Annotated in this window: 45 protein-coding genes; 28 read left to right on the top strand and 17 right to left on the bottom strand. The window is 62.9% G+C overall.

Features of this window, described 5'->3' with window-relative positions; all coding sequences use genetic code 11:
- The first annotated feature begins 297 nt into the window (after positions 1–297).
- From BLX42_RS13960 to BLX42_RS13890, 15 genes are all read left to right on the top strand, one after another.
- Positions 298–984 (top strand): tellurite resistance TerB family protein, encoded by a 687-nt coding sequence (locus tag BLX42_RS13960; RefSeq protein ID WP_115274009.1) that lies wholly within the window; start codon positions 298–300, stop codon positions 982–984.
- Between the two features lie 189 nt (positions 985–1173).
- Complete coding sequence (locus BLX42_RS13955) at positions 1174–2736, top strand: methyl-accepting chemotaxis protein (RefSeq protein ID WP_371926674.1); 1563 nt, start codon at positions 1174–1176, stop codon at positions 2734–2736.
- A gap of 5 nt (positions 2737–2741) precedes the next feature.
- Positions 2742–3248, top strand: a complete 507-nt coding sequence (locus BLX42_RS13950; RefSeq protein ID WP_161872003.1) for a chemotaxis protein CheW — start codon at positions 2742–2744, stop codon at positions 3246–3248.
- On the top strand, positions 3245–4489 hold the full coding sequence (locus tag BLX42_RS13945) for a protein-glutamate O-methyltransferase CheR (protein ID WP_161872002.1): 1245 nt from the start codon (positions 3245–3247) through the stop codon (positions 4487–4489). The genes BLX42_RS13950 and BLX42_RS13945 overlap by 4 nt, the downstream gene beginning before the upstream one ends.
- Entirely contained in the window at positions 4486–5151 is a 666-nt protein-coding gene (locus BLX42_RS13940; RefSeq protein ID WP_115274012.1) for a chemotaxis protein CheW, read from the top strand. Before BLX42_RS13945 ends, BLX42_RS13940 begins: the two co-directional genes overlap by 4 nt.
- Positions 5148–7415 carry a hybrid sensor histidine kinase/response regulator gene (locus BLX42_RS13935; protein WP_119687684.1) on the top strand — a complete coding sequence of 756 codons (2268 nt, stop codon included), beginning with the start codon at positions 5148–5150 and terminating at the stop codon, positions 7413–7415. The genes BLX42_RS13940 and BLX42_RS13935 overlap by 4 nt, the downstream gene beginning before the upstream one ends.
- Positions 7412–8425, top strand: coding sequence for a chemotaxis response regulator protein-glutamate methylesterase (locus BLX42_RS13930; RefSeq protein ID WP_161872001.1), 1014 nt, complete (start codon positions 7412–7414; stop codon positions 8423–8425). Before BLX42_RS13935 ends, BLX42_RS13930 begins: the two co-directional genes overlap by 4 nt.
- A gap of 51 nt (positions 8426–8476) precedes the next feature.
- Positions 8477–9481: a Wsp signal transduction system regulator diguanylate cyclase WspR gene (gene wspR / locus BLX42_RS13925; protein ID WP_046784348.1), complete on the top strand. Its 1005-nt coding sequence runs from the start codon at positions 8477–8479 to the stop codon at positions 9479–9481.
- A gap of 91 nt (positions 9482–9572) precedes the next feature.
- Positions 9573–10668 (top strand): peptide chain release factor 2 gene (prfB, locus tag BLX42_RS13920; protein ID WP_115274014.1). Its coding sequence is split into 2 segments (ribosomal slippage): positions 9573–9644 and positions 9646–10668, totalling 1095 coding nucleotides; the frame shifts between segments, so codons are not numbered across the junction.
- Between the two features lie 89 nt (positions 10669–10757).
- Positions 10758–12260, top strand: a complete 1503-nt coding sequence (gene lysS / locus BLX42_RS13915; RefSeq protein WP_046784347.1) for a lysine--tRNA ligase — start codon at positions 10758–10760, stop codon at positions 12258–12260.
- Between the two features lie 143 nt (positions 12261–12403).
- Positions 12404–13108, top strand: a complete 705-nt coding sequence (locus BLX42_RS13910) for a TetR/AcrR family transcriptional regulator (protein WP_046784346.1) — start codon at positions 12404–12406, stop codon at positions 13106–13108.
- Positions 13109–13137: 29 nt separating this feature from the next.
- A complete protein-coding gene (locus BLX42_RS13905) occupies positions 13138–13686 on the top strand; it encodes a hypothetical protein (RefSeq protein ID WP_115274015.1) in 549 nt (182 codons plus the stop codon).
- Between the two features lie 72 nt (positions 13687–13758).
- Positions 13759–15036 carry a flavohemoglobin expression-modulating QEGLA motif protein gene (locus BLX42_RS13900; RefSeq protein ID WP_039602209.1) on the top strand — a complete coding sequence of 426 codons (1278 nt, stop codon included), beginning with the start codon at positions 13759–13761 and terminating at the stop codon, positions 15034–15036.
- A complete protein-coding gene (locus BLX42_RS13895; protein ID WP_161872000.1) occupies positions 15008–15931 on the top strand; it encodes an alpha/beta hydrolase in 924 nt (307 codons plus the stop codon). The genes BLX42_RS13900 and BLX42_RS13895 overlap by 29 nt, the downstream gene beginning before the upstream one ends.
- A complete protein-coding gene (locus BLX42_RS13890; RefSeq protein WP_012315932.1) occupies positions 15928–16254 on the top strand; it encodes a hypothetical protein in 327 nt (108 codons plus the stop codon). The genes BLX42_RS13895 and BLX42_RS13890 overlap by 4 nt, the downstream gene beginning before the upstream one ends.
- Before the next feature lie 71 nt (positions 16255–16325).
- On the opposite strand, the gene BLX42_RS13885 is transcribed toward BLX42_RS13890, so the two are convergent.
- The 3 genes from BLX42_RS13885 to BLX42_RS13875 form a co-directional block, all read right to left on the bottom strand.
- Positions 16326–17114, bottom strand: coding sequence for an OmpA family protein (locus tag BLX42_RS13885; protein WP_115274017.1), 789 nt, complete (start codon positions 17112–17114; stop codon positions 16326–16328).
- A gap of 50 nt (positions 17115–17164) precedes the next feature.
- On the bottom strand, positions 17165–17578 hold the full coding sequence (locus BLX42_RS13880) for a DUF4398 domain-containing protein (RefSeq protein ID WP_012315930.1): 414 nt from the start codon (positions 17576–17578) through the stop codon (positions 17165–17167).
- Positions 17579–17849: 271 nt separating this feature from the next.
- On the bottom strand, positions 17850–18194 hold the full coding sequence (locus tag BLX42_RS13875; protein ID WP_039603473.1) for a hypothetical protein: 345 nt from the start codon (positions 18192–18194) through the stop codon (positions 17850–17852).
- A 170-nt stretch (positions 18195–18364) separates the two neighbouring features.
- Here BLX42_RS13875 and ppc point away from each other — a divergent pair, with 170 nt between their 5' ends.
- From ppc to BLX42_RS13840, 7 genes are all read left to right on the top strand, one after another.
- Entirely contained in the window at positions 18365–20992 is a 2628-nt protein-coding gene (gene ppc, locus BLX42_RS13870) for a phosphoenolpyruvate carboxylase (RefSeq protein WP_161871999.1), read from the top strand.
- 257 nt (positions 20993–21249) lie between these two features.
- Entirely contained in the window at positions 21250–21900 is a 651-nt protein-coding gene (gene adk / locus BLX42_RS13865) for an adenylate kinase (RefSeq protein WP_012270800.1), read from the top strand.
- 87 nt (positions 21901–21987) lie between these two features.
- On the top strand, positions 21988–22662 hold the full coding sequence (gene tsaB, locus BLX42_RS13860) for a tRNA (adenosine(37)-N6)-threonylcarbamoyltransferase complex dimerization subunit type 1 TsaB (RefSeq protein ID WP_161871998.1): 675 nt from the start codon (positions 21988–21990) through the stop codon (positions 22660–22662).
- A 129-nt stretch (positions 22663–22791) separates the two neighbouring features.
- Positions 22792–23079, top strand: a complete 288-nt coding sequence (locus BLX42_RS13855; RefSeq protein ID WP_115274020.1) for a hypothetical protein — start codon at positions 22792–22794, stop codon at positions 23077–23079.
- A gap of 3 nt (positions 23080–23082) precedes the next feature.
- Complete coding sequence (locus BLX42_RS13850; RefSeq protein ID WP_161871997.1) at positions 23083–23952, top strand: DUF72 domain-containing protein; 870 nt, start codon at positions 23083–23085, stop codon at positions 23950–23952.
- 29 nt (positions 23953–23981) lie between these two features.
- Positions 23982–24812 carry an oxaloacetate decarboxylase gene (locus BLX42_RS13845; RefSeq protein WP_161871996.1) on the top strand — a complete coding sequence of 277 codons (831 nt, stop codon included), beginning with the start codon at positions 23982–23984 and terminating at the stop codon, positions 24810–24812.
- Positions 24813–24818: 6 nt separating this feature from the next.
- Positions 24819–25505 carry an extensin family protein gene (locus BLX42_RS13840; RefSeq protein WP_046784336.1) on the top strand — a complete coding sequence of 229 codons (687 nt, stop codon included), beginning with the start codon at positions 24819–24821 and terminating at the stop codon, positions 25503–25505.
- A gap of 2 nt (positions 25506–25507) precedes the next feature.
- Here the strand turns inward: BLX42_RS13840 and BLX42_RS13835 are convergent, their stop codons facing one another.
- A complete protein-coding gene (locus BLX42_RS13835) occupies positions 25508–26128 on the bottom strand; it encodes a hypothetical protein (RefSeq protein WP_046784335.1) in 621 nt (206 codons plus the stop codon).
- Positions 26129–26232: 104 nt separating this feature from the next.
- On the opposite strand from BLX42_RS13835, the gene BLX42_RS13830 reads away from it, so the two are divergent.
- Positions 26233–27009, top strand: a complete 777-nt coding sequence (locus BLX42_RS13830; RefSeq protein WP_161871995.1) for a class I SAM-dependent methyltransferase — start codon at positions 26233–26235, stop codon at positions 27007–27009.
- A 39-nt stretch (positions 27010–27048) separates the two neighbouring features.
- On the opposite strand, the gene BLX42_RS13825 is transcribed toward BLX42_RS13830, so the two are convergent.
- Positions 27049–28011: an RHS repeat-associated core domain-containing protein gene (locus tag BLX42_RS13825; protein ID WP_161871994.1), complete on the bottom strand. Its 963-nt coding sequence runs from the start codon at positions 28009–28011 to the stop codon at positions 27049–27051.
- A gap of 113 nt (positions 28012–28124) precedes the next feature.
- Complete coding sequence (locus tag BLX42_RS13820; protein WP_046784333.1) at positions 28125–28754, bottom strand: TetR/AcrR family transcriptional regulator; 630 nt, start codon at positions 28752–28754, stop codon at positions 28125–28127.
- A gap of 181 nt (positions 28755–28935) precedes the next feature.
- On the opposite strand from BLX42_RS13820, the gene BLX42_RS13815 reads away from it, so the two are divergent.
- Positions 28936–30036, top strand: coding sequence for an efflux RND transporter periplasmic adaptor subunit (locus BLX42_RS13815; RefSeq protein ID WP_046784332.1), 1101 nt, complete (start codon positions 28936–28938; stop codon positions 30034–30036).
- Positions 30037–30042: 6 nt separating this feature from the next.
- Positions 30043–33108, top strand: a complete 3066-nt coding sequence (locus BLX42_RS13810) for an efflux RND transporter permease subunit (RefSeq protein WP_115274027.1) — start codon at positions 30043–30045, stop codon at positions 33106–33108.
- Positions 33109–33144: 36 nt separating this feature from the next.
- Here BLX42_RS13810 and BLX42_RS13805 read toward each other — a convergent pair whose 3' ends face one another.
- The 3 genes from BLX42_RS13805 to plsB all read right to left on the bottom strand — a co-directional run bounded on the left by BLX42_RS13805 (position 33145) and on the right by plsB (position 36828).
- The gene (locus tag BLX42_RS13805; RefSeq protein WP_046784330.1) at positions 33145–33834 is read right to left on the bottom strand and encodes a DUF4197 domain-containing protein; all 690 of its coding nucleotides are present in this window, start codon (positions 33832–33834) and stop codon (positions 33145–33147) included.
- Between the two features lie 33 nt (positions 33835–33867).
- On the bottom strand, positions 33868–34266 hold the full coding sequence (locus tag BLX42_RS13800) for a YbaY family lipoprotein (RefSeq protein WP_046784329.1): 399 nt from the start codon (positions 34264–34266) through the stop codon (positions 33868–33870).
- A 75-nt stretch (positions 34267–34341) separates the two neighbouring features.
- Positions 34342–36828, bottom strand: a complete 2487-nt coding sequence (gene plsB, locus BLX42_RS13795; protein ID WP_161871993.1) for a glycerol-3-phosphate 1-O-acyltransferase PlsB — start codon at positions 36826–36828, stop codon at positions 34342–34344.
- Positions 36829–37059: 231 nt separating this feature from the next.
- Between plsB and BLX42_RS13790 the strand changes: the two genes are divergently transcribed.
- On the top strand, positions 37060–37269 hold the full coding sequence (locus tag BLX42_RS13790) for a cold-shock protein (RefSeq protein ID WP_012315914.1): 210 nt from the start codon (positions 37060–37062) through the stop codon (positions 37267–37269).
- Positions 37270–37368: 99 nt separating this feature from the next.
- Here BLX42_RS13790 and BLX42_RS13785 read toward each other — a convergent pair whose 3' ends face one another.
- The 4 genes from BLX42_RS13785 to BLX42_RS13770 all read right to left on the bottom strand — a co-directional run bounded on the left by BLX42_RS13785 (position 37369) and on the right by BLX42_RS13770 (position 42424).
- The gene (locus BLX42_RS13785) at positions 37369–37746 is read right to left on the bottom strand and encodes a hypothetical protein (protein WP_161871992.1); all 378 of its coding nucleotides are present in this window, start codon (positions 37744–37746) and stop codon (positions 37369–37371) included.
- Positions 37747–37763: 17 nt separating this feature from the next.
- Positions 37764–38576 carry a putative RNA methyltransferase gene (locus tag BLX42_RS13780; protein WP_161871991.1) on the bottom strand — a complete coding sequence of 271 codons (813 nt, stop codon included), beginning with the start codon at positions 38574–38576 and terminating at the stop codon, positions 37764–37766.
- A complete protein-coding gene (dapE, locus tag BLX42_RS13775) occupies positions 38576–39727 on the bottom strand; it encodes a succinyl-diaminopimelate desuccinylase (protein ID WP_119687674.1) in 1152 nt (383 codons plus the stop codon). The genes BLX42_RS13780 and dapE overlap by 1 nt, the downstream gene beginning before the upstream one ends.
- 105 nt (positions 39728–39832) lie before the next feature.
- On the bottom strand, positions 39833–42424 hold the full coding sequence (locus tag BLX42_RS13770; RefSeq protein ID WP_119687673.1) for a glycosyltransferase: 2592 nt from the start codon (positions 42422–42424) through the stop codon (positions 39833–39835).
- 132 nt (positions 42425–42556) lie between these two features.
- On the opposite strand from BLX42_RS13770, the gene tcdA reads away from it, so the two are divergent.
- Entirely contained in the window at positions 42557–43366 is an 810-nt protein-coding gene (gene tcdA / locus BLX42_RS13765) for a tRNA cyclic N6-threonylcarbamoyladenosine(37) synthase TcdA (RefSeq protein WP_039601802.1), read from the top strand.
- 21 nt (positions 43367–43387) lie between these two features.
- On the opposite strand, the gene BLX42_RS13760 is transcribed toward tcdA, so the two are convergent.
- The 4 genes from BLX42_RS13760 to BLX42_RS13745 all read right to left on the bottom strand — a co-directional run bounded on the left by BLX42_RS13760 (position 43388) and on the right by BLX42_RS13745 (position 46507).
- The gene (locus tag BLX42_RS13760; protein WP_119687672.1) at positions 43388–43798 is read right to left on the bottom strand and encodes a SufE family protein; all 411 of its coding nucleotides are present in this window, start codon (positions 43796–43798) and stop codon (positions 43388–43390) included.
- On the bottom strand, positions 43795–45000 hold the full coding sequence (locus tag BLX42_RS13755) for a cysteine desulfurase (RefSeq protein WP_161871990.1): 1206 nt from the start codon (positions 44998–45000) through the stop codon (positions 43795–43797). The genes BLX42_RS13760 and BLX42_RS13755 overlap by 4 nt, the downstream gene beginning before the upstream one ends.
- Positions 45001–45082: 82 nt before the next feature.
- Positions 45083–46117 (bottom strand): 2,3,4,5-tetrahydropyridine-2,6-dicarboxylate N-succinyltransferase, encoded by a 1035-nt coding sequence (gene dapD, locus BLX42_RS13750; RefSeq protein WP_161871989.1) that lies wholly within the window; start codon positions 46115–46117, stop codon positions 45083–45085.
- A 42-nt stretch (positions 46118–46159) separates the two neighbouring features.
- Positions 46160–46507, bottom strand: coding sequence for an ArsC family reductase (locus tag BLX42_RS13745; RefSeq protein WP_075043977.1), 348 nt, complete (start codon positions 46505–46507; stop codon positions 46160–46162).
- Positions 46508–46823: 316 nt separating this feature from the next.
- Between BLX42_RS13745 and BLX42_RS13740 the strand changes: the two genes are divergently transcribed.
- Positions 46824–47583 (top strand): cation:proton antiporter (locus BLX42_RS13740; RefSeq protein WP_178110738.1); only part of this gene is annotated, 760 nt, incomplete at its 3' end.

The raw sequence follows: 47583 nt of genomic DNA, 5'->3' as shown, positions 1-47583 counted from the left end.
CAGTCCAGGCCGGGCCATCGCCTGCGACCAGGCGACCGTTGATCAGCATGTTGGTTTGCATCGGGGGCTCCTGTTGTGTCTGCGGCCGGCGCCTGGGCGGCTGCGTTTGGGGGCGTGGTCGGGCAGTCATCCAGACCGCAGTGTTGCGATTGCTACCAGCATGGGGTGCTTGTGACGATCTCGAGTCTAGTTGGCTTTTTGCCTGCCAATGCAACATCCGGAAGCAAATCCACGGGTGGCCCTTGGCCTTGCAAGCCTTACTCTGGACGTTACTTTCCGCTGCGTGGAGACATGCGAATGAATACTCGGGGTCTGCTCGATCAACTGCTCAAATCCGGCCAGGAACTGTTGAACAAACAGTCCGGCGCAGGCAAGCCGGCCACAGGCTCAGGAGGCTTGGGCAGCCTGCTTTCCGGCGCCGGGGGCGGGGCGCTTGGGGCTGGCGCCCTGGGCTTGCTGTTGGGCAGCAAGAAGGCGCGCAAGTACGGGGGCAAAGTGATCACCTACGGCGGCCTCGCCGCGCTCGGCGTGCTGGCCTACAAGGCCTATGGCAACTGGCAGGCCCGCCAGGGCGCAGGGCAGGGGACCGAACCGCAAACCCTCGATCGCCTGCCGCCGGCCCAGGTCGAGCAGCATAGCCAGGCGGTATTGCGGGCGTTGGTGGCGGCGGCCAAATCCGATGGCCACATCGACGAGCGCGAGCGCGCGCTGATCGAAGGCGAATTCACCCGCCTGGACAGCGACCGCGAACTGCAGCACTGGTTGCACGCCGAGCTGAACAAGCCACTGGACCCGGCCGAAGTCGCGCGTGCTGCACAAACGCCGGAGATGGCCGCCGAGATGTACCTGGCCAGCCTGATGATGGTCGATCAGGAGAATTTCATGGAGCGTGCATACCTGGACGAACTGGCCCGCCAGCTTCGCCTGGACCCGGCGTTGCGCCAGGAACTGGAGAGCCAGGCCCGACTTGCCGCAGGTCAATGACGGGTAAATGGCCTGGCCATCAGGCAGGGATGCCTGGTTAACCCCGCATATTCAGCCGCATAAGCGTAGGAAGCCTGGGCTATACTTCGGCGATTTTTCCCGCTCGTTGTGAATTCCTGAGGGCTGAATGTGAAGAACTGGACCTTGCGCCAACGGATCCTGGCAAGTTTCGCCGTGATCATCGCCATCATGTTGCTGATGGTCGTAGCTGCTTACTCGCGGCTGGTGGCGATCGAAAGTGCCGAGGAGGCAGTAGGTACCGACAGCATTCCGGGGGTCTACTACAGTTCGATGATCCGCAGTGCCTGGGTCGACAGCTACGTCACCAGCCAGCAGCTGGTGGGGTTGTCCGACCACCGCGAGATCACGGCAGCCGACATGGAGCTGTTCAAAAGCTTCGACGAACGCCTCAATCAACACCTGGCCAGCTACCAAGGCACCATTCACGACAAGGACGACCAGGCCCATTTCGACACCTTTCTCCAGATGGAGGCAAACTACACCCATGTCATCGGCCAGGTGATGGAAGCCTATCGACGGCAGGATTATGCCGAGGCAGAGCGGTTGATCAAGGACGTTCTGACACCGGTCTGGTCGCAGGGGCGCAATCATCTCAACACGATGATCGAGTACAACCGCGAAGCCGCCGACGCCGCTAACCACGAGATCGTCGGTGCCGTGAGCACCGCCAAAGGCAGCATGATCGTTTCGCTGTTGTTGGCAATCGTCGCGGCGGGTATCTGCGGCCTGCTGCTGATGCGCGCCATCACCGCTCCCGTACAGCGTGTGGTGCATGCCCTCGACAAGCTGCGCTCGGGCGACTTGAGCATGCGCCTGAGCCTGGACCGCAAGGACGAGTTCGGCGCCATCGAAAGTGGCTTCAACGAGATGGCCGAGGCGCTGGCCAAGCTGGTGTCCCAGGCCCAGCGCTCTTCGGTACAGGTGACCACATCGGTCACTGAAATTGCGGCCACCTCCAAGCAACAGCAGGCCACCGCCACCGAAACCGCTGCGACCACCACCGAGATTGGTGCCACCTCGCGTGAGATTGCCGCGACCTCGCGCGACCTGGTGCGCACCATGACCGAAGTCACCAGTGCCGCCGATCAGGCCTCGAGCCTGGCAGGTTCCGGCCAGCAGGGCCTGGCGCGCATGGAGGACACCATGCACCAGGTCATGGGCGCAGCCGACCTGGTCAATGCCAAGCTGGCGATCCTCAACGAAAAGGCCAGCAACATCACGCAGATGGTGGTGACCATCGTCAAGGTCGCCGACCAGACCAACCTGCTGTCGCTCAATGCCGCCATCGAAGCGGAAAAGGCCGGTGAGTACGGGCGCGGCTTTGCCGTCGTGGCCACCGAGGTGCGGCGCCTGGCGGACCAGACGGCCGTGGCCACCTACGACATCGAGCAGATGGTTCGGGAAATCCAGTCGGCGGTATCGGCAGGGGTCATGGGCATGGACAAGTTTTCCGAAGAAGTGCGCCGTGGCATGTTCGAAGTGCAGCAGGTGGGCGAACAGCTGAGCCAGATCATCCATCAGGTACAGGCGCTGGCGCCGCGGGTGTTGATGGTCAACGAAGGCATGCAGGCCCAGGCTACCGGTGCCGAGCAGATCAACCAGGCACTGGCCCAGCTCAGCGATGCCAGCACGCAGACGGTGGAATCGCTGCGCCAGGCCAGCTTCGCCATCGACGAGTTGAGCCAGGTGGCCGCGGGCCTGCGCGGTGGTGTATCGCGCTTCAAAGTCTGACCGCCATGACTGACCTGCACACGCATGCGGCAGCAGCGGCCAGCGCCAAGGGCAAGCTGTACCTGCTATTTCGTCTCAAAGACCAACGTTTCGCCCTGGATGTGCGCCAGATGGTCGAAGTGCTGCCTCGCCTGCCACTCAAGCCGATCGCCCAGGCGCCGGCCTGGGTTGCCGGCATCGTTGCCCATCGTGGTGTGCTGGTGCCGGTGGTCGACCTGTCGGCCCTGAGCTTTGGCCAGCCTGCCACTGCGCGCACCAGCACACGGCTGGTGCTGGTGCGCTATCGCGGCGAGCATCAGTTGGGGCTGATCCTCGAACAGGCTACCGAGACCTTGCGCTGCCTCGCTGAGGAGTTTCAGCCGTATGGGCTGGACAACCCCGAAGCGCGTTACCTGGGCCCGGTTCGCCAGGACGCCAACGGCCTGCTACAGCGTATCGAGGTCGATGACTTGCTGTCTGATACTGTGCGCGAACTGCTGTTCCCACAACAGTCGGGGCAGGTGTCGGCATGAGCGAGCAACGGTTTTTCCGCTTTCTGCAAGCGCGCATTGGCCTGGATGTCGAATCGGTCGGCGCGCCCATGGTCGAGCGTGCCTTGCAGCAGCGCCGTGTCGCGGTCAATGCCCAAGACCTTCACGACTATTGGCTGTGCTTGCAGCAATCGGCAGATGAGCAGCAGGCGCTTATCGAAGCGGTGATCGTCCCGGAAACCTGGTTCTTCCGCTACCCAGAGTCGTTTACTGCGCTGGTCGGGCTGGCCCACAAACGCCTGGCCGAACTCGCCGGCGAGCGGCCGCTACGCTTGCTGAGCCTGCCGTGCTCCACGGGTGAAGAACCTTATTCCCTGGCCATGGCACTGCTCGATTCGGGCATGAACCCGGCTGCGTTTCGCATCGACGGTATCGACATCAGCCCCAATTCGGTGGCCAAGGGCGTGCAGGCGGTCTACGGTCGCAACTCGTTCCGCGGCGTTGATCTGGCCTTTCGCGAGCGCCACTTCCACGCGCTCGCCGAAGGCCATGAGCTGAATGAGCGGGTGCGTGCACAGGTGAACCTGGCCGTGGGCAACGTGCTCGACCCGGCGCTGGGCAGCCGTGACGGTTATTACGACTTCGTGTTCTGCCGCAACTTGCTGATCTACTTCGACGTGGCGACCCAGCAGCGCGTGTTCGAGGTGCTCAAGCGCCTTACCCACGAGCACGGCGTACTGTTTATCGGGCCGGCCGAGGGCAGCCTTCTGGCAAGGCTGGGTATGCGGCCGCTGGGCATTGCCCAGTCGTTCGCCTACGTCCGCCAGCCGTTGGATGCGCCAGCACAGCCTCGGCTCATCCCGCCGGCGCCACTCGCACCGAGCCGCCCCGTGCCTGCCCCTGCGCCCATTTCGCGGCCCTTGCGCTCGGTTCCGGTTGCCCCACCCACAGTGGTGCAGCGCGAGAGCGAAAGTGAACTGCTGGCCCTCATCGCGAGGCAGGCCAACGCGGGTGAGGGCACGCAAGCGCGTGCCAATTGCCAGCGCTACCTGCAGCAGTTTGAGCCCAAGGCTCAGGTGTATTACTGGCTGGGACTGCTCAGCGATACCGAAGGCGATGCCCGGCAAGCCCAGACGCACTACCGCAAAGCCCTGTACCTGGAGCCGCAGCACCCTGAGGCGTTGCTGCACCTGGCCATGTTGCTGGCGGCCCAAGGCGACGAAGCCGGCGCTCGCCGCTTGCACGAACGCGCGGCACGCGCTGGCAGGGGGGCTGAACGATGAGCGTGGAACACGCAATTGCGCTGCTCGCCCAGGACGATGAGCGTATCGACGATTGCTGGAACCGGATCGGCGTGCACGGCGACAAGCAATGCCCGCTGCTGCAAAGGCATATCCATTGTCGCAACTGTGAAGTCTATGCTGCGGCCGCTACCCGTCTGCTGGACCGCTATGCACTGGCTCAGGACGATCAGTTGCACGAGGCGGCGCAGGTCGAGTCCAGCGTCGGGCGCTCGCTGCTGCTGTTTCGTCTGGGTGAGGAGTGGCTGGCCCTGGCGACCGCCTGCCTGGCCGAGATCGCCCCGGTGCAGCCGGTACATTCATTGCCGCATCAGCGTTCCAGGGTGCTGCAAGGGGTAGCCAATGTGCGTGGCGCACTGGTGCCGTGCCTGTCGCTGAGCGAAATGCTGGGGCTGGCGCGCTTGCCGGAGCCTGCGCGCAGCAGCCGGGCGATGCCGCGCATGTTGATTCTGGCGGCGGCAGGCGGGCCAGTGGTGCTGGCGGTGGACGAGATCGACGGTATTCATCGCCTGGAGTTCACACTACCGGGCGCCACTGAAGATACTGCACCGTTCACCGCCGCCGTACTGCAGTGGCGCGGGCGCAGCGTGCGTGTGCTGGACGAACAACAACTACTGTCTGCCGTGCAGCGGAGCCTGTCATGACCCCTGAGCAAATGCGCGACGCATCGTTGCTCGAGCTGTTCAGCCTGGAAGCCGAAGCTCAGACCCAGGTGCTCATCACAGGGCTGATGGCGCTGGAGCGCAACCCGACCCAGGCGGCTCAATTGGAAGCCTGCATGCGTGCTGCGCACTCTTTGAAGGGTGCTGCACGCATCGTGGGCATCGACGCCGGGGTCAGCGTGGCCCATGTGATGGAAGATTGCCTGGTAGCGGCCCAGGAAGGCCGGCTGCTGCTGCGCGCTGAACATATCGATGCCTTGCTGCGCGGTACAGACCTGCTGCTGCATGTCGCAACGCCCGGGGACCCTGCCGGTGAGGGGGCGGTACCCGGTTTTCTGGCCCAGATGGCTGGCTTGCTGGACCCTCCCGGTGCACCTGTGCCTTCCAGCGTGCCGGCCCAGACACCATTGCCCACGGTCGAGCTGGTTACCCCCGAGCTTGAGCCCGAAGCAGAGCCTCCCGTGCCGCGCAGGGCATCCAAGCGCGGCGCGCAAGGTGGCGAGCGGGTGTTGCGGGTAACTGCCGATCGGCTCAACAGCCTGCTCGACTTGTCGAGCAAGTCGCTGGTCGAGACCCAGCGCCTCAAACCCTATCTGGCCACCCTGCAGCGCCTCAAGCGCATGCACGGCCAAGGCATGCGCGCCCTCGATGGCCTGAAAGCCCAGTTGGAAGGCAGCGGCCAGAGCCTGCCGGTGTTGGAAGCACTGGCCCAGGCGCAACGGCTGCTGATGGAAACCCAGCACATCCTGCAACAGCAGACCGCCGACCTTGACGAATTCGGCTGGCAGGCCAGCCAGCGGGCGCAGTTGCTGTACGACACAGCCCTGGCCTGCCGCATGCGCCCGTTTGCCGATGTGCTTACCGGCCAAAGCCGTATGGTGCGAGACCTGGGCCGCTCGCTGGGCAAGCAGGTGCGTCTGCAGATAGACGGTGAAAAGACCCAGGTCGACCGCGATGTGCTGGAAAAGCTCGAAGCGCCGTTGACCCATCTGCTGCGCAATGCAGTCGACCATGGTATTGAATTGCCCGAGCAGCGACTGCTGGCGGGCAAACCGGAAGAAGGTGCAATACGCCTGCGAGCCTCCCATCAGGCCGGCCTGTTGATCCTTGAACTGAGCGATGACGGCGCCGGCATCGACCTGCAACGGCTGCAGCGCAGTATCGTTCAGCGCGGCTTGTCCCCGGCGGACACCGTGGCGCAGATGAGCGAGGCGGAGCTGCTGACCTTCCTGTTCCTGCCGGGCTTCAGCATGCGCGACAAAGTGACCGAAGTCTCCGGCCGCGGTGTTGGCCTGGACGCGGTGCAGCATCTGGTGCGGGACCTGCGCGGCTCGATCGAGCTGACCCAGCAGGCCGGCCAGGGCTGCCGCTTCCATCTGGAAGTGCCGTTGACCCTTTCGGTGGTACGCAGCCTCGTGGTGGAAGTCGGCGGGGAGGCTTATGCGTTCCCGCTGGCGCATATCGAGCGCACCTTGGAGGTGACGGCCGAGCAGATCGTGCAAATCGAGGGGCGTCAGCATTTTTGGCACGAGGGCCGGCATATCGGTCTGGTGGCGGCCAGCCAGTTGCTCAACCGGCCCGCCGCGCAAGGTGATGAAAGCGCTTTGCGGGTCGTGGTGATCCGCGAACGTGAACAGCTTTACGGTGTGGCCGTGGAGCGGCTGATCGGTGAGCGGGTGCTGGTCGTGATGCCGCTCGATGCACGGCTGGGCAAGGTCCAGGACATTTCCGCGGGGGCGCTGCTGGACGACGGTTCGGTGGTGTTGATCGTCGATGTCGAAGACTTGCTGCGCTCGGTCGAGAAACTGCTCAGCACCGGCCGCCTGGAGCGCATCGAGCGCGGCGTGCAGGCAGGCCGTGGCGCCAGCCGCAAGCGCATTCTGGTTGTCGACGACTCGCTCACCGTACGCGAGCTGCAACGCAAGCTGCTGAGCAACCGCGGTTTCGAGGTGGCTGTGGCAGTCGATGGCATGGACGGTTGGAATGCACTGCGTAGCGAGGATTTCGACCTGCTGATCACCGACATCGACATGCCGCGAATGGACGGTATCGAGCTGGTCACCTTGGTGCGCCGCGACCAGCGCCTGCAGTCTCTGCCTGTGATGGTGGTGTCGTACAAGGACCGCGAAGAAGATCGACGGCGAGGCCTGGACGCTGGCGCCGACTACTATTTGGCAAAAGCCAGCTTCCACGACGATGCGTTGCTCGACGCCGTGGTTGAACTGATCGGAGGTGCTCAAGGATGAAGATCGCCATCGTCAACGATATGCCCATGGCGGTAGAGGCGTTGCGCCGGGCCCTGGCCCTGGAGCCTGCGCATGAGGTGATCTGGGTGGCTAGCAATGGCGCCGAGGCCGTGCGCCAGTGTGCCCAGGCAACGCCCGACCTGATTCTCATGGACCTCATCATGCCGGTGATGGATGGTGTGGAGGCGACCCGGCGGATCATGGCCGAGACGCCGTGTGCCATCGTCATCGTCACCGTCGACCGCAAGCAGAACGTGCACCGCGTGTTCGAGGCCATGGGCCATGGGGCCCTTGATGTGGTCGACACCCCGGCGCTGGGCGCGGGTGATGCGCGGGAAGCGGCGGCGCCGTTGCTTCGCAAGATCCTCAACATCAGCTGGTTGATCGGCCAACAGCGGCCCAGCGCGACCAAACCGGTCGCCGCGCCGTTACGCGATGCCGCCCAGCGCCGCGGCCTGGTGGCGATCGGCTCATCGGCCGGCGGGCCTGCGGCCCTCGAGGTGCTGCTAAAGGGCCTGCCCAAAACGTTCCCGGCATCCATCGTGCTGGTTCAGCATGTTGACCAGGTGTTCGCTGCCGGCATGGCAGAATGGCTTGGCAGTGCCTGCGGCATGCCGGTGCGCCTGGCTCGTGAAGGGGAACCGCCGCAGCCTGGGCAGGTCCTGCTGGCGGGCACCAATCACCACATACGCCTGCTGCACAACGGCCAGTTGGCCTACACTGCCGAACCTGTCAACGAAATCTACCGGCCCTCGATCGATGTGTTCTTCGAAAGTGTGGCGCGCTATTGGCGCGGGCAGGCGGTGGGCGTGCTGCTCACCGGCATGGGCCGCGATGGTGCCCAAGGCCTGAAACTGATGCGCCAGCAAGGCTTCCTGACCATTGCTCAGGACCAGTCCAGCAGCGCAGTCTACGGTATGCCCAAAGCCGCCGCGGCAATCGATGCAGCGGTGGAAATCCGTCCGCTGGAGCGAATCGCCGGGCGCCTGATGGAAATCTTTGCACAATGACGATATGTATTGAATCACACCGCCCCTGCGGCCGTGATCAGGTGAATAGGGATGATTGATCTACCGATCGAAGGGTTTGCGACCGCCAATGAAAATTCGGCGATGGTCTTGCTGGTCGACGATCAGGCGATGATCGGCGAAGCGGTGCGTCGTGGCCTGGCCCATGAGGAAAACATCGATTTCCATTTCTGCGCCGACCCCCATCAGGCGGTGGCTCAGGCCATGCGCATCAAACCTACGGTGATCCTCCAGGACCTGATCATGCCGGGCCTCGACGGCCTGACCCTGGTGCGCGAATACCGTAACAATCCGGCTACCCGGGACATCCCGATCATCGTTCTGTCGACCAAGGAAGACCCTTTGGTCAAAAGTGCGGCCTTCGCTGCCGGGGCCAACGACTACCTGGTCAAGCTGCCGGATACCATCGAACTGGTGGCTCGCATCCGCTACCACTCCCGCTCGTACCTGACCCTGCTGCAGCGTGACGAGGCCTACCGGGCGCTGCGCGTGAGCCAGCAGCAACTGCTTGACACCAACCTGATGCTGCAGCGGCTGATGAACTCCGATGGCCTCACCGGTCTGTCCAACCGCCGCCATTTCGATGAGTACCTGGAACTGGAATGGCGCAGGGCCATGCGTGAGCAGCAGCAGTTGTCGCTGCTGATGATCGATGTCGACTACTTCAAGGTCTACAACGACAGCTTCGGCCACCTGGCAGGTGATGAAGCGCTGCGCCAGGTTGCAGAGGCCATCCGCGGCTCCTGCTCACGGCCTACCGACCTGCCGGCGCGCTACGGGGGCGAGGAGTTCGCGCTGGTATTGCCCAACACCTCCCCGGGCGGTGCGCGGCTGGTGGCGGAGAAGCTGCGCCAGACCGTACATGGCCTGAATATCCCGCATACGGCATCGCAAGACGATTCGCGCCTGACCGTGAGCATCGGCCTGGCGACCCAGACGCCGGCGATCGGCAGCCATTGTCGGCAATTGATCTCGGCAGCCGACAAGGGGTTGTACCAGGCCAAGAACAGCGGGCGTAACCAGGTCGGTATCGCCTGAGGTTCAAGCGGCTGCCCAACGGGCTGCCGCAGCTCCCTGGATCGGTTATACTCGCGGGCTTTTCACCGAATTCGTACGAGAGCCGCGCGCCATGGAAATCCAACCGATCCTGAACACCATCAAGGACCTCACCGAGCGTTCCCAGTCCATTCGGGGGTATCTTTGACTACGATCAAAAAGCTGACCGCCTGATCGAAGTCAACCGCGAGCTGGAAGACCCGGCCGTCTGGAACAAGCCCGAGTACGCCCAGGCCCTGGGCCGCGAGCGTGCCATGCTGGCGCAGGTCGTCGAGACCCTGGACAAGATGTCCGGCGGCCTGGCCGACTGCCAGGATCTGCTCGACATGGCCGTCGAGGAAAATGACGAAAGCGCCGTGAGCGACGTCGTGACCGAGCTGCAAGGCCTGGAAGAAAAACTGGCCCAGCTTGAGTTCCGTCGCATGTTCAGCGGCGAGATGGACATGAACAACGCCTACCTGGACATCCAGGCCGGCTCTGGCGGTACCGAAGCGCAGGACTGGGCCAACATCCTGCTGCGCATGTACCTGCGCTGGGCCGACAAGCGCGGTTTCGACGCCACCATCATCGAGCTTTCCGAGGGCGAAGTCGCCGGCATCAAGGGCGCCACCGTGCACATCAAGGGCGAGTACGCCTTCGGCTGGCTGCGCACCGAAATCGGCGTGCACCGCCTGGTACGCAAGAGCCCGTTCGACTCCGGTGCCCGTCGCCACACCTCGTTCTCGGCGGTGTTCGTGTCGCCCGAGATCGACGACAAGGTCGAGATCGACATCAACCCGTCCGACCTGCGCATCGACACTTACCGTTCCTCCGGTGCCGGTGGTCAGCACGTGAACACCACCGACTCGGCGGTACGTATCACCCACGTGCCGACCAACACCGTGGTGGCGTGCCAGAACGAACGCTCCCAGCATGCCAACAAGGACACCGCCATGAAAATGCTGCGGGCCAAGTTGTACGAGCTGGAAATGCAAAAGCGCAACGCCGCCTCCCAGGCGCTGGAAGACAGCAAGTCGGACATCGGCTGGGGCCACCAGATCCGCTCCTACGTGCTGGATGACTCGCGTATCAAGGACCTGCGTACCGGCGTCGAGCGCAGCGACTGCAACAAGGTGCTGGATGGCGACATCGACCAGTATCTGGAAGCGAGCCTCAAGCAGGGGCTGTAAGCCGCACACCACCGCCGCGATGCCCGCACGCCGGCATCGCGTGCCCTGCCCGAAAAGGGCAACGAATACCTGATGGAAAGAATGACGACATGAGCGACCTCAAGACCGAATCGCAAGACCTGCAACAGGAAGAAAACACCCTGATCGCCCTGCGCAAGGAAAAGCTTGCCGCCGAGCGCGAGAAGGGTCAGGCCTTCCCCAACGACTTCCGCCGCGACAGCTACTGCAACGACCTGCAGAAGCAATACGTCGACAAGACCAAGGAAGAGCTGGAAGCTGCAGCGATCCCGGTCAAGGTAGCCGGTCGCATCATGCTCAACCGTGGCTCGTTCATGGTGATCCAGGACATGACCGGGCGCATCCAGGTCTACGTCAATCGCAAGACCCTGCCGGAAGAAACCCTGGCCGCGGTCAAGACCTGGGACCTGGGCGACATCATCGCCGCCGAAGGCACCCTGGCCCGCTCCGGCAAGGGCGACCTGTACGTTGAAATGACCAACGTACGCCTGCTGACCAAGTCGCTGCGCCCGCTGCCGGACAAGCACCACGGCCTGACCGACACCGAGCAGCGCTACCGCCAGCGTTATGTCGACCTGATGGTCAACGAAGAAACCCGCCACACCTTCCGTGTGCGTTCGCAGGTGATCTCGCATATCCGCAAGTTCCTCATCGACCGCGACTTCCTGGAAGTCGAAACGCCGATGCTGCAGACCATTCCTGGCGGTGCCGCGGCCAAGCCGTTCGAAACCCACCACAACGCCCTGGACATGGCCATGTTCCTGCGTATCGCGCCGGAGCTGTACCTCAAGCGCCTGGTGGTCGGTGGTTTCGAGAAAGTGTTCGAGATCAACCGCAACTTCCGTAACGAAGGCGTTTCGACCCGGCACAACCCCGAGTTCACCATGCTCGAGTTCTACCAGGCCTACGCTGACTACCGTGACAACATGGACCTCACCGAGGAACTGTTCCGCGAGCTAGCCCAGCTGGTCCTGGGCAGCACCGATGTACCGTATGGCGACAAGGTGTTCCACTTTGGTGAGCCGTTCGTGCGCCTGTCGGTGTTCGACTCGATCCTCAAGTACAACCCTGAACTGACTGCGGCCGACCTGCAGGATGTCGAGCGTGCCCGTGACATCGCCAAGAAAGCCGGTGCCAAGGTGCTGGGCCACGAGGGCCTGGGCAAGCTGCAGGTGATGATTTTCGAAGAGCTGGTCGAGCACAAGCTGGAGCAGCCGCACTTCATTACCGAATACCCGTTCGAAGTTTCGCCGCTGGCCCGCCGCAACGACGACAACCCGGCCGTGACCGACCGCTTCGAGCTGTTCATCGGTGGCCGCGAGATCGCCAACGCCTACTCCGAGCTCAACGACGCCGAAGACCAGGCAGAGCGCTTCCTGGCCCAGGTGGCCGAGAAGGACGCCGGTGACGACGAAGCCATGCACTACGATGCCGACTTCGTTCGCGCCCTGGAGTACGGCATGCCACCGACTGCTGGTGAAGGCATCGGCATCGACCGCCTGGTGATGCTGCTGACCAACTCGCCGTCGATTCGCGACGTGATCCTGTTCCCGCACATGCGCCCACAGGCCTGAGTGAATTGAACAAGCCGCCTTTCGGGGCGGCTTTTTCTTGCCTGAAGCCTTATGTTGTTTGTCAGGGCCCTATCGCCGGCAAGCCGGCGATAGGGCCGGTGCAGTCACCCCAAGATCAATGAGGTACACCCGTGACACCCGCAATGGCCCAGCAAGGCGCCGCCGGCATTGCCACCGCCGTCGCCGAAAGCGTGCAATACCAGGGTCGCAAGACCGCCCGCCAAGGCAGCGAACAGCGCCGCCAGTTGATCCTCGACGCCGCCATGCGCATTGTCGTGCGTGATGGCGTGCGTGGCGTGCGCCACCGTGCGGTCGCCGCCGAGGCCGGTGTGCCGCTGTCGGCCACGACCTACTACTTCAAGGATATCGAGGACCTGCTCACCGATACCTTCGCCCAATACGTCGAACGCAGCGCCGCCTACATGGCCAAGCTGTGGGCCAATACCGAAGTGGTGCTGCGCCAGCTGCTTGCCCAGGGTGATGGCAGTGCGCAATCAAGGGCGCGTCTGGCTGACGAAGTGGCGCAGATGACTGCCGACTACGTTTCCCGGCAGTTGGTCAACCGCCGCGACTTCCTGATGGCCGAGCAAGCCTTCCGCCAGGAAGCGCTGCTGTGCCCGCGCCTGGCCGAGCTGGTGTGCGCCCACGAGCAGATTCTGCTGCATGGCACGCGCCAGCTGTTGCAGGTGGTCGGCTCGCAGCAACCGGAACAGGACGCCCAGATGTTGACGGCGATTATCGAGCAGATGGAATATCAGGGCCTGCTCAAGGATGCCGATGCGCAAGCCGATGGGCAGATGCTCGCTATGCTTACCCGTTACCTGCACCTGGTGTTGGCATCGGCCTGAGCCGAGAACGAACTTTCAAGGAGAACCTGATGAAAGCCTGGCGTGTGGTGTTGTTGACGTTGTCATTCCTCCTGCTGGGCGGTTGTCTGGTGACCTTCCATGAGCCGTTGCCGAGCAATCAGGCGGCGCCCAAGGCCCTGCTGGGCAAGTGGAGCAGCAAGGACGCCTGGGGCGAGCCACTGAAGCTGGCCATCAGCCGCAGCGGCGCCGATGCCTACAAGGCCGTGGCCACGGCCAAGGGCAAGAAACCCGAAGAGTACGTATTCACCGTGTCACGCCACGGCAACCGCTGGTACCTCTCTGCCGGTGTACCCAAGCGCCTGGGCGGCCATTTCCTGATTGGCGGTTTCGATATCGTCGATGGCAAGGAACTGGTGATCTACAACCTTGATGTGGAACAGGTGCAGCAGGCGGTCGAGAAAAAAGAGCTGACCGGGCGCAACACGGAGGTACCGGAGGACAACGGTGAGGGCGTGCTGATCGACAGCCCGTCGGAGCGGGTGCTGGCCTATCTGGATGACCCGGCCAACTCCGACCTGTTCGTCGAGGTGGCGCGCTTCCAGCGTAGCGGCAAATGACCGTACCGGCCCCTCGCCGGCTTGCCGGCGAGGGGCCTGTACAGGTGCCTTGTTCTAGAAAGGAGTTCCCCGGTGGACGAGTACCAGCAGACCATACGCGCACTGTCCGATCGCATCGTCACCGCGCAAACCCCTATACGTGTGCTCGATGCGGTCAAGTGGGATGACAACATCCGCCAGGGCTTTCTGAAGGCCAAGGGCAAAGAGCCGCCTGCAGTGGACCGCGCCTATTACCAGTCGCGGCCGCTGTCGTTCGACTCAAGTGCGGTCAAGGCCGAGTTCCAGAGCATCGAGCGCGACATCACCCGGCAATTGGGGCAGTTCAACCCGGTGGGGCAGATCATGCGGCGCATGTGCAAGGAGTACCGCATGGTGGTGCGCATGCTCGAAGCACGCGGCACCGAGGATTTCGGCCTGATCTCCCAGGAACTCTATGGCGCGGCGTCCGATGCCTTCCACGCTGGCGACCCGACGCTGGCCGACCTTGGCCTGATGCTTTCCGATTACCTGAACAACATCGACGGCCGTGGTGACCTCAAGGACGAGCCGAAAAACCTGACTGCCAAGGAGGCCGTGGACATCCTCCAGCGCCGCCTGAACAAGGTGTTCGGCGAGGCCGAGGAAACCATCCGGGTGTTCGAGTCCGATGGGATCGTCGCCGATGCGGCGGCAGGGGCCGACTACATCAAGGTGCGCGCTGACGCCATGTTCAACAGCCGTGATGTGCGCGCGCTGGAAGTGCACGAGGGGCTGGTGCATGTGGGCACCACGCTCAACGGCCTGAACCAGCCGATCTGCACCTTCCTGTCGAAGGGCCCGCCTTCGTCGACGGTGACTCAGGAGGGTTTGGCGATTCTCATGGAGGTGATCGCCTTCGCCTCTTACCCCAGCCGTCTGCGCAAGCTCACCAACCGCACGCGCGCCATCCATATGGTCGAGGAGGGCGCCGATTTCCTCCAGGTGTTCGAGTTTTTCCGCGCCCAGGGCTTTGAAATGGCGCAGAGCTACAGCAATGCAAGCCGGGTGTTCCGCGGCTCGGTGCCCAATGGTCTGCCATTTACCAAGGATTTGTCCTACCTCAAGGGTTTCATCATGGTTTACAACTACATTCAGTTGGCCGTGAGAAAGGGCAAACTCGAGCAGATTCCGCTGCTGTTCTGCGGCAAGACTACCCTCGAAGACATGCGTACCTTGCGTCAGCTGGTCGAAGAAGGCCTGGTGGAACCGCCCAAGTACCTGCCGGAGCAGTTTCGCGACCTCAATGCGCTGTCGGCCTGGATGTGCTTCTCCAACTTCCTCAACCACCTGAGCCTTGATCGCATTGAAGCCGACTACGCGAACATTCTTTGAGCGCTGCCGCTGCCTGGTCCTGGGTTTGGCGCTGTTGGGCCTGGGCGGGTGCAGCAGCCTGTTGTTCTACCCGGAACCGGGCCAGCCGTTCACGCCCGAGCGTGCCAAGCTGCAGTACCGCGATGTCACCCTGACCACCGCCGACGGCGTCCGCCTGCATGGCTGGTGGCTGCCGGCCAAGGCGGGTGTCGAGGTCAAGGGCACGGTGCTGCACTTGCACGGCAATGGCGGCAATCTGGCTGGGCACCTGGGCGGTAGCTACTGGCTGCCGGAGCAGGGCTATCAGGTGCTGATGATCGATTACCGGGGCTATGGCCTGTCCCAGGGCAAGCCCGGCTTGCCACAGGTCTACAATGACATCGCAGCGGCCATGGCATGGCTCGACCAGGCCCCCGAGGTCAAGGGCAAACCCTTGGTATTGCTGGGGCAGAGCCTGGGCGGGGCAATGGCCATCCACTACCTGGCAGCCCACCCCGAGCAATGCCTGCGCTTCAGCGCACTGGTGTTCGATGGCGTGCCGGCCAGTTACCGCGATGTCGGGCGCTTTGCGCTGAGCACATCGTGGTTGACCTGGCCCTTGCAGGTGCCGTTGTCCTGGCTGGTACCCGATGGTGACAGCGCGATCCGTTCGGTCGAGCGCCTGAGCGGCCCGCCCAAGCTGTTCTTCCATAGCATCGACGACAACCTGGTACCGATGAACAACGGCATTCGCCTGTACCAGCACGCACCGCCACCACGGGTGCTGCAACTGACCCGCGGCGGCCATGTACAGACCTTTGCCGACCCGGTCTGGCGCCAGGTGATGCTGCGTTTTCTTGATGACCCCCGCCATTTCAACGGCCTGCGGCGGCTGGCCGAAGTGCCCAACTACCCTGACGAGAAGAACAAGCAATGAGTGAAGAACGCAACGCCATCCCGCTGATCCTGACCGGTGTCGGCAGCATCATCGTGACGGTGGGGGCTCTGTGGTATTACGGCTACCTGCATTTCGCCAAGCCGGAGGATGCGTTGTTGCTGCAGGATTTCACCATGCTCAAGACCGTACCTGGTGAGGACTACAAGGTTTCCCTCGACCCAGCGCCGCAGGTGGCGCAGTGTGTGGACGGTGTGCTGGTGCTGTTCGACACAGCGCAAAAGGGCCTTACCGGGGTACTGGTCGACAACCGCAAGCGTGCGGTGCGTTGCATGGGTGAGCAGACCCCGCAACAAGTGCAATGACCCGCTCGAACCAACGATGAAAAAGAAGAACCCCGCCATGAAGGCGGGGTTCTTTTATCGACCTGTGAGCCTTACTGCACCTGGCTCACCGAACGCGGCGCTACCGGCTGGTTGTCGTTGGAGATGGTCACCTCCACCCGGCGGTTTTGCGCACGGCCCGAGTTGCTGCTGTTGTCAGCAACCGGGTATTCCTTGCCGTAGCCTTGAGCGACGATGCGCGCAGGGTCCACGCCTGCACGTACCAGCGCCATGCGCACGGCACCGGCGCGACGCTCGGACAGGGTCTGGTTGTAGTTGGCCGAACCGACGCTGTCGGTGTAACCCTCGACGATGACCTTGCGCTCAGGGTTTTCCTGGAGGAACTGGGCCAGCTTGGTCACGTTGGGCAAGGCGCTGCTTTTGAGTTCGGCCTTGTTGAAGTCGAACAGTACATCGCCGAAGGTCACCAGCGTACCGCGGTCGGTCTGCTTGGCGTTCAGGCTGTCCTGAAGCTTGGCGATCTGCGCGTCACGGGCATCGAGCTTGGCCTGGGCACGTTGGGCCGAGGCGTTTTTCAGCTCGTTTTCGGCCGAGCGCAGGGCAATGGTCTGCTTGGCCACTTCAACGCGCTGGTTGGTCAGGTAGGCCAACTGGTCGACTTTCTTGCTGTCCTCACGCTCCATGTAGGCCTTGTCGGCCTTGTTCAGCCAGTCTTGTGCGTCCTTGGTTTCAAGGGCTGCGATTTTGCTCGCCTGCGGGTCGCTCTGCAGCGACGAGAAGTTGGTGCGGGCCGACTCCAGGTTGGCGTTCGGGTCGTGCGAGCAGGCAGCGAGACCGACGCTCAGGGCCAGCAGGGCGGGAATCATGACGTGTTTGCGCATAGTGTTCATCCTTTGATCGAGTGCGAAGGCTAAGGCAGGCTGGGCGGCGCTCACTGAGCGCTACGCAGGCCTTCCTGACGTACGTCCTGAACGCCCTGGCGGGCGTCCTGCACGGCCTTCTGGGCCTTGGCCGCCTGGGCCTTGCGTTCGGCGAGGCGAGCGTCCCATTCGGCCTGCTCGGCCAGACGCTTGGCGTCCTCGTAGTTCTTGTCGTGCATGGCGATTTCGGCCTGCTTGAACTTGTCCTGCGCCGCTTTCATTTCAACGGCGGCGAACTCGGTACCGCCAGCGCTGACGGCGGAGTTCACGGCGGACTGGGTGACGGCATACTGCTCGGTGGGCGGGTTGCCCGCACAGCCGGCCAGGACCAGGCTACTGCCCAGGGCCAGCGCGGCCAGCTTGAACCCGCGCACATGAGTGGAGGAAAGTTTCGAAGTGCGGGTCTTCATGGTGGTCAGCTCCATTGGATCACTCCTGATAACGACGATGTCCGTAGCAGTCCATCCCATCGCTCAATCCCTGGCATCGCCGTGTGCTTCAGCTCAACGGTGCACGACGACAGTGTGCAGGGTTTTAGCGTGATGGCTATTGGCTGTGACTGGGTCGTTTTTTGAATAGTTCAGAAAAAAATGCCAACTATTTCTGACTGATCGGTCAGTGGTGTGTGAGCGGAACTTCCACTGTCAGAAGCGGTATTCCGGGCTGGAGGGCAGCCCGGAACGGGAGGCAGGCGCGTCAGTTTCCGCTGCCGTCGCCGGGGTTGCTGAGGGTGTGCAGATGGCGCCTTGAAAGCGCCAGAAAGCGCGGTGTAGAGCCTATGTCTTCGTACAGCGGATCGCCTTCTTCATCGGTGGAAATGACCTTGTGGCCCTGCACGTAGGGGAAGCTGGCTTCAAGCTCCTCGAGCGCGGCTGCGACCAGCTCACCGAGCAGTTCCTCGGCGGTGCGCTTGGGGTACATGTCGATGAGCGCCGCCAGGCGCGCCTCCGACTCCAGGTCCAGGTGCAAGGTATGGCCGGTCGGGCTCAGGGTGCCTGCGGCGTTCTGTTCCCAGTGCTGGGCGAGTTCGCGGATTTTCATGATGACCTCTGTAAACGCCTCGGAAAGGCTGCATTGCATCGGACTGCTGCACTTTTACTTTAGTTTGCTTTACCGGTCGTGGCTTGCCATGGCGGCCCCGCTGTGGGCACTCTTGGGCCAGTGCTGTTTCCTGAGCAGAGCGCGGGCGAGCCGCGCCGAAGAGAGGGCCAATGACTGATATCGATGTGCGCTTGCGTGAAGATGTCCATGTGTTGGGGGAGTTGCTTGGCGAAACCATTCGCCAGCAGCACGGTGACGCGTTCCTGCAGAAAATCGAGGACATTCGCCATAGCGCCAAGGCGGACCGGCGCAGCGCCGGCGAACAGCTGAGTTCCACCTTGGCGAACCTGGCTGAAGAAGACTTGTTGCCGGTGGCACGTGCCTTCAACCAGTTCCTCAACCTGGCCAACATGGCCGAGCAGTACCAGTTGATCCGGCGTCGCGATGCCGAGCAGCCAGAGCCTTTCGAGGCGCGGGTGCTGCCTGAGTTGCTGGCGCGTCTGAAGCAGGCCGGGCACAAGGACGATGCCTTGGCCAGGCAATTGGCCAAGCTCGATATCCAGCTGGTGCTCACCGCGCATCCCACCGAAGTGGCACGCCGCACATTGATCCAGAAGTACGATGCCATTGCCGGCCAGTTGGCCGTGCAAGACCATCGTGATTTGACCCCGGTCGAGCGCCAGCAAGTGCGCGAGCGCCTGCGCCGGTTGATCGCTGAGGCCTGGCACACAGAAGAAATCCGGCGCACCCGGCCAACGCCTGTAGACGAAGCCAAATGGGGCTTCGCGGTGATCGAGCACTCCCTGTGGCATGCCATCCCCAGCCACCTGCGCAAGGTGGACAAGGCGCTGTTCGACGCCACTGGCCTGCGCCTGCCGCTGGAAGCGGCGCCTGTGCGCTTTGCCTCGTGGATGGGCGGCGATCGTGATGGCAACCCCAACGTGACCGCCGCGGTGACCCGCGAAGTGTTGCTGCTGGCACGCTGGATGGCGGCCGACCTGTTTTTGCGCGATGTCGACGCGCTGGCGGCAGAGTTGTCCATGCAGCAGGCCAACAGCGCTGTGCGCGAGCGGGTGGGGGACACCCCAGAGCCCTACCGCGCCGTGCTCAAGCAATTGCGTGACCGCTTGCGGGCGACGCGCGCCTGGGCCCATGCGTCGCTCACCGCTACCCAGCCGACCAGTGCCGATGTGCTGGTGGACAACCGTGACCTGATCGCGCCGCTGGAGCTGTGCTACCAGTCCTTGCACGAATGTGGCATGGGCGTGATTGCCGATGGGCCATTGCTCGACAGTCTGCGCCGTGCGGTGACTTTTGGCCTGTTTCTGGGGCGCCTGGACGTGCGCCAGGATGCCGCCCGACACCGTGACGCGCTGTCGGAGATCACCGATTATCTGGGCATGGGCAGCTATGCGCACTGGGATGAAGACAAGCGTATCGCGTTCCTGCAGGCCGAATTGAAAAACCGCCGGCCATTGCTGCCGGCCCACTTCATGCCCCAGGCGGACACTGCCGAAGTGCTTGCCACCTGTCGCGAGATCGCTGCGGCGCCGGGCGCATCGCTCGGTTCGTATGTCATCTCCATGGCGGGCGCTGCATCGGATGTACTGGCTGTGCAGTTGCTGCTCAAGGAAGCCGGCCTGACCAGGCCGATGCGCGTGGTGCCGCTGTTCGAAACCCTGGCCGATCTGGACAACGCGGGCCCTGTGATGGAGCGGCTGCTCGGCCTGCCAGGCTATCGTGCGGGCTTGCGCGGGCCGCAGGAAGTGATGATCGGCTACTCCGATTCGGCCAAGGACGCCGGGACCACCGCCGCGGCCTGGGCCCAATATCGGGCGCAGGAAAATCTGGTACGCATCTGCCGTGAGCATCAGGTCGAACTGCTGCTGTTCCATGGCCGTGGCGGCACTGTCGGCCGCGGCGGTGGCCCGGCCCACGCGGCGATCCTCTCGCAACCACCGGGGTCAGTGGCAGGGCGGTTTCGCACCACCGAGCAAGGCGAGATGATCCGCTTCAAGTTTGGTTTGCCAGGTATCGCCGAGCAGAACCTCAACCTGTACCTGGCGGCGGTGCTGGAAGCCACCTTGCTGCCGCCGCCACCCCCTGAGCCGGCCTGGCGCGCCTTGATGGACCAACTGGCCGCCGATGGCGTCAAGGCTTACCGCAGCGTGGTGCGGGAGAACCCGGATTTCGTCGAGTATTTCCGCCAGTCCACACCCGAACAGGAGCTGGGGCGCCTGCCGCTGGGCAGCCGCCCGGCCAAGCGTCGTGCCGGTGGCATCGAAAGCCTGCGGGCCATTCCATGGATCTTCGGCTGGACCCAGACGCGCCTGATGCTGCCGGCCTGGTTGGGGTGGGAAACCGCGCTGAGCAATGCACTGGCACGGGGGCAGGGTGAGTTGCTGGCGCAGATGCGTGAGCAGTGGCCGTTCTTCCGTACCCGCATCGACATGCTGGAGATGGTCTTGGCCAAAGCTGATGCGCAGATTGCCGAGGCCTACGACGAACGTCTGGTGCAACCGCAGTTGCTTCCTTTAGGTGCACATCTGCGCGACCTATTGTCGCAGTCCTGTCAGGTGGTATTGGGCCTGACCGGGCAGCAGGTGCTACTGGCGCACAGCCCGGAAACGCTGGAATTCATCAGCCTGCGCAACACCTACCTGGACCCGCTGCATCAGCTTCAGGCCGAGCTGCTGGCGCGCTCACGCAGCCGTGAAGCCGCTCTGGACAGCCCGCTGGAGCAGGCCCTGCTGGTGACAGTGGCAGGGATTGCCGCAGGCCTGCGCAACACAGGCTGAGGCCACGGCTGGCTGCCCGCGCGCAAGGCCGCCCTGCGGGCCAAACCAGGGCAGGGAAGGTGGTTGCGCTGGGCGCAACCGCCTGCAGCCTTGGCTACAGATGGCCCATTCCTGCAACTTTGGGAAGCTTGTCTGGCTGACGGGCGCTGTGTATCTTGAGCAGCCTTCTGACCGATTTATGGTCATACCCGATTTTCCGGACTTGGCCCTGGTTGCCGAATCCATTGAATTTCATAAAAAAATTTGAGGAGCACGAGATGCGCGTAATTCTGCTGGGAGCTCCCGGGGCCGGTAAAGGTACTCAGGCAAAATTCATCACCGAGAAGTTCGGTATCCCACAGATCTCCACCGGTGACATGCTGCGTGCTGCCGTCAAGGCCGGTACCCCGCTGGGCCTGGAGCTCAAGAAAGTCATGGATGCCGGCCAGCTGGTCTCCGACGAGCTGATCATCAGCCTGGTCAAGGAGCGCATCGCCCAGCCAGACTGCGCCAACGGCTGCCTGTTCGACGGTTTCCCACGCACCATTCCACAGGCTGAAGCCATGGTCGCTGCCGGTGTCGACATCGATGCAGTGGTCGAGATCGCCGTCGACGACGAAGAGATCGTCGGCCGCATGGCGGGCCGCCGCGTGCACCTGGCCTCGGGCCGTACCTACCACATTCAGTACAACCCGCCGAAAGTGGAAGGCAAGGACGACGTTACCGGCGAAGACCTGATTCAGCGCGACGACGACAAGGAAGAAACCGTGCGCCATCGCCTTTCGGTCTACCACACCCAGACCAAGCCGCTGGTGGACTTCTACCAGAAGCTGTCGGCCGCCAACGCTGGCAAGCCGAAGTACAGCCACATCGAAGGCGTGGGGTCGGTAGATGCAATCACCGCCAAAGTGCTGGCAGCCCTGAGCTGATCCATCACCGTGCGTCACGACGGCCCGCTTGCGGGCCGTTGTCGTTTATACTGCCGCTCTTTTCACTTGTTCCTGGATACCCGTTCGATGACCACCCTGCTGGCCCTGGATACCGCCACCGAAGCCTGTTCCGTCGCGCTGCTGCATGATGGCAAGGTAACCAGCCATTACGAGGTGATCCCGCGCATGCATGCGCAGAAGCTGCTGCCGATGATCAAGCAGCTGCTGGGCGACTCCGGCGTGGCGCTCAATGCCCTCGATGCCATTGCCTTCGGCCGTGGCCCCGGCGCCTTCACCGGCGTGCGCATCGCCATCGGCGTGGTGCAAGGCCTGGCTTTCGCCCTGGAGCGCCCGGTACTGCCAGTGTCCAACCTGGCCGCGCTGGCCCAGGGTGCGTTGCGCGAGCATGGCGCGCAGCAGGTAGCGGCTGCCATCGATGCACGCATGGACGAGGTGTACTGGGGTTGCTACAAGGCGGAGGATGGCGAAATGCGCCTGCAAGGCCTGGAGGCGGTGCTGCCACCGGAGCGCGTGGCGTTGCCTGATGGCAGCAGCGGCGATTGGTACGGGGCCGGCACCGGCTGGGGCTATGCCGAGCGTCTGGCCGTGCAGGCCAGTGCCAGCAACCCTGCGGCGCTGCCCAATGCGCTGGACATCCTCAGCCTGGCCAGCTTCGCCTGGGCACGCGGCGAGGCAATCGTTGCCGATCAGGCGCAACCGGTTTACCTGCGCGATAACGTAGCTACGCCCAAAGCCCGCTGACGGCTGTTCGTCGGTTATCGCGGCTGTCGATAAAACCTTTGTCGCAAACTGTGGTCCAGTTATCACTAGAGCATTAGCGATGGAACCCTGATGCTGCTAAATTGCCATCATTGGTCCTGAGTGCTCATCATGCGTATCGACGGTTTCTCACCGCAGTCCTATCCGGTAAAGCGCGCGCCGCGCAAAGCGGCGGTGCGCGATGAGAGCATCGACGATGCCGAGCTCGTCGAAGAGGGCGAGGCTGCTCCGGAAGCGGCGCCGCGCCGCCGTCCCGGTGGCTTGCCGGCCCGCCAGCAGGACATGGTTTTCCCACGTGCCCGTGACCGCCGCACGGCCACTGCGCTGGCCAGCTACCTCAGTACTGCCGGTTTTACCGATTGGGACATGGAAGTGCTGGGGCTGGACCTGTACATTTGAGGGATGAGTTCATCCCACCTGCCTTATTTCCTGGGTTGCCCGTCATGGAGCGAAAGCGCCTGGCGAGACTACCTGTATCCCGCTGACGCCCGCACCGGCGAATTTCTTGGCCTTTACAGCCAGGTGCTGAATGCAGTCGAGGGCAACACCACCTTCTATGCCCGCCCGGCGCCGAGCACTGTCGAGCGGTGGGCGCAGGTCATGCCTGCGCACTTTCGTTTTACTGCCAAGTTCCCCCGTGATGTCAGCCATGAAGGCGACCTGCGCGAGCGGCTGGAAGCCGCGCTGGACTTCACCCGGCTGATGGCGCCCCTTGGCCAGCGGGTATCACCGTACTGGTTGCAATTGCCGGCTCAGTTCGGCCCTGCTCGCCTGGCTGAGCTGGGGCATTTTCTCGATGAAATCGGTGTGCCTGTGGCGGTTGAAGTGCGTAACCAGGCTTTTTTCACCAAGGGTGAGGAGGAGCGCCTGCTCAACCGTTTGCTGCACGAGCGCGGTGTTGAACGTATCTGCCTGGACTCGCGTGCATTGTTCAGCTGTACCTCGCGTGAGGCCGCCGTGCTCGACGCGCAAGCCAAGAAGCCCAGGGTTGCGCCGCGCCCCGCAGCTTTCAGCCAGCACCCCCAGGTCCGTTTTATCGGCCATCCCGAGCTCGACGCCAACGAAGCGTTCCTTTCGCCGTGGGTTGAAAAGGTCGCCAGCTGGATCGAGGAAGGCCGTAGCCCGTACATCTTCCTGCACACCTCGGACAACCGCCTGGCCGCCGCGTTGGCTCAGCGTTTTCATCAGCGGCTGATGGCGCGCCTGCCGGGGTTGGCAGCTTTGCCGGAATTGCCACGCGCCCCTGAGGTCGAACAACTGGGGCTACTTTGACCCTTACCGACCAGCCGGAGGTTGTGATCATGGATGTACAAACCCTGCGTGCCGAAGCCTTCAAAGCCCTGCACGAGCGCGATGGCGCGTTCGTCATCCCCAACCCGTGGGATGCCGGCTCCGCCAAGCTCCTGGCAAGCCTCGGCTTCGAGGCGCTGGCTACCACCAGTGCAGGCCTTGCCTTCAGCCTTGGGCGAGCGGATGCCGAAGCGGCGCTGAGCCTGGACGAGATACTCGACAACGCCGGGATGATCGTCGATGCCACTGCCTTGCCCGTTGCCGCCGACCTGGAAAATGGTTTTGGTGACCTGCCTGAAGACTGTGCCCACGCCATCCTGCGTGCCGCTGAAGCAGGGTTGGTCGGCGGCTCGATCGAAGATGCCAGTGGGCGCAGCGACGCGCCGATCTATGACCTGGGCCTGGCCGTAGAGCGGGTGAGGGCTGCAGTGCAGGCAGCGCGCAGCCTGCCATTTCCCTTCATGCTCTGCGCCCGCGCGGAAAACCTGCTGCACGGGCAAATGGACCTGGATGACACCATCCTGCGTCTGCAGGCTTATGCCGAAGCGGGCGCCGACGTGCTCTATGCGCCGGGTTTGCGCACTGTCGAAGAGATTCGCGCGGTGGTACAGGCGGTGGCGCCTAAACCTGTCAATGTGCTGATGGGGCTGGCGGGTGTGCCATTGAGCGTCAATCAGTTGCAGGACTTGGGCGTACGCCGCATCAGCGTGGGCTCTTCACTGGCCCGTGCGGCGCTAGGTGCGTTTCAGCGCGCGGCATTGGAAGTTCGTGACCAGGGTACGTTCAGCTATGGTGAGCAGGCGTTGCCGTTCGCCCAGCTCAACGACCTGTTCCGGCGCTGAAGCGCGGTGCGCGCATTGGTGCTGCTGTGCGGGCTGCTGCTGGTAGCAGGCCTTTTATGGCAGTGGGGTTGGCGCCTGCCGCAGGCCTGGGATCCGTGGGCAGCACTGGACGTTCGTCAGCCGCCGAACCTGCTGACGCCCTATAAGCTTTCGCGTCTGCGTGATGACCCGCAGTTGTGCCGCCAAGCGTTGGCGACCACCAGCCTGCGCTATCGGGCGCAGGCCGATAGCCCGGCATCGGCCAATTGCCCGTTGCAAAATGTCTGGCGTATAGAACAAGGCCAGGCGCGGTTGAGTAGCAGCTTCCTGGCCAGTTGCCCGTTGGCGGTGGCCTATGCGCTGTTCGAAAAGCATGGCTTGCAACCTGCAGCGCAGCAGGTGTTTGGCCAGCCGGTGGCGCAGGTCGATCATCTGGGCAGCTTCGCCTGCCGCAACGTCTATAACCGCAAGCAGGGCCGGCTCAGTCAGCATGCCACCGCCAATGCGCTGGATATCAGCGGCTTTCGCCTGCAGGACGGGCAGCGGATCGTGCTGGCGCGGGACTGGCAGGCAGGCGGGCAAAAGGCGGCATTCCTGCGGCAAGTGCAGCAAGCAGCCTGTAAGAGCTTCAGTACGGTGCTGGGGCCGGAATACAATGCCGCCCACCGCAATCACTTTCACCTGGACATGGGGCTGTGGCAGATCTGCCGTTAAGCTCAGGCGTGGATGCGAACGTTGTTCAGCACCACCGGGCGCGCCCAGTGGATGTCGAACTCCAGATCGTTCTGCTGCTTGGCCATGGTCGCTGCGTCGAATGGCTCCGGCGCGGGGTCGAGCAGGCCCGTCTCGAACTCGGCGATAGGCAGGTGCAACGGGCGCGGGGAGGGCGCAGGGCCTGGCTCGGCAAGCGGCTGACCCTGGCTCATGACCACTGGGCGCAGCCAACTGTTGCTGATGTCCAGTTGGCGCTGCTGCTGAATCATCTCGGCGGCGCTGAATGGCTCCGGCGCTGGCTCCAGCAGGTTGGCTTCCAGCTCAGCCTTGGGCAGGAACAGAGGCTCGGGTGGTGCAACGATGGTGTCGTGCACGGGGCAGGCGCGTTGGGCATCGATCAGGGCCAGGGCCCTGGCCCCGCCAATCGGCTCGCCGCTGATTTTGTCGTACTGCGCCAGCGCCTGATGGGTGCTGTCTGCCTCATCCCCTTGCTGCTCGGCCATGGCGCGGGCAAAGAAATCCTGCCACAGGTGGCTGACGCCTCCCAGTGCCTGGGTATTCTGCCGACCGTAGTTGCCGACGGGCGACAGGTAGGTCAAGCCGATGGGAAGAGTATCTGTCATGGCAGTCGTGCGCGTTGTGCTCTGGCAGAATAGCGGGATATTGCCTGTATCGGCCGATGGTGCCGATTCATTAAGGGCTTGGTTCGAATTTTCAGGTGTGGATGATGGAAGAGCAAGGCACGGGTATCAGAGTCGAAGCGATGTCGGCTGAATATGCGCAACAGGCTACGGCATGGGCCGAGCGCCTGGGCCTGCCGCTGCAGGACGATGCCGCCGGTTTCGCTGTGCAGGTGGGCGCCGATGGCTTGCAGATCCAGCAGTTGGGCCCGCAGGCACCCGGGCCAGTGCGGGTGGACTTCGTCGAAGGCCAGGCAGCGCATCGGCGCCAGTTTGGCGGTGGCAACGGGCAGATGATCGCCAAGGCCGTGGGCATCGCCCAAGGCGTGCGGCCACAAGTGCTAGATGCCACGGCGGGTTTGGGCAAGGACGCGTTCGTGCTGGCCAGCCTGGGTTGCCAGATGACCCTGATCGAGCGCCAGCCGCTGATAGCCGCCTTGCTGGAAGACGGCCTGACGCGAGCCCGGTCGGATGACGAGGTAGGGCCTATCGTCGGCCGCATGCGGCTGCTGACAGGCAACGCCATCGAGCGTATGCGCAGCTGGGAAGGGGAGGCGCCGCAGGTGATCTACCTTGACCCCATGTTCCCGCACCGGGACAAGAGCGCCCTGGTGAAAAAGGAAATGCGCGTATTCCGGCCATTGGTCGGCGATGACCTGGATGCCCCGGCTTTGCTCGAAGCCGCGCTGGCGCTGGCCAGCCACCGGGTAGTGGTGAAGCGGCCGCGCAAGGCGCCGATCATTGATGGACCAAAGCCGAGCCATAGCCTGGAAGGCAAGTCGAGCCGGTATGATATTTATCCGAAGAAGGCGTTAAAAGTTTGATCGCAACTGCGAAACCATTTTGTCAGTCTTGCCTCAAGGCTAACTCACGATATTGCGGAGTCTATCTACTTCCTTGTCGACGTAATTACCGGTGAAATCAAGGAAATTTTGCGATGCTGGCCTGATTTTCGGCCACGTATTCGACGGCTGACCTAGCATGCTGGAGAGAGTAGCTGAGGTAGGGGCAACTTCGCTCCTGCTTGCAGCTTTGATTTTTTCAAACCTGTTTTCTATATCTTCCCAGAATGTTGAGTTTATCGAGGCGATTGACTCCCTGTGGCTTGCCGGGCGGATGTATCGAGTTCTGCCCTTGATTGTTACAGGCGTAAGACTCATTAATATGGATTCTTGGAGGGTAGCGTTGAGAATTCTTTGTTCACCTTTTCCAAGTTCGCTCTGGTGGGCTTTTGTCTCCCTCATCCCCTTCACTTTTTGGCTCGTAATGCGTTTTTCAAGTATTTTGTATTCTCGGCGTGTGAGGTTGGGATTTTGCTGATTCAGGCGACGAGAGATTTTATTTGCGCTGTATCCTCCGGTCATGAATTTTACTATCGAAAACATGCCGCTAGGATCCGATCTGTTAATAGGATCATTCATGCAGTAAGCGTAAGCATTGATCCCCCCCCTTTCAAATGGCGACAAGCTATCTGCACTGTGAAAGCGCATCAGTCCTGGATTGAAAAGGCGGTGTCCATTACCCAGCATGTAGCCTATGGCAGAGGGCAACCAGCTCTGGCCTGTGAATCGAGATAACAATGGGCTGGCAGACGGGCGACTGTCATTACCGTAGGGAGCGTAGGCGATGGTCGTCTGGCTTTCTGAGAGAATGTTGACTGTTGACTCTTGTGCATCAGTGGCCAAGAGGCTTGTTTGCGAAGGCAGGCCTGTCGTTTCGCATAGGTTCTGGTCATTGGCGCTGAGCACTGTCTGGTGAACACTGCTTGTATATAACGTCGAAAGCTTATTGCCTTTGTAAAAAATCTTCAGTTTTGGCGCTGTCATGGGGTGAGCTCATATTCGCAGATTCAATACGAGCTTGCTGAAGAATTGCATGGTTGACTACTGACAAAAATGCCAGGTAGTCATGTTGGTTAAACAGGCTCTGGCGGATTTGTTTAGAGTTGGAACGCCCGCAAGAACACCCCCACCACCTCGCGCACATGCGCCTCGGCCTCATCTCCCTCCAATGGCCCTGCACACCCCAGCAGCAACCGGTAATCGGGCGCTCCTTTGACCAGGCAGAAGAAGTGCTCGGCCGCGTGCAACGGGTTGTCGATGCGCAACAGGCCGCGCTCGGCGACTCCGCGCAACAGCCCTTCCATGCCCGCCAGCACCCGTTTCGGCCCGGCTTCGTAAAAGAACTCGCCAAAGCTTGGGTCCTGACTGCCCTGGGCCATGATCAGGCGGCTCAACTTGACCGCCTCATCACTGCTGATCAACGCCTGGAAGCCCCGGGCAATGTTCAGCAACACCTGTTCGACGGCCGCGCCCTCGGGGTACTCGAACATCAGGTCGGGTAGCTGATTCTGGCAGGTAGCCATGACCGCAGAGCCAAACAGCGTCTGCTTGTCGTTGAAGTGGCTATAGACCGTCAGTTTTGAAACACCTGCCGCCGCAGCGACCGCATCCATGCTGGTGTTGGCATAGCCGAGGCTGAGGAACAGCGTCTTGGCCGCTTCGAGGATCGCCTCGCGCTTGGCCAGGTCCTTGGGGCGACCTGGGCCGATGGGTGCGTCGTTGGGCATTGGAATCCGTGTCTGGTTGAAGGGGCCCCCATCTTACCGGCTCGGTTGCCTTCCGGCTTCAGGGAATGGCCCATCGTTAACGTTGATTTTCTTTCCGACGCTGGCTTTCCGGCTTCGGTTCCCTGATTTAATATACTCGACAGTATAAATATTCGATGCGCTCGTCGCGAAAGGATTCATCATGTTGCGTCATGCCTTGTGCCTCGCTCTGCCTGCCGCTGCCGCCTTGCTGCTGGCGGCCTGCGGGCAGGAAGCCGCCCCGCCCACTGCTCCGCGCCCGGCGCTGGTGGTCCAGCCGCAACCGGCCCAAGCCTCAGCCGACAGCTACCCTGGCGAGGTGCGAGCGCGTTTCGAGCCGGAGCTGGCGTTCCGCATCGCTGGCAAGGTCAGCAAACGCCTGGTCGAGGAGGGGCAGCGGGTCCAGGCCGATCAGCCACTGGCAGAGCTCGACCCCCAGGACGTGCGCCTGCAACTCGAGGCCAACCGCGCCCAATTGGCGGCCGCCGAGGCCAACCTGGCGCTGGTGCGCGCCGAGCGTGACCGCTACCGCAAGCTGCTGGATCGGCAGATGGTCAGCCACTCTCTGTACGACAATGCCGAAAATCTCTACCGGGCCGGGCTCGCGCGCCTCAAGCAGGCCAAAGCCGAGTTCGACGTGGCTGGCAACCAGGCCGGATACGCCGTGTTGCGTGCGCCCCAGGCCGGCGTGATCGCCAAGCGTCAGGTCGAGGTCGGCCAGGTGGTGGCTGCCGGGCAGACGGTGTTCACGCTGGCGGCCGACGGTGAACGCGAAGTCGTCATCGGCCTGCCGGAGCAGCAGTTCGCCCGCTTCGCCGTTGGCCAGCAGGTCAGTGTCGAGCTGTGGTCGCGGCGCAATGAGCGCTTCCAGGGCCGTATCCGTGAGTTGTCGCCCGCAGCCGACCCCCGTTCCCGTACTTTCGCCGCACGCATCGCGTTCAACTCGGCCAAGGTGCCCGCCGATCTTGGGCAGAGCGCACGGGTATTCATCGCCCATGACGGGCTGATCCCGCTGGCTGTACCTCTCTCGGCGATTACCGCTGAAAACGGCCAGGCGTACGTCTGGCGAGTCAACCAGGACCGTCGACTGGAGCGTGCCGTCGTGCGTCTGGGGCCTTATGGCAGTGACACTGTCCCCGTACTTGAGGGCCTGAACCCTGGCGACTGGGTGGTTGCCGCCGGCGGCCACGTGCTGCGCGAAGGGCAGGAGGTGCGGCCGGTGGACCGTACCAACCGTGTGGTGAACCTGACGGCCAAGGAGTAAGTCCCGATGGGTTTCAACCTTTCCGCCTGGGCGCTGCGCAATCGCCAGATCGTACTGTTCCTGATGATCCTGCTGGCTGCCATTGGCGCCATGTCCTACACCAAGCTGGGGCAGAGCGAGGATCCACCCTTTACCTTCAAGGCCATGGTCATCCGTACCCTGTGGCCGGGGGCCACGGCCGAGGAAGTGTCGCGCCAGGTCACCGAGCGCATCGAGAAGAAGCTGATGGAAACCGGCGAGTACGAGAAAATCGTCTCGTTCTCGCGCCCCGGCGAATCGCAGGTGACCTTCATGGCCCGGGACTCGCTGCATTCCAAGGACATCCCCGAGCTGTGGTACCAGATCCGCAAGAAGGTCGCGGATATCCGCCACACCCTGCCCCCGGAAATCCAGGGGCCGTTCTTCAATGATGAGTTCGGCACCACCTTCGGCAACATTTATGCGCTCACCGGCACCGGCTTCGACTATGCGGTGCTGAAGGACTACGCCGACCGCATCCAGATCCAGCTGCAACGGGTCAAGGACGTGGGCAAGGTCGAACTGATCGGCCTGCAGGACGAAAAAATCTGGATCGAGCTGTCCAACCTCAAGCTGGCCACCCTGGGCGTGCCGCTGGAGGCCGTGCAGCAAGCGCTGCGGGAGCAGAACGCGGTGAGTACCGCCGGCTTTTTCGAAACCCCCAGCGAGCGCTTGCAACTGCGCGTCAGCGGGCAGTTCGACAGTGTCGAGCAGATTCGTCAGTTTCCCATTCGGGTAGGGGACCGTACCTTCCGTATCGGCGATGTCGCCGAGGTCTACCGTGGCTTCAATGACCCGCCTGCGCCGCGCATGCGCTTCATGGGCGAAGACGCGATCGGCCTGGCCGTGTCGATGAAAGATGGCGGCGACATCCTGGTGCTGGGCAAGGCACTGGAAGGTGAGTTCGAACGCTTGGCGCGCAACCTGCCGGCCGGCATGCAGCTGCGCAAGGTCTCCGACCAGCCGGCGGCGGTCAAGGCGGGCGTGGGTGAGTTCGTCCAGGTGCTGGTCGAGGCGCTGGTCATCGTGCTGTTGGTGAGCTTCTTCTCACTTGGCCTGCGTACCGGTTTGGTGGTGGCCCTGGCGATACCCCTGGTACTGGCGATGACCTTTGCCGCCATGCACTATTTCGGCATCGGCCTGCACAAGATCTCGCTGGGCGCGCTGGTATTAGCCTTGGGCCTGCTGGTGGACGACGCGATCATTGCCGTGGAAATGATGGCGATCAAGATGGAGCAGGGCTTCGATCGGTTCAAGGCTGCCAGTTACGCCTGGACCAGTACGGCCTTCCCGATGCTGACCGGTACGCTGATTACCGCTGCCGGCTTCCTGCCGATTGCCACGGCAGCGTCGAGTACGGGTGAGTACACCCGCTCGATCTTCCAGGTGGTGACCATCGCGCTGATCACCTCATGGGTGGTGGCCGTGGTGTTCGTACCTTACCTGGGTGAACGGTTGCTGCCGGACCTGGCCAAGCTGCATGCCGCCCGTCATGACGGTAGTGGGCATGCGCCAGACCCCTATGGCACACCGTTCTACCAGCGTGTGCGACGTGTGGTGGAGTGGTGCGTGCGGCGGCGCAAGACGGTCATCCTGCTGACCATCGCAGCTTTTGTCGGCAGCATTGCGTTGTTCCGCTTCGTGCCGCAGCAGTTCTTCCCGGCGTCTGGCCGCCCAGAGCTGATGGTCGACCTGAAACTGGCCGAGGGCGCGTCGCTGGGCAACACCACCGAACGGGTCAAGCAATTGGAGGCCCTGCTCAAGCAGCAGGATGGCATCGACAACTATGTGGCCTACGTGGGCACGGGGTCGCCGCGTTTCTATCTGCCATTGGACCAGCAACTGCCCGCCGCCAGTTTTGCCCAGTTCGTCGTGCTGGCCACGTCCATGGAGGAGCGCGAGCGCTTGCGCAGTTGGCTGATCAACACTGTGGACCAGCAATTTCCTGACCTGCGTGCCCGCGTCACCCGCCTGGAAAACGGCCCGCCCGTGGGCTACCCGGTGCAGTTCCGGGTCACGGGCGAGCATATCGAGAAGGTGCGCGCCCTGGCCCGCGAAGTCGCGGACAAGGTGCGCGAGAACCCGCATGTGGTGAACGTGCACCTTGACTGGGAAGAGCCGAGCAAGGCGGTGTTCCTGGCGATCGACCAGGACCGTGCGCGCGCACTTGGCGTAAGCACCGCGCACCTGTCGAGCTTCCTGCGAAGCTCGCTCACCGGCACCACGGTGAGCCAGTACCGGGAGGACAACGAGCTGATCGAGATTCTTTTGCGCGGCACGCAGAAAGAACGTGGCGAGCTGGGCAACCTTGGCAGCCTGGCGTTGCCCACCGACAACGGCCAGAGCGTTGCGCTATCGCAGGTAGCGACCCTGGACTATGGCTTCGAGGAAGGCATCATCTGGCACCGTAACCGCTTGCCGACGGTGACCGTACGCGCCGACATCTATGACAAGCAGCAGCCGGCGACCCTGGTCAGGCAGATTGCCCCGACCTTGCAGGAGGTCAAGGACAAGCTGCCTGATGGCTACCTGCTGGAAGTGGGCGGCACAGTCGAGGACTCCGAGCGTGGGCAGAAGTCGGTGAACGCCGGTATGCCGTTGTTCATCGTAGTGGTGCTCAGCTTGCTGATGATCCAGCTGCGCAGCTTCTCGCGCACGGTGATGGTGTTCCTCACGGCGCCACTGGGGCTGATCGGCGTGACCTTGTTCCTGTTGGTGTTCCGCCAGCCGTTCGGCTTCGTCGCCATGCTTGGCACCATTGCCCTGGCGGGGATGATCATGCGCAACTCGGTGATCCTGGTGGACCAGATCGAGCAGGATATCGCCTCGGGGCTGGACCGTTGGCAGGCGATCATCGAGGCTACCGTGCGACGCTTCAGGCCGATCGTGCTGACCGCACTGGCGGCGGTGCTGGCGATGATTCCGTTGTCCAGAAGCGTGTTCTATGGGCCGATGGCGGTGGCGATCATGGGCGGGTTGATCGTTGCCACGGCGCTGACCCTGTTGTTCCTGCCGGCATTGTATGCGGCGTGGTTCAGGGTGAAGAAGGGCTGAAGGCTGCGGGGGAGGGCGTCGCCCTCCCTTCGCGGATCACAGGGCGCCAAATACCTTCTTGGCCAGGCTGGTAGCCGCCTGTGCTGGGTTCTGACGAATGCTCTGTTCTTGTTTGGCGATCATTTCAAACAGGCCGTCGAGGGCTTTTTCGGTCACATAGCTCTCGACGTTGGCACTCTTGGCATCGCCCAGGCCCAGGGCTGACGCCTGGCCGGCAAAGCTGTTGTATTGTTGAACCACGCCAACCTTGTCGGTCGCCGCCTTGACGATGGGCAGGAACTTGGCGCGGATCTGCTCCCGGCTGCTCTTGTTCAGGTACTGGGTGGCCGAGTCGTCACCGCCGCTGAGAATGCCCTTGGCGTCGGTCACACTCATGTTCTTCACCGCGTCCACCAGGATCGCCTGGGCCTGCGGCACCGCCGCTTCAGCGGCCTTGTTCATGCTGTCTTCCAGGGCGGTAACCTCATCACCTTTGCCAAACATCTTCATGGCTTTGGCGGCTTTGCCGAGGTTGCCTGGCAACTCGATGCGTACGTCGGGGTTATTGCTGAACCCGCCTGGGGTGCTCAGTTGCTTGACGGCGAGCTGCGCCCCTTGGGTCAGGGCATCTTTCAGGCCGCCGGTGGCGTCTTTCTGGCTCAGGTCGCCAAGTGACAGGGCCAGCGCGCTGGCCGACAGCAGCAGGCCGGCGCACAGGGTGGTCAAGCGCAGGGAGGAGCGAATCATGAAGCTTTCCTTTTAAACAGAAGTAGGCGGGGATCAGCGCACCGGATCGACTTTGATCCGTACTGGCTGCTCATCGCTGCCGTCGAGTTTGACCCCATGATGCTCGGTGTTGATGAACAGCAGCTTGCCGTTCAGCTCGATGCGGGCGCTCACCGCGTAGCGGTGGCCAGGCTTGACCTGGGCTGGGTCATACGTGAGGTGGAACGGCAGCGGCACGTTGCCTTTGACCGGGCCGGCCTGGCGGGCCAGGGTCACCGCAGGGGCGTCCATCAGCGACACGTCTTGCAGTTCGACACTCAAGGTGGCGCTGGGCGGCAGGGCAATGCGCTGCAGGTAGAAGACTTCACCGTCCAGGCTGGCCTGTGGCGATGGGGTGTGGCTGGAACAGGCTGCGAGCAGGGATGCGCAACACAGCATAACGAGCTTTTTCATGGAATCTCCGTTGTCCTTGGGCTGGCTTGTGGCCAAGCCCAAGGACTTTAACGGATTTTTCCGGTTGATGATGCCTTAGAGGATCGATGCTTCCAGCGCATGTTCACGGTGCAGCGCCACCTGCCGGATCGAAAGGCGCAGCTCTGCCGACAACACACGCTTGGCCACTCCTTCGGCGAGTTCGCCAAGTTTGTCGTGGTAGCCCAGTTTGCCGTTGCCATCCGGGCGCAGCACACCTTGCTCGACCAAGGTCTGGATGAAGTGGCGGAACAGCGTCTTGTCAAAGAACTCGGGGGCGTTCAGGCCATGCAGTATCGACAGGCGCTGGGCCATCATCACGCAGAGGTCTTCCAGTGCTTCGGCGCTAAGGGTGTTCTGGCCGCTGTTGAGCAACAACGAGGTGGCCATGTAGAAGCGCTGCAGAGTCTGGGTGATGGTGCGGGCCAGCAGCGTCAGCAAAACGAACTGGCGCGAACTGGGGGCCGGGCGCACGTACACATCGTTTTCGCGGCGCAGCAGGCCCTGTTCGACCAGTGCCGCCAGCCACTGATCGATCACCTCGTCCAGTTGCTCGGGTGCCCAGCGCAGGAACAGTTCGGCCTGCAGGTACGGGTACAACGCGTGTACATACTGCCCGAGCAGTTCACGGCTCATCCGTGAGCTGCTGTGGAAGAAGCTCGCCAGTAACGCCGGCAAGGCAAAGATGTGCAGGACGTTGTTGCGGTAATAGGTCATCAGCACTGCATTGGCTTCATCCAGGTAGAGGATGCGGCCAAGGGCGTCTTTTTGTTCCGCCAGCAGGTTCATGCCCCTGACATGTTCGATCAGCGCCTGGCCGTCACCTTCGGGCAGGGTGGTGTGCTGCGAATAGGGGACCTTGCGCAAAAGGGCCAGGTACAGGTCCAGTACCCGGGTCAGGGCACTTTCGTCCAGGGCCAGGCGGCTGGTGGAGAGCAGTGCCAGGGCTACCAGGTTGACCGGGTTGACCGCTGCGGCTTCGTTGAGGTGACGGGCTACGGTCTCACCCAGACGGGTGGTGGTCTCGTTCAGCCAGGCCGGACGGAACTGCGGGCCAAGTGCCTGTTCGCGCCAGCCGGGTTGCTGTTGGTCGAGAAAGCCTGCCAGGCGGATCGGTTCGCCGAAGTTGACGTAGACCTGGCCGAAGCGTTGCTTCAGCGCGCCGATGACCTTGAATATGTCGAAGATCGACTCTTTCTTCTTGCTGGCGCCACGCAGTTCACCCAGGTAGGTGCGGCCTTCCAGTACCCGTTCGTAGCCGATGTACACCGGCACGAAGACGATCGGTGTGCGCGATGAGCGCAGGAAGCTGCGCAGGGTGATCGCCAGCATCCCCGTGCGCGGTTGCAGCATGCGCCCGGTGCGCGAGCGCCCGCCCTCGACGAAGTACTCGACCGGGAATCCCTTGGTGAACAGGGTATGCAGGTATTCGTTGAACACTGCGGTGTACAGCGGGTTGCCCTTGAACGTGCGGCGCATGAAGAAAGCGCCGCCGCGGCGCAGCAGGCCGCCGATCACTGGCATGTTGAGGTTGATGCCGGCAGCAATGTGCGGTGGCGTCAGGCCGTTGCGGAACAATAGGTACGACAGCAGCAGGTAGTCGATGTGGCTGCGATGGCACGGTACGTAGATAACTTCGTGGCCCGGCGCGATGCCTTGCACCTGCTCGATGTGGTTGACCTTGATACCGTCGTAGATCTTGTTCCAGAACCAGCTGAGTACCACTTCCAGGAAGCGGATCGCGGTGTAGGTGTAGTCCGAGGCGATCTCGTTGCCGTAGCGCAGGGCCTGTGCTTCAGCCTTGGCCACGGGAATGTTTTCCCGTTGGGCTTGTTCGCCGATGGCCTGGCGAACCAGTGGTGCGTGCACCAGGCCTTTCACCAGATTGCGCCGGTGCGAGATGTCCGGGCCGATCACTGCAGTCTTGAGGTTGCGAAAGTGTACGCGCATCAGGCGTTGGGCCATGCGCACGGTGCGCTCATGGCCTTTGTTGTGCTGCACCAGGTCACGCACCTGGATCGGCGCCGAGAACTGCACGCGGGTCTTGCGCCCCAGTATCAGGATGGTCAGTAGCCGGCGCAGGCGCCCGGTTACCGCCCAACTGTCGGCGAACAGCAATTTCCACGGGCTCGATTCGCTTGCAGGCGTCTGGCCCCAGAACACACTGACCGGGATGATCTGTGCATCTTCCTCGGCATGCTGGCTGACTGCTGCAATCACACGCTCAAGGGCAGGAGGTGCGCCGCGCTTGTCTTGGCGGCCGAGCCAGTCCGGGTCGGGGGTGAGGTAGAAGAAACCGGCCGGCTCGTGCAGTGTGCCCACAGCTACCGGCAGTACCGGGCGCGGCAGCCCCGCCTTGGTGCACTCGTGGTCGAGTACGGCCAGGTCGGTGAGCGATGGCGAGGGCAGGGCATAGAACACCGGGCGGCTGCGGTCGAGTTGCAGGCTCATGGCGGACTGATTGATGGTCTCGGAGCGCACCCACAGGTACAACAGGCGACGCAGAGCGCCGAAGATCAGGCGGCGCAGGGGAGAACGGGTCATGGGGTGTGTGCCCTGGGTGTGATTTTTAGTAAGTGTGCAATCAGTTAGTCTGCCGTATCGGCGTAAGTTCAGCAAAATCCTGCAAAGGGCGCGGCGGTCATGAAAATTATTTGTTCTGTGTCATATACTCGGCCTGCCACTTGCAGGATATTTCGGCAAGCGGCGTCGGCACGGGGAGGAAACCCTGTGTCTACAAGGCGATCTTCACAATAAAAATCCGGAGTAGTTCAGATGTCGTCTCGTGAGACTGGGAATGTAAAGTGGTTCAACGATGCCAAGGGCTTTGGCTTCATTCAGCGCGAAGGTGGTGCGGATGTGTTCGTCCATTATCGGGCGATCCGCGGTGAGGGGCATCGTACCCTGGTCGAAGGGCAGCGGGTCGAGTACTCCTGCGTGCAGGGCCAGAAAGGCCTGCAAGCCGAGGACGTGGTAGGGCTCTAAGTCCCAAACCTCAAGCCTCAAGCCTCAAGCTGCAAGTTGACCGTGTAACTTGCAGCCTGATGCGAACCCTCTTCTAGCTTGCCGCTTAAAGCTTGCCGCTCACGAGGTACGCCAGGTGATTTCCTCTTCACCGTCAGCGCTGATGCGGATCCAGCGATCGGCATCTTCCTCGCCATCTTCCTCGACCCAGCCACCCGGCGCGCAGCGCACTTCCACGCCCAGTGCGGTGAATGCGGCGCGGGCGCAGGCGAGGTCATCGTCCCATGGGGTCTGGTCGCTTTCCAGGTAAAGGCTGTTCCATTTCCCTACAGCCTTGGGTAACCAGGTGACCGGAATGTTACCGGCCTTGCATTTGAAGGTCTGGCCTTTCTGCTGCCATTCGCTGCAGGGGCCGATCGCTTCGCCGAGCCATTGGGCAATCTGCTTGTGGTCGACGTCAGCGTCCTTCAGGTAGATCTCGATATCAGGTTGGCGCATAAGGGCTCCGGGTGTGCTCAGTCTTGGCGCACGAAATAGTCATAACGCATGGAAACCGTGACGTCGAAGGGCTCGGCCTGGTCGATCACCCGCGCGCGTTTCTCGGCACTGGCGCGCCAGCCGTGCGGGGTCATGGCCAGCAGGTCGGCGCGGGCTTTGGGTGCAGCCAGGCTCAGCCGGAACGCCAGGGTTTCGCTGTGGGCATGGGCCATGCCCTGCGGTACCAGGGCCAGGTGTTTGTCGTCGGCATAAGGGCGAACTTCATCGTAGAGCACTTCGCGCAACTCCATCAGGTGGCCGCTGGTCGGGCCCACCCGCATCAGGCCGCCACCCGGGCTCAGCAGGCGCTGGGCCTCGGCCCAGTCCAGCGGGCTGAAGACGCTGGCGATGAACTGGCAACTGGCATCGGCCAAGGGTACGCGGGCCATGCTGGCGACCATCCAGGTGACCGAAGGCTCGCGGCGGCAGGCGCGTTTGACGGCTTCGCGCGAGATGTCCAGGGCGTAGCCGTCAGCCTGTGGCAGGGCCTGGGCGAGCTGCGCGGTGTAGTAGCCTTCGCCGCAGCCGATGTCGAGCCAGGCACCGGGCTGGCGCTCAGTGGCCAGCTCGGCCAGGCGGCGGGCCACGGGCGCGTAATGGCCGGCATCGAGGAAATCCCGGCGTGCTTCGACCATGGCCTGATTGTCGCCAGGGTCACGGCTGTTCTTGTGCTGCACAGGCAGCAGGTTCAGGTAACCCTGGCGGGCACGGTCGAAGCGGTGGCCGGCCGGGCACACCACACCGTTGTCGAGCCGCGTCAGGGCCGCATGGCAAATAGGGCAGGCGAGCATCAGGCGAGCAACCGCACCAGGGTCTGGTAGTAGATCTCGGTCAGCAGGTCGAGGTCGCTGGCCAGGATGCGCTCGTCGACCTGGTGGATCGTTGCATTGACCGGGCCCAGTTCAACGACCTGGGTGCCCATGGTGGCGATGAACCGGCCATCGGACGTACCACCGCTGGTGGACGGCTGGGTATCACGGCCGGTGACGCCCTTGATGCTGGCCGACACGGCATCGAGCAGTTCACCGGGTTCGGTCAGGAATGGCAGGCCCGAAAGCGCCCAGTCGATCGACCAGTCCAGTTCATGCTTGTCGAGGATTGCCGATACTCGCGCTTGCAGGCCTTCGACCGTCGACTCGGTGGAGAAACGGAAATTGAACAGCGCGGTCAGATCGCCAGGTACCACATTGGTGGCGCCGGTACCGGAGTTGAGGTTGGAGATCTGGAAGCTGGTCGGTGGGAAGAACGCGTTGCCTTCATCCCAGTGTTCGGCGGCCAGCTCTGCCAGCGCCGGCGCGGCCAGGTGGATCGGGTTGCGCGCCAGGTGCGGGTAGGCCACGTGGCCTTGTTTGCCGCGCACGGTCAGTTTGGCGCCGAGCGAGCCACGGCGGCCGTTCTTGACCACGTCACCGAGCAGGGTAGTGCTCGACGGCTCGCCGACGATGCACCAGTCCAGGCGCTCGTTGCGTGCGACCAGGCGCTCGACCACGGCCTTGGTACCGTGATGGGCCGGGCCTTCTTCATCGCTGGTGATCAGGAACGCGACCCTGCCGCGGTGGTTCGGGTAGTCCTGCACGAAACGCTCACTGGCGACCACCATGGAGGCCAGGCTGCCCTTCATGTCGGCGGCGCCGCGACCGCAGAGCATGCCGTCGGCATCGATCAGTGCCTCGAACGGCTCATGCTGCCACTGCTGCACCGGGCCGGTGGGGACCACATCGGTGTGGCCGGCGAAGCACAGCACCGGACCGTCCTGGTTACCATGGGTGGCCCAGAAGTTGTCGACGTCCTCGATGCGCATCGGTTCGAGCTGAAAGCCCACGGCGCCCAGGCGCTTCATCATCTGCGCCTGGCAGTCGGCGTCGACAGGGGTGACCGAGGGGCGACGGATCAGGTCGCAGGCCAGTTGAAGGGTAGGCGAGAGCTCGGCTGGGGCCGTCATGGGGAACTCCGGGGCAAGGCAAGGCGGAAAAACGAGGGGCGTTATCTTATATCAAACAAGGGTTGTCGGCACGGGGCATTGGGCCGCTGCGCGGCCCCGGCATCCTCAAGCCTCCTGAGGCTCGGCCATCTTGTGCTCGGGCTTGGGCAACGACGACAACAGAGCCATGACCAGCGCCGCCAGGTATGGCAGTGACTGCACCAGCAGCATCGCGACCCAGAACCGCATGTCCGAGCTCGGCAAACCTTGCACCAGGTAGATCCCGGCTGCCGCGCCCCACAGCAGCAACATGATGAACAGTTCTTCGCGCGCTTCGGCAATCGCTACCAGCAATCCATGGCTATCGGCATTTTTCGGCGTGCGGAAGAACGGCATGCTGCTGGTGAAGAACCCGTACAGCACCGCCTTGGCGATGGTGTGCGACAGCGCAAGCCCGGCCAGCGCCGCTGCGAATGCGTCCTTGAGGTTGACCCCGACCGCTCGGCGATAAAGGAAGATGATCTTGGCTACCTTGAAGAAGAACAGCGCCAGGGGCGGGATGGCGAAGATCATCAGGGGTGGATCGACCCGGTGCGGCACGATGATCATCGCCGCCGACCAGAGCAGGGCGCCGACAGTGAAAAAGATGTTCATGCCATCGGCGACCCATGGCAGCCAGCCAGCCAGGAAATGATAGCGCTGGCCACGGGTCAGCTCGCTGCCCTTGCCGCGCAGCAGGGCGGCGGCGTGGTGCTTGATGATCTGGATGGCGCCATAGGCCCAGCGGAAACGCTGCTTCTTGAAGTCGATGAAGGTGTCGGGCATCAGGCCCTTGCCATAGCTGTTGTGGGCGTAGGCGGCCGACAGGCCTTTTTCGAACACCCGCAGGCCCAATTCGGCGTCTTCGCAGATGCACCATTCGGCCCAGCCCAGTTCTTCTAGCACGCTGCGCCGGGTCATGGTCATGGTGCCGTGCTGAATGATCGCGTCACGGTCGTTGCGGGTGACCATGCCGATGTGGAAGAAGCCTTTGTACTCGCTGTAGCAGAGCTTCTTGAAGGCGCTCTCGTGCTGGTCGCGGTAGTCCTGCGGCGACTGCACCACGGCGATCTTCGGGTCGGCGAAGTGCGGCACCATGTGCTTGAGCCAGTTGCGGTCCACGCAGTAGTCCGAGTCGATCACTGCGATCACTTCGGCATCCTTGGCGGTGTGCGGCAGCAGGTAGTTCAGCGCGCCGCCCTTGAACCCGGCCAATGGCGCGACGTGGAAGAACTTGAAGCGCTCGCCGAGCTTTTCGCAGTGGGCCTTGAGCGGCTCCCACACGGCTGGGTCCTTGGTGTTGTTATCGATCACCAGCACTTCGTAGTCCGGGTAGTCCAGCGCGGCCAGGGCGTCGAGGGTCTGTTTGACCATCTCTGGCGGTTCGTTGTAGCAGGGTACATGCACCGAGACCTTGGGTCGGTAGGCACTGTCGCCCTGCACCGGCAGAAACTCCCGGCGGCGTTTGTGAATCCACACCGCCTCGGCCAACTCGTGCGCTTCGGTCAATAGCACGATGAACACGCCGAGTGCGCCCAGTGCCAGCAGTACGCCGACAGTCAGGCTGAACCAGGTGCTGTACTGCTGGCTGTAGTCGTAACCGATCCACACCAGCACTGACCCACAGAGGAAGGTAATGAAGGTGAGGAACGTCCGGCCGCGTTGGCGCAAGGCTGAGCCGTCGATCAGCAGTACGGTGAGGGCGAGCATTGCCAATACCACCGAGGCGACCGCCAGCGCACGCCATTGCGGTATCGCCACCACCGGCCCTTCAAAATTGAATTTCTGCTGGCGTTCGGCATTGAATACGCCCCAGTAGGCGCCTACCGAGCCCTCGTCACTGGCTTTCCAGGGTTGGTCGTAGGCTTCGATGACGAAATAGTTGTAGCCACGGCGGTTGAGGGTGTTGACCAGCGTGCGCAGGTAGATGGCCTGGTCGGCCTGGGTGGCGTCGGCGCCGCCGCGCATGCGGCCGTTGCTCGGCCAGCCGACTTCCGAGAGCAGCAATGGCTTGCGCGGGAACTGCTGTTTCAGCTCACGGGCCCGATCGAGGACGAACTCCACGGAATCCTTCATGGGCACGAACTCCCAGTAGGGCAGGATGTGCGCGGCAATCAGGTCGACGTGCTTGGCCAGTTCCGGGTGTTCCTTCCAGATGTGCCACTGTTCACTGGTGGTTACCGGCACCTTGACTGCGGCTCGCACCCGGTCAAGGTACTGGATCAGTGCTTCGGGCGTGACCTCTTCGCGGAACAGCGCTTCGTTGCCGACCACCACGCGAACCACGCTGCGCGAGGTGTTGGCCAGTTCGATGGCCGTGGCGATCTCACGCTCGTTGCGCTCCAGGTCCGGGCTGATCCAGATGCCCAGGGTGACGCGAAGCCCAAGCTCCTCTGCCAGCTGCGGGATATCGGCCTGGGTGCCTTCGACGGTGTAGATACGGATGCTGTCGGTCAGCTTGTTCATCTGCTCCAGGTCTTGGCGCATCTCGGCGTCGCTTGGGTATTGGCCTTTTTGCGGGCTCTCCCCCAGACGGAATGGCGAGTACGAGAAACCTGATATCTGCTCAGGCCAGGCTGGCGCGGAAACCGGCCGATTGATCAGCGCCCAGAACCCGGTGAACAGTGCGGCGATGGCCAGGACAATCACCAGGTTCAAGCCGAATTTGCGAGATGACATTGTCGTCCATATCTGTCGAAGTAGTAGGACATTAAAGCAGGATCAGTAGGTGTTTTCCTAACGATGGAGGTCATCCGCGCTGCTGGCCTATAATGCGCGCCGTTTTAGCGGTATGAGCCTCGGGGTACGAACATGAGCACAGAAGATCCACGCTTTGCAGGCGTTGCCCGGCTGTACGGCGACGAAGGGCTGCAACGCCTTAACCAGGCCCATGTGGCGGTCGTCGGTATCGGCGGGGTGGGCTCCTGGGTGGCCGAGGCGCTGGCGCGCAGTGGCGTGGGTGAGATCACCTTGTTCGACCTGGATGATGTCTGTGTCAGCAACACCAACCGCCAGGCCCATGCCCTGGAAGGGCAGGTGGGGCGCCCCAAGGTCGAGGTGATGGCCGAGCGCCTGCGGGCGATCAACCCGGCCTGTACGGTGCATGCGGTGGCTGACTTCGTCACCCGCGACACCATGGCTGAGTACATCACCGAGCAACTCGATTGCGTTGTCGACTGCATTGACAGCGTGATGGCCAAGGCGGCGCTCATTGCCTGGTGCCGGCGGCGCAAGATCGCGATCGTTACCACCGGCGGAGCAGGTGGGCAGATCGACCCTACACAGATTCAGATCGGCGACCTCAACAAAACCTTCAACGACCCGTTGGCATCGCGGGTGCGTTCAACCCTGCGGCGCGACTACAACTTCTCGCGCAACGTCAGCCGCAATTATGGGGTGCCATGCGTGTTCTCCAGCGAACAACTGCGCTACCCCAAGGGCGATGGCAGTGTGTGCCTGCAGAAGAGCTTTGTCGGTGAGGGGGTGCGCCTGGACTGCGCCGGGGGCTTTGGCGCGGTGATGATGGTGACCGCGACCTTTGGCATGGTGGCGGCGAGCAAGGCGGTGGAAAAGCTGGTGGCTGGCGCCCGGCGGCCGTCGGAGCGGGTCAAGGCCGAGTAAGGCGCGCGGTCGGTGCTGGGTTCAGTTGGCTGAAACCAGCTCGGCCATCCGCAGTAGCACCGCATGCAAGCCATTGCTGCGCGATGGCGACAATTGCCGCTCCAACCCCAACCGGGTAAACCACTCGCGCAGGTCAAGCGCCGCCAGCTCGCGGCTGTCGAGCCCTTGTACCCGCACCAGCAGCAATGCCAGCAGGCCACGCAACAACCGCGCATCACTGCTTGCCTTGAACTGCCATTGGCCGTCGTGCTGTTCAGCTACCAGCCATACCAGGCTTTCACAGCCGTGAACGCGGTTGTGCTCGCACTTCTGCGTATCGCTCAGCGGTTCCAGTTGCTCACCCATCTGCATCAGAAGCCGTGCACGCTGCTCCCAGCCGCGGGCGTGCCCGAAGCGCTCCAATGCTTCCTGGGCGTGTACTGGCAGGTTCATCGCAGCAGCTCCAGGCCTTGATCGAGGGCATCGAAGAAACGTTGCAGGTCATCGCTGTCGTTATACAGGCCCAGTGATACCCGAATAGCACCTTCGAGCCCCAGCCCTTTGAGCAGTGGCATGGCGCAATGATGGCCGGCACGTACGGCAATGCCCTGCTCTGTCAGCAGGTGGGCGATGTCGGCATTGTGCACGCCGTCGATGACAAAGCTGGCCAAGGCAGCCTGTGGTGTGCCCAGTACCCGCACCCCCTCACGGTCGGCAAGCCCGCGCAGCAGGTGATGGTGAAGGTGGGTCTCGTGGTGCTCGACGGCCTGGCCATCGAGGCTGGCCAGGTAATCGAGCGTTGCCCCCAGGCCGATCACCCCGGCGATCGGTGGTGTGCCTGCCTCGAAGCCCAGCGGTGCCGGGCGGAAGCTGGCACTCTGGTAGTCAGCCAGTTGCACCATTTCACCGCCGAACTGCCAGTGGCGCAGCAGTTCCAGCGCCTGCGCACGGCCATACAGTACGCCGACGCCTTCCGGGCCATAGAGCTTATGGCTGGAGAATACATAAAAATCACAACCCAGCTGCTGCACATCGTGGCGGCCATGCACCACGCCCTGAGCGCCATCGACCACAGTCAGCGCCCCTCGGGCGCGGGCATGGGCGAGTAACGCTGGCAGCGGCTGCCAGGTGCCGAGCACATTGGACAACTGGCTGACCGCCAGCACGCGAGTACGTGGGCCAATCAACTGCAGCGCCTGGTCAAGGTCGATGCGGCCATGCTCATCCAGTGGCAGTACCACCAGGCGCAGGTTGCGCCGCCGCGCCAGTTGTTGCCAGGGCAGCAGGTTGGCGTGGTGCTCCAGCGCACTCACAGCGATTTCGTCGCCTGCCTCGAAGCGGTGTTCCAGGCCATAGGCCAACAGGTTCAGGGCCGAGGTGGCGCCGTGGGTAAAGATGACCTGCCTCGATTCGGCGGCGTTGAGCCAGGCGGCGACCTTGTCGCGGCTGGTTTCAAACGCTTGTGTCGCCAGCGCGCCGGGCAGGTGCTGGGCACGGTGCACGTTGGCTGCGCCGTGGCCGTAATAGTGGCTCAGGGCATCGAGCAGGGCCTGGGGCTTCTGGGTGGTGGCGGCGCTGTCCAGGTAGGTCTGGTGCTGCCGTTGCAGGGCGGCGATGGCGGGGAAATCGGCACGCCAGGGGGAGGGCTGGAACATGATCACGGGGCCTGGAATGAAAATCGGGTCTGGCGTGAGTGCGCCAGACCCGATCTTAACACTTCGAACCCTTCGGGAGTTCTCAGTTGTGGGCGTGCAGCGCCTCGTTCAGCTCGATCGCCGATTTGTGCGTCTTGCACTCTACGGCGCCGTTGAGCGAGTTGCGGCGGAACAGCAGGTCGGTCTGGCCAGCCAGGTCGCGCGCCTTGACCACTTTGACCAGCTCATTGTTCTCGTCGAGCAGGTTGACCTTGGTGCCGGCTGTGATGTACAGGCCGGCTTCGACGGTGTTGCGGTCGCCCAGCGGGATACCGATGCCGGCGTTGGCGCCGATCAGGCAACCTTCACCGACCTTGATGACGATATTGCCGCCACCGGACAGGGTGCCCATGGTCGAGCAGCCGCCACCCAGGTCCGAGCCCTTGCCGACGAATACGCCGGCCGAGACACGGCCTTCGATCATGCCCGGGCCTTCGGTGCCGGCATTAAAGTTGACGAAGCCTTCGTGCATGATGGTGGTGCCTTCGCCGATGTAGGCGCCCAGGCGCACGCGGGCGGTGTCGGCGATACGCACGCCGGCCGGGACCACGTAGTCGGTCATCTTCGGGAACTTGTCCACTGAGAACACTTCCAGCAGCTCGCCTTTGAGGCGCGCTTCCAGTTGCAGCTCGGCCAGCTCGGCCAGGTCGACGGCGCCCCGGTTGGTCCAGGCGACGTTCGGCAGCAGCGGGAAGATGCCTGCCAGGCTCACGCCGTGCGGCTTGACCAGGCGGTGCGACAACAGGTGCAGCTTGAGGTAGGCCTCTGGGGTCGAAGCCAGGGCAGCGTCTTCGGCCAGCAGGGTGGCGACCAGCGGCTTGTGGCTTTCGGCCAGGCGGGTCAGCAGGGCAGCCTGGGCGGTATCGATGCCTTTGACGGCTTCGGCCAGTTGCGCGGCCTGGGCATTGCTGAAGGTGATGGCCTGGTTGCCACCTTCATAACCGAGGATCGGCGCGACGGCGGCGACCAGCTCGGCGCTCGGCTTGAGCAGTGGCTGTGCGTAGAACACTTCCAGCCAGGTGCCCTGGCGGTTCTGGGAGCCGACACCAAAGGCCAGGCTGAACAGGGTATTGGACATGTGATTACCTCGTGCGAAATAGGGTGCGATGCGTAGATGGACTCAGGCCAGCGCAGCGGCGTACAGGTCAGGTTTGAAACCGACCAGGGTGCGTGCGCCAAGGTCGAGCACCGGGCGTTTGATCATCGACGGCTGGGCCAGCATCAGCTCGACGGCCTTGGCCTGGTCGAGGTCGGCCTTGCTGGCATCGTCGAGCTTGCGGAACGTGGTGCCGGCACGGTTGAGGATCACTTCCCAGCCGTGCTCGTCGCACCAGCGGTTCAGGCTGTCACGGTCGATGCCTTGAGTCTTGTAGTCGTGGAATTCGTAGGCGATGGCTTGGTCTTCGAGCCAGGTGCGCGCTTTTTTCATGGTGTCGCAGGCTTTGATGCCGTAGAGCGTGTAGGTCATTGTGTGCATTGGGGCCACAGGCTGCCCCAATCTCTCCATTGCCGAATGTCAGTCGCGCGATTATGCGGGAACGACTCTTTGAGCGCCACGGGTGGGGCTAAATGGGCGCACTCGGGGGGAGGGGGCGTCCCAGTGGCCCTGTTAAGGCTCACGCCATGCCCTGCCAGCCCAACTCCAGTATCATCATGTTACATATTCATCCGCCTCCTGCGACTTTCGTGCAGCGGCCCATGATTACCCCACCCCGCTAACATAGTGCTTCTGTGGCGATTTTTCGCCCTGGATTGACTTCGGTTCACAAAGGAAGCTTTAACGGATGCAGTCAGCCTATACCGTCCTCATCCTGCTGACGCTGGTAAGCGTGTCGAAACTGGTCGGGCGGGTGATCCCCTTGCCGCTGCCGCTGGTGCAGATCGGAGCCGGTGCGCTGTTGGCCTGGCCGACCCTGGGGCTGCATGTGGCCCTGGACCCTGAGCTGTTCCTTTTCCTGTTCCTGCCGCCGTTGCTGTTTGCCGACGGCTGGCGCATCCCCAAACGCGAACTGTGGCGCATCCGCGGGCCGGTGGTGGCACTTGCCGTGGGGCTGGTGCTGTTCACGGTGGTCGGCGCCGGCTACTTCATCCATTGGCTGCTGCCGAGCATCCCGCTGGCGGTGGCCTTTGCCCTGGCGGCCGTGTTGTCGCCTACCGACGCCGTGGCAGTGTCGGCCATCACCCAGGACCGCCTTCCCACTCCGCTGATGCGCATGCTTCAGGGTGAGGCGCTGATGAATGACGCCTCTGGCCTGGTGACCTTCAAGTTCGCGCTGGCAGCGGCGATCACCGGCGTATTTTCTTTGGCCGATGCTAGCTTCAGCTTTGTCCTGGTTGCCATCGGCGGGCTGGCGGTTGGTGTTGCCCTGAGCTGGCTGATTGGCAGGCTGCGCGCCTGGATGATCGCACGTGGCTGGGATGACCCGGCCACCCACGTGGTTTTCATGCTCTTGCTGCCGTTTGCCGCCTATGTACTGGCCGAGCGCCTTGGGGTGTCGGGCATCCTCTCGGCGGTGGCCGCCGGCATGATGCAGAGCTGGCTCG

This window comes from Pseudomonas sp. SG-MS2 (assembly GCF_009933855.1).
Lineage (GTDB): Bacteria > Pseudomonadota > Gammaproteobacteria > Pseudomonadales > Pseudomonadaceae > Aquipseudomonas > Aquipseudomonas putida_E.
This window is presented reverse-complemented; position numbering and strand designations above follow the sequence as displayed.

Excerpts from the sequence above, each read along its gene's own strand:
- BLX42_RS13770 (WP_119687673.1), bottom strand. The coding sequence starts at position 42,424 with ATGTCATCTCGCAAATTCGGCTTGAACCTGGTGATTGTCCTGGCCATC.
- lysS (WP_046784347.1), top strand. The coding sequence starts at position 10,758 with ATGAGCGACCTCAAGACCGAATCGCAAGACCTGCAACAGGAAGAAAAC.
- wspR (WP_046784348.1), top strand. The coding sequence starts at position 8,477 with ATGATTGATCTACCGATCGAAGGGTTTGCGACCGCCAATGAAAATTCG.
- BLX42_RS13760 (WP_119687672.1), bottom strand. The coding sequence starts at position 43,798 with ATGAACCTGCCAGTACACGCCCAGGAAGCATTGGAGCGCTTCGGGCAC.
- BLX42_RS13780 (WP_161871991.1), bottom strand. The coding sequence starts at position 38,576 with ATGCTCGCCTGCCCTATTTGCCATGCGGCCCTGACGCGGCTCGACAAC.
- BLX42_RS13850 (WP_161871997.1), top strand. The coding sequence starts at position 23,083 with ATGAGTTCATCCCACCTGCCTTATTTCCTGGGTTGCCCGTCATGGAGC.
- BLX42_RS13935 (WP_119687684.1), top strand. The coding sequence starts at position 5,148 with ATGACCCCTGAGCAAATGCGCGACGCATCGTTGCTCGAGCTGTTCAGC.
- BLX42_RS13800 (WP_046784329.1), bottom strand. The coding sequence starts at position 34,266 with ATGAAAAAGCTCGTTATGCTGTGTTGCGCATCCCTGCTCGCAGCCTGT.
- tsaB (WP_161871998.1), top strand. The coding sequence starts at position 21,988 with ATGACCACCCTGCTGGCCCTGGATACCGCCACCGAAGCCTGTTCCGTC.
- BLX42_RS13855 (WP_115274020.1), top strand. The coding sequence starts at position 22,792 with ATGCGTATCGACGGTTTCTCACCGCAGTCCTATCCGGTAAAGCGCGCG.
- BLX42_RS13885 (WP_115274017.1), bottom strand. The coding sequence starts at position 17,114 with ATGCGCAAACACGTCATGATTCCCGCCCTGCTGGCCCTGAGCGTCGGT.
- dapD (WP_161871989.1), bottom strand. The coding sequence starts at position 46,117 with ATGTCCAATACCCTGTTCAGCCTGGCCTTTGGTGTCGGCTCCCAGAAC.
- BLX42_RS13910 (WP_046784346.1), top strand. The coding sequence starts at position 12,404 with ATGGCCCAGCAAGGCGCCGCCGGCATTGCCACCGCCGTCGCCGAAAGC.
- BLX42_RS13790 (WP_012315914.1), top strand. The coding sequence starts at position 37,060 with ATGTCGTCTCGTGAGACTGGGAATGTAAAGTGGTTCAACGATGCCAAG.
- BLX42_RS13950 (WP_161872003.1), top strand. The coding sequence starts at position 2,742 with ATGACTGACCTGCACACGCATGCGGCAGCAGCGGCCAGCGCCAAGGGC.
- BLX42_RS13945 (WP_161872002.1), top strand. The coding sequence starts at position 3,245 with ATGAGCGAGCAACGGTTTTTCCGCTTTCTGCAAGCGCGCATTGGCCTG.
- BLX42_RS13955 (WP_371926674.1), top strand. The coding sequence starts at position 1,174 with ATGTTGCTGATGGTCGTAGCTGCTTACTCGCGGCTGGTGGCGATCGAA.
- BLX42_RS13890 (WP_012315932.1), top strand. The coding sequence starts at position 15,928 with ATGAGTGAAGAACGCAACGCCATCCCGCTGATCCTGACCGGTGTCGGC.
- BLX42_RS13805 (WP_046784330.1), bottom strand. The coding sequence starts at position 33,834 with ATGATTCGCTCCTCCCTGCGCTTGACCACCCTGTGCGCCGGCCTGCTG.
- BLX42_RS13875 (WP_039603473.1), bottom strand. The coding sequence starts at position 18,194 with ATGAAAATCCGCGAACTCGCCCAGCACTGGGAACAGAACGCCGCAGGC.
- adk (WP_012270800.1), top strand. The coding sequence starts at position 21,250 with ATGCGCGTAATTCTGCTGGGAGCTCCCGGGGCCGGTAAAGGTACTCAG.
- BLX42_RS13830 (WP_161871995.1), top strand. The coding sequence starts at position 26,233 with ATGGAAGAGCAAGGCACGGGTATCAGAGTCGAAGCGATGTCGGCTGAA.
- BLX42_RS13880 (WP_012315930.1), bottom strand. The coding sequence starts at position 17,578 with ATGGAGCTGACCACCATGAAGACCCGCACTTCGAAACTTTCCTCCACT.
- ppc (WP_161871999.1), top strand. The coding sequence starts at position 18,365 with ATGACTGATATCGATGTGCGCTTGCGTGAAGATGTCCATGTGTTGGGG.
- BLX42_RS13960 (WP_115274009.1), top strand. The coding sequence starts at position 298 with ATGAATACTCGGGGTCTGCTCGATCAACTGCTCAAATCCGGCCAGGAA.
- BLX42_RS13820 (WP_046784333.1), bottom strand. The coding sequence starts at position 28,754 with ATGCCCAACGACGCACCCATCGGCCCAGGTCGCCCCAAGGACCTGGCC.
- BLX42_RS13810 (WP_115274027.1), top strand. The coding sequence starts at position 30,043 with ATGGGTTTCAACCTTTCCGCCTGGGCGCTGCGCAATCGCCAGATCGTA.
- BLX42_RS13825 (WP_161871994.1), bottom strand. The coding sequence starts at position 28,011 with ATGACAGCGCCAAAACTGAAGATTTTTTACAAAGGCAATAAGCTTTCG.
- BLX42_RS13755 (WP_161871990.1), bottom strand. The coding sequence starts at position 45,000 with ATGTTCCAGCCCTCCCCCTGGCGTGCCGATTTCCCCGCCATCGCCGCC.
- BLX42_RS13905 (WP_115274015.1), top strand. The coding sequence starts at position 13,138 with ATGAAAGCCTGGCGTGTGGTGTTGTTGACGTTGTCATTCCTCCTGCTG.
- plsB (WP_161871993.1), bottom strand. The coding sequence starts at position 36,828 with ATGACCCGTTCTCCCCTGCGCCGCCTGATCTTCGGCGCTCTGCGTCGC.
- BLX42_RS13745 (WP_075043977.1), bottom strand. The coding sequence starts at position 46,507 with ATGACCTACACGCTCTACGGCATCAAAGCCTGCGACACCATGAAAAAA.
- BLX42_RS13785 (WP_161871992.1), bottom strand. The coding sequence starts at position 37,746 with ATGCGCCAACCTGATATCGAGATCTACCTGAAGGACGCTGACGTCGAC.
- BLX42_RS13815 (WP_046784332.1), top strand. The coding sequence starts at position 28,936 with ATGTTGCGTCATGCCTTGTGCCTCGCTCTGCCTGCCGCTGCCGCCTTG.
- BLX42_RS13845 (WP_161871996.1), top strand. The coding sequence starts at position 23,982 with ATGGATGTACAAACCCTGCGTGCCGAAGCCTTCAAAGCCCTGCACGAG.
- BLX42_RS13835 (WP_046784335.1), bottom strand. The coding sequence starts at position 26,128 with ATGACAGATACTCTTCCCATCGGCTTGACCTACCTGTCGCCCGTCGGC.
- BLX42_RS13930 (WP_161872001.1), top strand. The coding sequence starts at position 7,412 with ATGAAGATCGCCATCGTCAACGATATGCCCATGGCGGTAGAGGCGTTG.
- BLX42_RS13940 (WP_115274012.1), top strand. The coding sequence starts at position 4,486 with ATGAGCGTGGAACACGCAATTGCGCTGCTCGCCCAGGACGATGAGCGT.
- dapE (WP_119687674.1), bottom strand. The coding sequence starts at position 39,727 with ATGACGGCCCCAGCCGAGCTCTCGCCTACCCTTCAACTGGCCTGCGAC.
- tcdA (WP_039601802.1), top strand. The coding sequence starts at position 42,557 with ATGAGCACAGAAGATCCACGCTTTGCAGGCGTTGCCCGGCTGTACGGC.